Origin of the sequence: Streptomyces sp. NPDC007896 (genome assembly GCF_042959425.1) — a bacterium.
Taxonomy (GTDB): domain Bacteria; phylum Actinomycetota; class Actinomycetes; order Streptomycetales; family Streptomycetaceae; genus Streptomyces.
Map to the genome: position 1 here is coordinate 219,142 of NZ_JBIBKX010000005.1, position 56,026 is coordinate 275,167.

At 71.0% G+C, this 56,026-nt stretch carries 51 protein-coding genes (2 of these 51 running past the window's edge); 24 read left to right on the top strand and 27 right to left on the bottom strand.

The annotated features are described in order from the left end of the window. Together ACFZDJ_RS18380 and ACFZDJ_RS18385 are read right to left on the bottom strand one after the other, a co-directional pair. A protein-coding gene (locus ACFZDJ_RS18380; protein WP_391060129.1) for a zinc-binding dehydrogenase crosses the window boundary here: on the bottom strand, positions 1-1,042 show its 5' portion. The gene continues 65 nt to the left of window position 1, outside the view; 1,042 of the gene's 1,107 nt are visible here — the first part of the coding sequence; it begins with the start codon at positions 1,040-1,042; its stop codon lies off the left edge, out of view. Between the two features lie 33 nt (positions 1,043-1,075). Beyond that, positions 1,076-2,533 (bottom strand): aldehyde dehydrogenase family protein, encoded by a 1,458-nt coding sequence (locus ACFZDJ_RS18385; RefSeq protein WP_390935469.1) that lies wholly within the window; start codon positions 2,531-2,533, stop codon positions 1,076-1,078. 105 nt (positions 2,534-2,638) lie between these two features. Here ACFZDJ_RS18385 and ACFZDJ_RS18390 point away from each other — a divergent pair, with 105 nt between their 5' ends. Then, the gene (locus ACFZDJ_RS18390; RefSeq protein WP_168514340.1) at positions 2,639-3,076 is read left to right on the top strand and encodes a MarR family winged helix-turn-helix transcriptional regulator; all 438 of its coding nucleotides are present in this window, start codon (positions 2,639-2,641) and stop codon (positions 3,074-3,076) included. A 165-nt stretch (positions 3,077-3,241) separates the two neighbouring features. After that, entirely contained in the window at positions 3,242-3,622 is a 381-nt protein-coding gene (locus tag ACFZDJ_RS18395; RefSeq protein WP_390935466.1) for an anti-sigma factor antagonist, read from the top strand. 44 nt (positions 3,623-3,666) lie between these two features. Here the strand turns inward: ACFZDJ_RS18395 and tuf are convergent, their stop codons facing one another. Together tuf and ACFZDJ_RS18405 are read right to left on the bottom strand one after the other, a co-directional pair. Continuing rightward, the gene (tuf, locus tag ACFZDJ_RS18400) at positions 3,667-4,860 is read right to left on the bottom strand and encodes an elongation factor Tu (protein ID WP_390935464.1); all 1,194 of its coding nucleotides are present in this window, start codon (positions 4,858-4,860) and stop codon (positions 3,667-3,669) included. Positions 4,861-5,014: 154 nt separating this feature from the next. Beyond that, a complete protein-coding gene (locus ACFZDJ_RS18405; RefSeq protein ID WP_054234269.1) occupies positions 5,015-5,968 on the bottom strand; it encodes a ribose-phosphate pyrophosphokinase in 954 nt (317 codons plus the stop codon). A gap of 247 nt (positions 5,969-6,215) precedes the next feature. On the opposite strand from ACFZDJ_RS18405, the gene otr(A) reads away from it, so the two are divergent. The 3 genes from otr(A) to ACFZDJ_RS18420 all read left to right on the top strand — a co-directional run bounded on the left by otr(A) (position 6,216) and on the right by ACFZDJ_RS18420 (position 9,700). Further along, positions 6,216-8,072: a tetracycline resistance ribosomal protection protein Otr(A) gene (otr(A), locus tag ACFZDJ_RS18410; protein ID WP_391060131.1), complete on the top strand. Its 1,857-nt coding sequence runs from the start codon at positions 6,216-6,218 to the stop codon at positions 8,070-8,072. 185 nt (positions 8,073-8,257) lie between these two features. Beyond that, positions 8,258-8,920: a DUF4230 domain-containing protein gene (locus ACFZDJ_RS18415; protein ID WP_391060133.1), complete on the top strand. Its 663-nt coding sequence runs from the start codon at positions 8,258-8,260 to the stop codon at positions 8,918-8,920. A gap of 207 nt (positions 8,921-9,127) precedes the next feature. Continuing rightward, a complete protein-coding gene (locus ACFZDJ_RS18420) occupies positions 9,128-9,700 on the top strand; it encodes a VanZ family protein (RefSeq protein WP_384915353.1) in 573 nt (190 codons plus the stop codon). 116 nt (positions 9,701-9,816) lie between these two features. On the opposite strand, the gene ACFZDJ_RS18425 is transcribed toward ACFZDJ_RS18420, so the two are convergent. Both ACFZDJ_RS18425 and ACFZDJ_RS18430 read right to left on the bottom strand, forming a co-directional pair. After that, positions 9,817-9,945: a hypothetical protein gene (locus ACFZDJ_RS18425; RefSeq protein WP_391060135.1), complete on the bottom strand. Its 129-nt coding sequence runs from the start codon at positions 9,943-9,945 to the stop codon at positions 9,817-9,819. A 637-nt stretch (positions 9,946-10,582) separates the two neighbouring features. Continuing rightward, the gene (locus tag ACFZDJ_RS18430; protein WP_391060137.1) at positions 10,583-10,819 is read right to left on the bottom strand and encodes a hypothetical protein; all 237 of its coding nucleotides are present in this window, start codon (positions 10,817-10,819) and stop codon (positions 10,583-10,585) included. Between the two features lie 135 nt (positions 10,820-10,954). On the opposite strand from ACFZDJ_RS18430, the gene ACFZDJ_RS18435 reads away from it, so the two are divergent. Then, on the top strand, positions 10,955-11,992 hold the full coding sequence (locus tag ACFZDJ_RS18435) for a PHP domain-containing protein (RefSeq protein ID WP_391060139.1): 1,038 nt from the start codon (positions 10,955-10,957) through the stop codon (positions 11,990-11,992). Between the two features lie 441 nt (positions 11,993-12,433). Continuing rightward, complete coding sequence (locus ACFZDJ_RS18440) at positions 12,434-13,393, top strand: SDR family NAD(P)-dependent oxidoreductase (RefSeq protein ID WP_384915341.1); 960 nt, start codon at positions 12,434-12,436, stop codon at positions 13,391-13,393. 13 nt (positions 13,394-13,406) lie between these two features. Here ACFZDJ_RS18440 and ACFZDJ_RS18445 read toward each other — a convergent pair whose 3' ends face one another. After that, entirely contained in the window at positions 13,407-14,240 is an 834-nt protein-coding gene (locus tag ACFZDJ_RS18445) for an alpha/beta fold hydrolase (protein WP_390935452.1), read from the bottom strand. Between the two features lie 123 nt (positions 14,241-14,363). After that, the gene (locus ACFZDJ_RS18450) at positions 14,364-14,729 is read right to left on the bottom strand and encodes a MerR family transcriptional regulator (protein WP_384915335.1); all 366 of its coding nucleotides are present in this window, start codon (positions 14,727-14,729) and stop codon (positions 14,364-14,366) included. Positions 14,730-14,820: 91 nt separating this feature from the next. On the opposite strand from ACFZDJ_RS18450, the gene ACFZDJ_RS18455 reads away from it, so the two are divergent. Both ACFZDJ_RS18455 and ACFZDJ_RS18460 read left to right on the top strand, forming a co-directional pair. Continuing rightward, a complete protein-coding gene (locus tag ACFZDJ_RS18455; protein WP_391060572.1) occupies positions 14,821-15,300 on the top strand; it encodes a hypothetical protein in 480 nt (159 codons plus the stop codon). A gap of 318 nt (positions 15,301-15,618) precedes the next feature. Next, entirely contained in the window at positions 15,619-16,170 is a 552-nt protein-coding gene (locus ACFZDJ_RS18460; protein ID WP_390935447.1) for a DUF3455 domain-containing protein, read from the top strand. 129 nt (positions 16,171-16,299) lie between these two features. Here the strand turns inward: ACFZDJ_RS18460 and ACFZDJ_RS18465 are convergent, their stop codons facing one another. Further along, positions 16,300-17,682, bottom strand: coding sequence for an ROK family protein (locus ACFZDJ_RS18465; protein ID WP_390935445.1), 1,383 nt, complete (start codon positions 17,680-17,682; stop codon positions 16,300-16,302). 169 nt (positions 17,683-17,851) lie between these two features. Between ACFZDJ_RS18465 and ACFZDJ_RS18470 the strand changes: the two genes are divergently transcribed. From ACFZDJ_RS18470 to ACFZDJ_RS18485, 4 genes are read left to right on the top strand one after another with little or no spacing between them, the layout of a single operon-like run. After that, positions 17,852-19,168 carry a sugar ABC transporter substrate-binding protein gene (locus ACFZDJ_RS18470; protein ID WP_168514311.1) on the top strand — a complete coding sequence of 439 codons (1,317 nt, stop codon included), beginning with the start codon at positions 17,852-17,854 and terminating at the stop codon, positions 19,166-19,168. A gap of 14 nt (positions 19,169-19,182) precedes the next feature. Further along, positions 19,183-20,184: a carbohydrate ABC transporter permease gene (locus ACFZDJ_RS18475; RefSeq protein ID WP_099946846.1), complete on the top strand. Its 1,002-nt coding sequence runs from the start codon at positions 19,183-19,185 to the stop codon at positions 20,182-20,184. A 46-nt stretch (positions 20,185-20,230) separates the two neighbouring features. Continuing rightward, the gene (locus ACFZDJ_RS18480) at positions 20,231-21,070 is read left to right on the top strand and encodes an ABC transporter permease subunit (protein WP_390935491.1); all 840 of its coding nucleotides are present in this window, start codon (positions 20,231-20,233) and stop codon (positions 21,068-21,070) included. A 29-nt stretch (positions 21,071-21,099) separates the two neighbouring features. Then, positions 21,100-22,458: a GH1 family beta-glucosidase gene (locus ACFZDJ_RS18485; protein WP_391060142.1), complete on the top strand. Its 1,359-nt coding sequence runs from the start codon at positions 21,100-21,102 to the stop codon at positions 22,456-22,458. Positions 22,459-22,536: 78 nt separating this feature from the next. On the opposite strand, the gene ACFZDJ_RS18490 is transcribed toward ACFZDJ_RS18485, so the two are convergent. Both ACFZDJ_RS18490 and ACFZDJ_RS18495 read right to left on the bottom strand, forming a co-directional pair. Continuing rightward, positions 22,537-23,520: a phosphotransferase gene (locus ACFZDJ_RS18490; RefSeq protein WP_391060144.1), complete on the bottom strand. Its 984-nt coding sequence runs from the start codon at positions 23,518-23,520 to the stop codon at positions 22,537-22,539. A 21-nt stretch (positions 23,521-23,541) separates the two neighbouring features. Continuing rightward, a complete protein-coding gene (locus ACFZDJ_RS18495; protein WP_391060573.1) occupies positions 23,542-26,721 on the bottom strand; it encodes a cytochrome P450 in 3,180 nt (1,059 codons plus the stop codon). A 136-nt stretch (positions 26,722-26,857) separates the two neighbouring features. Between ACFZDJ_RS18495 and ACFZDJ_RS18500 the strand changes: the two genes are divergently transcribed. Further along, entirely contained in the window at positions 26,858-27,514 is a 657-nt protein-coding gene (locus ACFZDJ_RS18500) for a PAS domain S-box protein (protein ID WP_390935437.1), read from the top strand. Here the strand turns inward: ACFZDJ_RS18500 and ACFZDJ_RS18505 are convergent. Both ACFZDJ_RS18505 and ACFZDJ_RS18510 read right to left on the bottom strand, forming a co-directional pair. Then, positions 27,454-28,347, bottom strand: a complete 894-nt coding sequence (locus tag ACFZDJ_RS18505; protein WP_391060146.1) for a DUF3626 domain-containing protein — start codon at positions 28,345-28,347, stop codon at positions 27,454-27,456. The two genes, ACFZDJ_RS18500 and ACFZDJ_RS18505, sit on opposite strands and share 61 nt — an antisense overlap. Before the next feature lie 86 nt (positions 28,348-28,433). Beyond that, the gene (locus ACFZDJ_RS18510) at positions 28,434-29,432 is read right to left on the bottom strand and encodes a zinc-binding dehydrogenase (protein ID WP_391060148.1); all 999 of its coding nucleotides are present in this window, start codon (positions 29,430-29,432) and stop codon (positions 28,434-28,436) included. Between the two features lie 134 nt (positions 29,433-29,566). On the opposite strand from ACFZDJ_RS18510, the gene ACFZDJ_RS18515 reads away from it, so the two are divergent. Continuing rightward, the gene (locus ACFZDJ_RS18515) at positions 29,567-30,196 is read left to right on the top strand and encodes an ABATE domain-containing protein (protein WP_391060150.1); all 630 of its coding nucleotides are present in this window, start codon (positions 29,567-29,569) and stop codon (positions 30,194-30,196) included. Between the two features lie 116 nt (positions 30,197-30,312). Here the strand turns inward: ACFZDJ_RS18515 and ACFZDJ_RS18520 are convergent, their stop codons facing one another. Beyond that, positions 30,313-30,909, bottom strand: coding sequence for a TIGR03086 family metal-binding protein (locus ACFZDJ_RS18520; RefSeq protein ID WP_391060152.1), 597 nt, complete (start codon positions 30,907-30,909; stop codon positions 30,313-30,315). A 117-nt stretch (positions 30,910-31,026) separates the two neighbouring features. Here ACFZDJ_RS18520 and ACFZDJ_RS18525 point away from each other — a divergent pair, with 117 nt between their 5' ends. The 3 genes from ACFZDJ_RS18525 to ACFZDJ_RS18535 all read left to right on the top strand — a co-directional run bounded on the left by ACFZDJ_RS18525 (position 31,027) and on the right by ACFZDJ_RS18535 (position 34,757). Beyond that, entirely contained in the window at positions 31,027-32,298 is a 1,272-nt protein-coding gene (locus tag ACFZDJ_RS18525) for an aromatic acid exporter family protein (protein ID WP_168514301.1), read from the top strand. Between the two features lie 51 nt (positions 32,299-32,349). Further along, positions 32,350-33,390 (top strand): hypothetical protein, encoded by a 1,041-nt coding sequence (locus ACFZDJ_RS18530; RefSeq protein ID WP_391060154.1) that lies wholly within the window; start codon positions 32,350-32,352, stop codon positions 33,388-33,390. Positions 33,391-33,527: 137 nt separating this feature from the next. Then, complete coding sequence (locus ACFZDJ_RS18535; protein ID WP_391060156.1) at positions 33,528-34,757, top strand: beta-propeller fold lactonase family protein; 1,230 nt, start codon at positions 33,528-33,530, stop codon at positions 34,755-34,757. Here the strand turns inward: ACFZDJ_RS18535 and ACFZDJ_RS18540 are convergent. Together ACFZDJ_RS18540 and ACFZDJ_RS18545 are read right to left on the bottom strand one after the other, a co-directional pair. After that, positions 34,725-35,450 (bottom strand): DUF2470 domain-containing protein, encoded by a 726-nt coding sequence (locus ACFZDJ_RS18540; RefSeq protein ID WP_391060576.1) that lies wholly within the window; start codon positions 35,448-35,450, stop codon positions 34,725-34,727. The genes ACFZDJ_RS18535 and ACFZDJ_RS18540 overlap by 33 nt on opposite strands. Positions 35,451-35,548: 98 nt before the next feature. Continuing rightward, the gene (locus ACFZDJ_RS18545; RefSeq protein WP_101402498.1) at positions 35,549-36,166 is read right to left on the bottom strand and encodes a TetR/AcrR family transcriptional regulator; all 618 of its coding nucleotides are present in this window, start codon (positions 36,164-36,166) and stop codon (positions 35,549-35,551) included. A gap of 122 nt (positions 36,167-36,288) precedes the next feature. Between ACFZDJ_RS18545 and ACFZDJ_RS18550 the strand changes: the two genes are divergently transcribed. After that, positions 36,289-37,773, top strand: coding sequence for a cytochrome P450 (locus tag ACFZDJ_RS18550; protein WP_391060158.1), 1,485 nt, complete (start codon positions 36,289-36,291; stop codon positions 37,771-37,773). Here the strand turns inward: ACFZDJ_RS18550 and ACFZDJ_RS18555 are convergent. The 11 genes from ACFZDJ_RS18555 to ACFZDJ_RS18605 form a co-directional block, all read right to left on the bottom strand. Beyond that, a complete protein-coding gene (locus ACFZDJ_RS18555) occupies positions 37,735-38,568 on the bottom strand; it encodes a pentapeptide repeat-containing protein (protein WP_391060160.1) in 834 nt (277 codons plus the stop codon). The two genes, ACFZDJ_RS18550 and ACFZDJ_RS18555, sit on opposite strands and share 39 nt — an antisense overlap. A 363-nt stretch (positions 38,569-38,931) precedes the next feature. Continuing rightward, a complete protein-coding gene (gene sigJ / locus ACFZDJ_RS18560; protein WP_391060162.1) occupies positions 38,932-39,819 on the bottom strand; it encodes an RNA polymerase sigma factor SigJ in 888 nt (295 codons plus the stop codon). 31 nt (positions 39,820-39,850) lie between these two features. Next, positions 39,851-41,152 carry an alpha/beta fold hydrolase gene (locus tag ACFZDJ_RS18565; protein WP_391060164.1) on the bottom strand — a complete coding sequence of 434 codons (1,302 nt, stop codon included), beginning with the start codon at positions 41,150-41,152 and terminating at the stop codon, positions 39,851-39,853. 134 nt (positions 41,153-41,286) lie between these two features. Further along, the gene (locus tag ACFZDJ_RS18570) at positions 41,287-42,312 is read right to left on the bottom strand and encodes a LacI family DNA-binding transcriptional regulator (RefSeq protein ID WP_067360334.1); all 1,026 of its coding nucleotides are present in this window, start codon (positions 42,310-42,312) and stop codon (positions 41,287-41,289) included. Between the two features lie 76 nt (positions 42,313-42,388). Then, entirely contained in the window at positions 42,389-43,813 is a 1,425-nt protein-coding gene (locus tag ACFZDJ_RS18575) for a BNR-4 repeat-containing protein (RefSeq protein WP_391060166.1), read from the bottom strand. 53 nt (positions 43,814-43,866) lie between these two features. Continuing rightward, on the bottom strand, positions 43,867-44,187 hold the full coding sequence (locus tag ACFZDJ_RS18580; RefSeq protein ID WP_390935410.1) for an L-rhamnose mutarotase: 321 nt from the start codon (positions 44,185-44,187) through the stop codon (positions 43,867-43,869). 17 nt (positions 44,188-44,204) lie between these two features. Beyond that, positions 44,205-45,287 carry a rhamnose ABC transporter substrate-binding protein gene (gene rhaS / locus ACFZDJ_RS18585; protein WP_101402492.1) on the bottom strand — a complete coding sequence of 361 codons (1,083 nt, stop codon included), beginning with the start codon at positions 45,285-45,287 and terminating at the stop codon, positions 44,205-44,207. Between the two features lie 124 nt (positions 45,288-45,411). After that, complete coding sequence (locus ACFZDJ_RS18590; protein WP_168498846.1) at positions 45,412-46,389, bottom strand: ABC transporter permease; 978 nt, start codon at positions 46,387-46,389, stop codon at positions 45,412-45,414. After that, positions 46,382-47,422, bottom strand: coding sequence for an ABC transporter permease (locus ACFZDJ_RS18595; protein ID WP_391060169.1), 1,041 nt, complete (start codon positions 47,420-47,422; stop codon positions 46,382-46,384). The genes ACFZDJ_RS18590 and ACFZDJ_RS18595 overlap by 8 nt, the downstream gene beginning before the upstream one ends. Further along, positions 47,419-47,604 carry a hypothetical protein gene (locus tag ACFZDJ_RS18600; RefSeq protein WP_391060171.1) on the bottom strand — a complete coding sequence of 62 codons (186 nt, stop codon included), beginning with the start codon at positions 47,602-47,604 and terminating at the stop codon, positions 47,419-47,421. The genes ACFZDJ_RS18595 and ACFZDJ_RS18600 overlap by 4 nt, the downstream gene beginning before the upstream one ends. Continuing rightward, positions 47,601-49,118, bottom strand: coding sequence for a sugar ABC transporter ATP-binding protein (locus ACFZDJ_RS18605; protein WP_389596558.1), 1,518 nt, complete (start codon positions 49,116-49,118; stop codon positions 47,601-47,603). Before ACFZDJ_RS18605 ends, ACFZDJ_RS18600 begins: the two co-directional genes overlap by 4 nt. Positions 49,119-49,447: 329 nt before the next feature. On the opposite strand from ACFZDJ_RS18605, the gene rhaI reads away from it, so the two are divergent. From rhaI to ACFZDJ_RS18630, 5 genes are all read left to right on the top strand, one after another. Then, entirely contained in the window at positions 49,448-50,608 is a 1,161-nt protein-coding gene (gene rhaI / locus ACFZDJ_RS18610) for an L-rhamnose isomerase (RefSeq protein WP_391060174.1), read from the top strand. A 148-nt stretch (positions 50,609-50,756) separates the two neighbouring features. Beyond that, positions 50,757-52,796 carry a bifunctional aldolase/short-chain dehydrogenase gene (locus ACFZDJ_RS18615; protein ID WP_391060176.1) on the top strand — a complete coding sequence of 680 codons (2,040 nt, stop codon included), beginning with the start codon at positions 50,757-50,759 and terminating at the stop codon, positions 52,794-52,796. Next, a complete protein-coding gene (locus ACFZDJ_RS18620) occupies positions 52,793-54,241 on the top strand; it encodes an FGGY-family carbohydrate kinase (protein WP_391060178.1) in 1,449 nt (482 codons plus the stop codon). The genes ACFZDJ_RS18615 and ACFZDJ_RS18620 overlap by 4 nt, the downstream gene beginning before the upstream one ends. A gap of 141 nt (positions 54,242-54,382) precedes the next feature. Further along, positions 54,383-55,138 (top strand): heterodisulfide reductase-related iron-sulfur binding cluster, encoded by a 756-nt coding sequence (locus ACFZDJ_RS18625; protein ID WP_391060181.1) that lies wholly within the window; start codon positions 54,383-54,385, stop codon positions 55,136-55,138. After that, positions 55,135-56,026, top strand: the 5' portion of a protein-coding gene (locus tag ACFZDJ_RS18630) for a LutB/LldF family L-lactate oxidation iron-sulfur protein (RefSeq protein ID WP_391060182.1). The gene runs 590 nt beyond the window's last position; only the first 892 of its 1,482 coding nucleotides appear in the window; the start codon lies at positions 55,135-55,137; its stop codon lies beyond the right edge, outside the window. Before ACFZDJ_RS18625 ends, ACFZDJ_RS18630 begins: the two co-directional genes overlap by 4 nt.

The following is a 56,026-nucleotide window of genomic DNA, read 5'->3' on the forward strand; positions in this document are numbered from 1 at the left end:
CCGCGAACGGATAGTGGCTGATCAGGCGGTGCAGTGGGAGCCGCCCCTCCTTCACGAGCCGGACCAGCGCGGGAATGAAGGTCTGGGTCTCGCTGTCTCCCAGGGTGAGGCCGACAATCCGCTTGCCGGGGATCAACCCGTTGACGTCCAGGGCGACTTCGGCGCCGAAGGGCGGCGCGCCGACCACCACCAGGGTCCCGCGCGCGGCGAGCGCGTCGGCGCCCTGGCGCAGTACGGCGACGCTGCCGGTGGTCTCGACGACACCGTCGGCACCGCGACCGTCCGTCAGCAGCGCGACGGCCTCGCCGAGATCGGCCTCGCCCGCGTCGATCGTGTGGGTCGCGCCCAACTCCTTGGCCAGGGTGAGGCGTTCGGCGACCCGGTCGACGGCGATGATTTTCGTGGCGGGGGTCAGGGCGGCGGCCATCACCGCGGACAGGCCGACCGCTCCGGCGCCGAGCACGACGAGGGTGTCGCCGAGCCCGGGCTTCAGCACGTTCCAGACCGCCCCGACCCCGGTCTGCACCCCGCAGCCCAGGGGGGCGACGGACTCCAGCGGCACATCGGGGTCGACCTTCACCAGGCTGCGCTCGTCGACCAGCGCACGCTCGGCGAAGGACGACTGCCCGAAGAAGTGGCCGCCGAGCGGCGCCCCGGCACGGCTGATCGTGCTGGTGCCGTCGGCGCGCCGGCCGCCGATGAGGTTCAGCGGCAGCCAGGTGGCGCAGTAGGCGGGGTGCCCGTCACGGCAGTTGTGGCAGCCGCCGCACGAGGTGAAGGACAGGACGGCATGGTCGCCGGGGGCGACGCCGGTGACGTCCGGTCCGACGGCCTCGACGACGCCCGCTCCCTCGTGGCCGAGGACACCGGGCAGGGGGAAGGGCAGACCGCCGCTCGCCACACCGAGGTCGGTGTGGCACAGGCCGGTCGCCACCATACGGACGAGGACTTCGCCGCAGCCGGGCTCGTCGAGTTCGACATCGGCGAGCGTGAACGGCGCGCCTGAGGACTCGACCACGGCCGCGCGGGTGGTGATGGACATCGCACGAACTCCTTCTTCTTGATGGTGCGCGGCTCAGTCGAGCGAGACGACGACGGACTTGACCTTGGTGTAGGCGGCGAGGGCCTCGGGCCCGTACTCCCGGCCGAAGCCGGAGTCCTTGACCCCGCCGAAGGGGACCGCGGGGTCGAGCATCGCCCAGTCGTTGATCCAGACGATGCCCGCCTGGAGCCGGTCGGCGACGCGGTGCGCGCGGGTGAGGTCGGTGGTCTGGATGCCCGAAGCCAGGCCGTACGGGGTGGAGTTGGCCAGTTCGACGGCCTCGTCCTCGGTGTCGAAGGGCTGGACGGTGAGGACCGGGCCGAAGATCTCCTCCTGGATCACGCGGGAGTCGTTCGGCAGGCCCGCGAGGACCGTGGGCTTGTAGTAGTAGCCGCCGTCGAGGTCGAGCCGCTCGCCGCCGCAGACGACGCGGGCACCCTCCTTGCGGGCCAGTTCGACGTACTCCTCGACCTTCCGCAGGTGCCTCTCCCCCGCCATCGGACCGACGACGGTCTCGGGGGCGCGGGGGTTACCGACCGGGACGCCGGGGACGGCGTCGGCGAGGATGTTCAGCAGGGTGCTGTACACCGAGCGTGCCACCAGCAGCCTGGGGCCGCCCATGCAGAACTGCCCGGTGTTGAAGACGAATCCTTTGATGACCGCGCCGACCGCCTTCTCCAGGTCGGCGTCCTCGAAGACGACGTGGGCCGCGTTGCCGCCCAGTTCCATGGTGACCGGCTTGAGCGCCTCGCCCGCGACGCTCGCGGCGTGCCGGCCGACGGCGGTCGAACCGGTGAAGGCGAGCTTGTCGATGCCGGGATTGCGCAGCAGCGCCTCGCCGGCGACCGGTCCGCTGCCGGTGACGACGTTCACCACACCGTCCGGGACCCCGGCCTCCTGGAGCAGGCGGGCCATGTACAGGGCGCTGAGCGGGGTCTCGTCGGCGGGCTTGTGCACCACGGTGTTGCCGGCCGCGAGGGCCGGGGCGAGCTTCGAACTGGACAGGATCAGCGGGAAGTTGAAGGGCGTGATCGCGGCGACCACGCCGAGCGGTCCCCGGCGCGTGTAGGCGAAGGCGCCCAGCGGGGTGTCACGGGTGGCGCCGTCCAGGGTCTGGGCGAGCGCGGCGCAGTACTCGTACTCGTCGGCCGCCGTGAGCACGTCGACGGGGCGGCACAGGGAGATGGGCTTGCCGACGTCGAGGCTCTCCAGGGCGGCGAGCTCGTCGGCGTTCTCGCGGATCAACTCCGAGACCCGGTGCAGCACCCTGCCCCGCTCCCGTCCGCTCAGGCCGGCCCAGGGGCCGTGGTCGAAGGCCTCCCGTGCGGCGCGTACGGCGGCGTCCACGTCCGCCGCACCCGCCTCGGCGACCGTCGTGACCACCCGGCCGGTGGACGGGTCGATCACGTCCGTACGCGCTCCGTCGGCCGCCTCGCGCCACTGTCCGCCGATGAACAGTCGCCCGGGCCCGCTCTCGAAGGTGGTCGTCATTGCCCACTCCTCAGCCTTGATCGCCAAGATTTCAACCAACAGGATTCCTGTTGGTTCGCAGTCTCATTACGGACAGGTTTCCTGTCAATGCCTTAGGCTGAACCCATGGTCGGCACCCAGGTAACGAAGGCACCTCCGTCCCTGCTCTACATGGTCAAGCAGGTGGAGCTCGTCGTGCGCTCCCACCTCGACGAACTGGTGAAGCCGGCGGGGATCACCGCACTGCAGTACACGTCACTCACCGTGCTGGAGCGACACGACGGCCTCTCGGCGGCGCAGCTCGCGCGGGACTCCTTCGTGACCGCGCAGTCGATGGCCGACCTGGTGCGCTCACTGGAGAACCGCGGACTGATCCGCCGCGAGCGCAATCCACGCAACCGGCGCGAGCTGCTGATCCTGCTCACCGACGAGGGGCGCGCACTACTGGCGCGATTCACCGACGAAGTGCGCGAGCTGGAGGAACGCATGGTGCGCGATCTCAGCGCCCACCAGACGGATCAGTTCCGCCAGGCACTGTCCAAGGCGTGGCACGCGCTGTCGTGATCCGCGCGGCCGATCCGGAGGATCGACTCGCCACTCAAATGACAGACATATGTCAATCGAACATGCTGCAATTCACTCCAACGAGGGTAACTTGCAGAGCAGGGAACGGTTTTGCGGGCCCTGCCACCAGGAGTGGGTCAGCAACCGGTTGGAGGCGATGTCGCCGTGACGCACGACCCCGCACCGCCCACCCGACATCTGCGCGTCCGCCGGGACCGGGGTCACACGGTGCTGGAGCTCCACGGGGAGATCGACATCCTCGCGGCGCTGGAGATCACGCCGTACCTGGACGCCCTGACGGGGCACCCGGAGCCGCAGATCGTGATCGACCTGCGGCCCGTGGACTTCTTCGACTGCTCCGGGCTGCGCCTGCTCTACCGCGCCAGGAGCCGCGTTCTCGACCGGGGCGGCCGGCTGCACCTGGTCTGCACCCGGCCGCTGACGCTGCGCGTCCTCAAGGTGACCGGCCTGGCCCAGCTCCTGCCGCCCTCGGCGTCGCTGGACGCGGCGCTGGGGCAGCCGGAGGCCACGTCGGGCACGTTATGACCCCTGTCGACCGCACGGTGTGACCTCGGCCGGCTGCCCCTCGCTCACTTCAGGATCTTGGTGACCTGCCCCGCCCCGACCGTCCTGCCGCCCTCCCGGATGGCGAACTTCAGGCCTTCCTCCATGGCGATGGGCTGGATGAGCTGCACGTTCATGGTGGTGTTGTCACCCGGCATGACCATCTCCGTGCCCCTGGGAAGGGTCACGACACCCGTGACGTCCGTCGTGCGGAAGTAGAACTGGGGCCGGTAGTTGTCGAAGAAGGGCGTGTGCCGTCCGCCCTCGTCCTTCGACAGGATGTACGCCCGCGCCTCGAACTGCGTGTGCGGGGTGACCGAACCCGGCCTGATCACGACCTGGCCCCGCTCCACGTCGTCGCGCCTGACCCCGCGCAGCAGCAGCCCGACGTTCTCCCCGGCCCGTCCCTCGTCGAGGAGTTTGCGGAACATCTCGATGCCCGTGACGGTGGTCTTCGTCTTCTGCTCGTGGATGCCGATGATCTCGACCTCGTTGTGGACCTTCAGCACCCCGCGCTCGATCCGGCCGGTGACGACCGTGCCGCGGCCCGTGATGGTGAAGACGTCCTCGATCGGCATGAGGAAGGGCCGGTCGACGTCCCGGACCGGCTCGGGCACGAACTCGTCGACGGCCGCGAGCAGTTCGAGAACGGAGGCACTCCACTTCGGGTCGCCCTCCAGCGCCCTGAGCGCGGAGACCTGGACGACCGGGACGTCGTCGCCGGGGAACTCGTACTCGGTGAGCAGCTCACGCACCTCCAGCTCGACGAGTTCCAGGATCTCCTCGTCGTCGACCATGTCCGTCTTGTTGAGGGCGACGACGATGTACGGGACGCCGACCTGCCGGGCGAGCAGCACATGCTCCTTGGTCTGGGGCATCGGGCCGTCCGTCGCCGCGACGACCAGGATCGCGCCGTCCATCTGCGCGGCCCCGGTGATCATGTTCTTGATGTAGTCGGCGTGGCCGGGACAGTCGACGTGCGCGTAGTGCCGGTGCTCCGTCTGGTACTCGACATGGGCGATCGAGATGGTGATGCCGCGCTGGCGTTCCTCGGGCGCCTTGTCGATCTGGTCGAACGGCGTGAAGGGGTTCAGGTCGGGAAACCGGTCGTGCAGAACCTTCGTCACGGCCGCCGTGAGTGTCGTCTTCCCGTGGTCGATGTGCCCGATGGTGCCGATGTTGACATGCGGCTTGGTCCGCTCGAACTTCGCCTTCGCCACTGCGAGCCCTCCTGATCGCCTGGGTGACGCCGAGCGTTGCTGCGCCGCTTCCTGGCCGGGGGCCGAGCGAGGGTGCCGAGCACTGTGTCAGGCCGAACACCGAACGGTGTCAGGCCGAACGCCGAACGATGTCAGGAAGTGTCGCTCTTCCTGTTTATTCGCTCGGGGGCGCGTCGAACAGGGCGCTGACGGACTCACCGTTGTGAATGCGGCGCACGGCCTCGGCGAGCGCCGGGGCGATGGACAGGATCCGCAGCTTCTCGGTGTGCTCCTCGTCCGGGACCGGCACGGTGTTGGTGCACACGATCTCCAGGATGTCCTCCTGCTCGCTCAGCCGCTTGAGCGCGCCCGCCGCGAACAGCCCGTGGGTGCAGGCGACCCGGATGGAGCGCGGCCCCAACTCCCGCAGCCGCTCGAGGAGTTCGAGGACCGTACTGCCCTTGGCGATCTCGTCGTCGAGCACGATGACATCGCGCCCGGTGATCTCACCGATGACGGAGCTGATGCTCACCCGGTCGTCGGCGAACCGCTGCTTGGCACCGGCGGCCACCTGGGCGCCGATCAGCCGCGCGAAGGCCGCGGCCTCCTTGGCGTTGCCCAGGTCCGGCGACACGACCGTCGTACGCGACAGATCGTGACCGCGGAAGTGCGCGGCGAGCTCCCGCAGGGCGTGCAGATGGTCGACCGGCACCGAGAAAAACCCGTGGACCTGCGGGGAGTGCAGCGTCATCGCGAGGACGCGGCTGGCCCCGGCCGCCACCAGCAGGTCGGCGACCAGCCGCCCGCCCATGGAGATCCGGGGCATGTCCTTCTTATCCGAACGGGCGTACGAATAGTGCGGCATGACCACGGTGATCCGCCCGGCGGAGGCACCGCGCGCCGCGTCGCACATCATCAGCAGTTCGACGAGGTGCTCCTGCACGGGGGTGACCAGCGGCTGCACGAGGAACACATCACGCTCGCGACAGTTGGCCTGGAGCTGGACCTCCAGGCAGTCGTTGGCGAACCGGCTGACCCGGGTCGGGCTGAGGGGCACGCCGAGATGGGCGCAGACCTCTGCCGCCAGCTCGGGATGGGCACTACCGCTGAACACGGCGATGTCACGCACGACCGCTCCTCGCAAGATCGATCCGGGTGCGCCGCCGGTCGACATGATCGACCCGGGATGCGTGCCTCATGCTACTGGGCCCCTGCCGGGTACTCCCACCGGGGGAAATTCGGTTGCGGACGGTCACGGGGCATGCGCCAGGATGGTCCCGCCAGCGCCCCTCACCCATGGGAGAACGACATGCGCCGATTCCTCGGAACTTCTCAGCGCCCCCACCGGACGACTGTTCCCGAGGACTCGACCACGCATGGACACCTTGAACATCGGCATTCTGGCCCACGTCGACGCGGGTAAGACCAGCCTCACCGAGCGCCTGCTCTTCGACGCCGGCGCCATCGACCAGCTCGGCAGCGTCGACGCCGGTGACACCCGCACCGACGACGGGGAGATCGAGCGCCGGCGCGGGATCACCATCCGCTCGGCCGTCGCCGCCTTCACCGTCGGCGACATCCAGATCAATCTCATCGACACCCCGGGGCACGCCGACTTCATCGCCGAGGTCGAGCGCGCCCTGGAGGTCCTGGACGGCGCCGTGCTGCTCCTGTCCGCCGTGGAGGGCGTGCAGGCACAGACGCGCGTCCTGATGAAGACCCTGCGACGGCTCGGGCTGCCCACCCTGATCTTCGTCAACAAGATCGATCGGGCGGGTGCGCGGGAGGAGGGGCTCCTCGACGACATCCGGCGCCGCCTCACGCCGTACGTCGTCCCGCTCGCCGGTGTGCGTGGCCTCGGCACCGCGCATGCCCGAGTGGTCCCGCGCCCGCTGGACGAGACGGCGGCCGGCACGCTCGCGGAGGTGGACACGGGCGTCCTCGCCGCGGTCGTGGACGGCCCTCCGCCGACCCCGGACGACCTGGCGGCCGCGCTCGCCGCGCGCACCGCCGACGGCTCCCTCCACCCGGTCTTCTTCGGGTCCGCCCTGGGTGGGCAGGGTGTCGCCGAGCTGGTCGAGGGACTGAGCCGGCTCGTCCCGCGCCCGACGGCCCCCGACCGCGCCGAGCCGCGGGGCACGGTCTTCGCCGTGCGCCCCGGACCCGGCGGCGAGCGCACGGCGTATCTGCGGCTGTACGACGGTGAAGTGACGCGTCGTCAGCGGCTCGCGTTCACCCGGCGCGAGGCCGACGGGCGCACCACTCAGGTCCCCGGCAGGGCCCGGGAACTTGAGGTCGTGGGGCGGCCGGGGGCGGCCACCTTGACCGCGGGCAACATCGCCGCGCTCCGGGGCGTCGGCGGCATCCGCGTAGGCGACCGTCTCGGTGAGGTCTCGGGCCGTGCGCCGCAGTTCGCGGCGCCGACCCTGGAGACCCTCGTCCGGGCCCGGCACCCCGGCCAGGCGGCCCCGCTGCGCTCGGCCCTCCTCGCGCTGGCCGACCAGGACCCGCTGATGCACGCCCGGCCCGCCGCGTCCGGCAGCACCGCGCTGCTCCTCTACGGCGAGGTGCAGAAGGAGGTCCTGGCGGCCACGCTCGCCCAGGACTTCGGCATCGAGGCGGACTTCGAACCGAGCCGGGTGCGGTTCCTGGAACGGCCGGACGGCACCGGCGAGGCCTGCGAGGAGATCCAGCGGCACGGGCACATCGGGTTCTGGGCCACGGTCGGGCTGCGGATCGAGCCCGGACCACACGGCTCCGGCGGCGTCTTCACGTACGAGACCGAGCTCGGCGCCCTGCCCCGGGCCTTCCACCAGGCGATCGAGGACACGGTCCACGCGACCCTGCTCTCCGGTCCGCGCGGCCGGCCGGTCACGGACTACAGGGTCACGCTCGTGCGTTCCGGGTTCGTCGGGCCGCTCAGCACGGCCGCCGACTTCCGCGGTCTCACCCCGGTGGTGCTGCGGCGCGCGCTGGAGCGGGCGGGGACGCGAGTGTACGAGCCGTACCACGCCTTCGAGGTGGAGCTCCCGCTCGACGCGCTGGCCCCGGTCACGGCCCGGCTCGCCGCGCACGGCGCACAGTTCGGGGAGACGACCGGCGGCCGGACCTCCTGGCTCGTCACCGGCGAGCTGCCGGCCCGGCATGTGCGGGAGGTCGAACTGCGGCTGCCGGGGCTCACCCACGGGGAAGGGGTCTGGTGGTCCCGCCCGTCGGGGGACCGCCGCATGTAGTGCGGCAGATGCGGTACGCCGGGCGGACGCGGCGTTCCTTCGGCGTACGGCGAAGTGCGGTGGCCGGTGCCGCCGGAGTGGACGCGCTCCCGCCCGCGCTCCCCTTCCGCGACGTCGATCCGCCAACAGGGCGGCCTAGTAGGCGATTTGGGGGGCATTCGGTGAGCAGGAAGGAGGACTGTCGAATGACGACGTCCATCAAACGCCTGCCCAGGCGCGTGCCCGCGTGGGCCAAGGTGATCACTGCCGTCGTGCTGGTGCTCGTGGTGCTGTTCGCCGGGCTGCGACTGGCCGTTCTGCCGGGGCTGCGCGACCTGTTCGGCACCCAGACGCACGACCGCTCCGGACCAGCCCTCCTCAAGTCGATCCAGGACATGAGCCGTTACGACGCCGCCTCGGGCAACTTCCAGGTGGTGGTGGACCTGGAGAAGGATGCCAAGTACCTGCCCGACGCGATCCGCGGCACCCGCACGCTGTATGTGGGGGCCGGCACGGTCGAGGCGTACGTCGACCTCGGTTCGCTCGCCAAGAAGGACGTGACGGTCGACTCCGACCGCACCACGGCCACGCTGCGGCTGCCGCACGCGTTCCTGGGCAAGCCCGCACTCGACCCCAACCGCTCGTACGCCGTCTCCAAACAGCGTGGGCTGCTCGACCGGCTCGGCGACTTCTTCTCCGACAACCCGGACAGCGAACAGGCCGTGCAGAAGCTCGCGGTCAAGCACATCGGCGACGCGGCGAAGGACAGCGAGCTCACCAAGCGGGCCGAGGAGAACACCACCGGCATGCTCGACGGCCTGCTGCGCTCCCTCGGCTTCAAGGAGGTGACCGTGAACTACGGCGCCTGAGCCGGGCCGCACTCCGGCGAGGGTCCAGTGGGGCGAGGTCGTCGCCCCGCCGGGCCCCGCCTCCCGGACGGCGTGCCCCACGGGTCTCGGGTTCCTCGCCGGTGCCGGTGGTCCGGCTTCGGCCCGAGTCCGAAGGGGCGCGGCATCGAAGGAATCTTTGCGGGTAACCGCCCTTACCTGGAGAGCAGTTGAAACCGGGAGAATCGAATGGTCCGTACGGCGTCACTCTTGAGCACCCTGCGCACCACCGGTACAGCGAAATCCGGTCGACGGTCATCGGTACCCGCACAGGAGCGCAAGGCGCTCCCGTTGCCCGTGCGGCTGCTCGTGATGCTGCTGGCCTTCGTGGCCATGGTGGCGTTCGCGGTCGCGCTGGCCCGCCTGACGCTGGAGCCGTCGCCGGCGTCGAAGGCGCTGATCCACACCAATCTGCACCCCGGCAGTTCCCTTCGGGCGTATCTCGACCAGCCGGCCCTGCGCGACGCCGTGAAGCAGATCGGCGGGAACGTCCTGCTCGGTGTGCCGTTCGGCGTGCTGGTGCCCGTGCTGATTCCGAAGGCTCGGGGGATCCTGCGCGTTCTGCTGCTCACCGCGGTGGTGATGCTGCTGGTCGAGTTGGTCCAGGGCACGCTGATCACCGGGCGCGCCTTCGACATCGACGATGTCATCCTGAACACGTCCGGAGCGCTGGTGGGTTATCTGCTGCTGGGACGGCGGATCGGCCGCGCGGTGCATCCCAAGCGCCGTCGGCGGGGCCGGCGCGAGGTCCCGAAGGCGTGAGGGACCGCACGGCATGACCGTCCGCCCGCGGCCCCCACCGCGGGCGGACGGCGTTGATCGGTCCGGTCGATCGGCTGCGATCGATCAGCCGGGGCCGATCGGCCGGGGTCGGCCTCTCAGCAGCCCATGGACCAGGTGTGCGAGTCACCGCGGTCGTTCGCCACGGCGTTGTAGCCGACCTCCTCCCCCGGTCCGAGACAGATCGTCATGGCGCCGCCCTGCCAGGCGTCCTCGTAGACCTTCACGTGGTCCTTGACGCCGGGGCCCGAGATGCCGTGGTTGGCCCAGGACGGCGTTCTGGAGGGTCAGTCCCTGCCGGGCCAGACAGCGGTCGACGAGCACCTGCTGGGCGGTGTCGATGAGGTCGTCGCGGTCGCGCTCGGTTCTGGGCAGCGGGGGCACGGCCCGCTGCGCCGTCGCCGCGGAGCACCCCGTCAACGCCAGTACCCGCCCTCTTCGGCCGCGGCCGCCCCGAGCTCTCCACCACGACGAGCCGTGCTGTCCGGCGGCGGACCAGAAGCACACGTCCGCGGCCCGCGACGCGCCGTGCGTCGCCGCGCTCACCGGTACGGCGGCGAGCAGGGCGGTCGAGGCAACCAGACCGGTCGAGGCGAGGAGGGCGGCGGCGGGCACGGCGAAGCCACGGGGCATGACGACTCCCGGAGGGAAGAGGGGGCGCCGGGGCGGTCGTGATCACCCGGCAAGATCAACCGTGCCCTCGCGGGAATCGGCCATGCCGGGTTCCCGCCCTTTGGTGATCTTTCCTGGGGTGCGGGGTCACTCCTCCCGCGACAGCTCACACCGGCGCGAACCCCGAGGTCCGCGCGCTCCCGCCTCTCGATCCAGCCGTCCGGCGCCGCGCCCTGATCCGCCGGACAGGCCCTAGCGCGGCGCCCAGGTGAACTTGTCGCCGCCCACCCAGCGCACCACGTCCGGGTCGTCGAGATCGTGGATATGGATCCCCTGGGAGCCGGCGAACGTCAGGACATCGGTGATCGACTTCGCCTCGCCGACCATTTCCCCGTCGATCTCCACGATCCGAAACGGCGGGTCGCACGGCTGCACCCCGAGCACCATGACCCGCGGGAAGGAGATGTGGGGGCTCGAGATTTCGGTCATGTCTAGAGCGTAGATCCATTCCCGGGAGCGGGCCGAGGTGAGTGACACTCCGCCGTGCGGGCCGACGGCGGCTGGGCAAGGCTTGAAGGGCTTGAGGGCTTGAAAGGGGTGGGGAGCTCACGGAAGGTGGTGCCGATGGATCCCGTCGAGGCCCTGGACCGGATCGCGTTCCTGCTGGAGCGCGCCCAGGCCCCCACCTATCGCGTACGGGCCTTCCGCACCGCGGAGACCGTGCTGGCCGCGCTGCCCGCCGGGGAGGTCGACAGGCGCGTCGCCGCCGGAACCCTGGAGTCACTGAAGGGCATCGGGCCGAAGACGGCACAGGTCGTGCGCGAGGCGGTGGCCGGTCGGCTGCCCGGCTATCTCAAGACACTGGAACAGGAGGCCGCGGGCCCCCTCGCCGAGGGCGGCGAACGGCTGCGGGCGCTGCTGCGCGGCGACTGCCATCTGCACTCCGACTGGTCGGACGGCGGCAGCCCGATCGAGAAGATGGGCCGGACCGCCGCGCTCCTCGGGCACGAGTGGGCGGTGCTCACGGACCACTCGCCGCGGCTGACCGTGGCGCGGGGCCTGTCCCCCGAGCGGCTGCGTGAGCAGTTGGCGGTGGTGGCGGAGCTCAACGGCCGGTGGGCCCCCTTCCGGCTGCTCACCGGCATCGAGTGCGACATCCTCGACGACGGCTCGCTCGACCAGGAGCCGGAGTTGCTTGAGCTGCTGGACGTCGTGGTGGTGTCGGCGCACTCCAAGCTGCGCATGGACGCCAGGTCGATGACCCGCCGGATGGTCACCGCCGTACGCAATCCGCTCGCGGACGTGCTCGGGCACTGCACGGGCCGGCTGCTCACCGAGCGGCGGCGGCCCGAGTCTGAGTTCGACGCGGACGCGGTGTTCGCCGCCTGCGCGGAGTCGGGTACCGCCGTGGAGATCAACTGCCGCCCGGAACGGCTCGACCCACCGCGCCGACTGCTGCGCCGGGCGCTCGACGCGGGCGTGCTCTTCTCGATCGACACCGACGCGCACGCCCCCGGCCAGCTCGACTGGCAGATCCACGGCTGCGCGCGGGCCGAGGAGTGCGGGGTGCCCGCCGAGCGCGTGATCACCACCTGGAGCGAGGACGAGCTGCTGGCCTGGACCCGGTCGCGGACGGCGCCGACCCGTGTAACCAGCACCTGACAGGCGTAGGCTTGGCCCTGAGAACAAACCCGCGCCCGAGCCCCCGGACGCGTGAAGACGTACGGCGAACCGAGACGTGAGTCGTACGGCGACCCGAGAATCGTCCACCCCTCTTGCCCCCTCCGGGTGACGCAGATCACCGCACCTGCCCTGGTCACGTGGGAACACCCATCGATAGTTCCCCGTTAAACCAATCGTGGGTGTGGATGGGACAGTGTCCCCGGGCCTCACCTTTGCCCACAGGGACGATCGTTCGGCTGAAGCCCTGTGGAGCCTTTCGCCGAGAGGCGACCGCCATCCGTGCCCACCACAGACGGCCCCGACCGAGATTCCCCCGTCCGGTCGGGGCCTTTCCATGCCTGACGCCACGCCCGGCCCCTGCCGTGGCGGGCGGCGGCCTCCGCTTGACTTCGAGTGCTCTCTAATCCGTAGCGTCGAAACATGACCACTGCACAGCACAAGATCGGCTCGGGCTTCGGCGCCCACAGCACCGCCGACGACGTCCTCCAGGGCATCGACCTGACCGGGAAGCTCGCGATCGTCACCGGCGGGTACTCGGGGCTCGGCCTGGAGACCACCCGCGCGCTCACCAAGGCGGGCGCCCACGTCGTCGTTCCGGCGCGCCGCCCGGACGTGGCCCGGGAGGCGGTGGAGGGCATCGACGGGGTCGAGGTGGACGAGCTCGACCTCGGCGACCTCGACAGCGTCCGCGCCTTCGCCGAGCGCTTCCTCGCCTCCGGCCGCACCATCGACATCGTCATCGACAACGCCGGGATCATGGCCTGCCCGGAGACCCGCGTCGGTCCCGGCTGGGAGGCCCAGTTCGCCACCAACCACCTCGGCCACTTCGCGCTCGTGAACCGTCTGTGGCCCGCGATCGAGCCGGGCGGCGCGCGGGTCGTCTCCGTCTCCTCGGGCGGTCACCACAACTCGGCGATCCGCTGGGACGACGTGCACTGGCGCACCGGCTACGACAAGTGGGAGGCGTACGGGCAGGCGAAGACCGCGAACGTCCTGTTCGCGGTCCACCTCGACCGGCTGGGCCGGGAGTCCGGCGTACGGGCCTTCGCCCTGCACCCCGGCGGCATCCTCACCCCGTTGCAGCGCCACCTCGCCAAGGAGGAGATGGTGGAGCGCGGCTGGATCGACGAGGACGGCAACCCGCTGAACCCGTCCGGCTTCAAGTCGCCCCAGGAGGGTGCGGCGACCCAGGTGTGGGCCGCGACCTCACCCCAGCTGGCCGGCCTGGGCGGGGTGTACTGCGAGGACTGCGACATCGCCGAGGTCGCTCCGGCCGACGGCGAGCGGACCGGCGTACGCGACTACGCGATCGACCCCGAGCAGGCCGCGCGGCTGTGGACGCTGTCGGCGGAGCTGACCGGGGTGAACGCGTTCGCGTGACGCGCCCGGGGCGTCAGTCGCGGGCCGTGAACTCCCGCAGATCCGCGAGGAGCCGTTCGGCGTGCGTGGCGAAGAGGCCGTGGCCCGCGTTCTCGTAGACCTTGAGTGTGCCGTTGGGGAGCAGTTCGGCCGCCCGGCGGCCGGTCAGCTCCAGCGGCGCCGACGTGTCGTGGGTGCCGTGGACGACCAGCGCGGGCAGGTCGAGCTTGGGCAGCTCGGGGGCGACGTTCAGGGTGGCCGCGAGGTCTCCCAACGCCGCCCCGCCGCGCGCGGTGGCACCGTGGCAGCGGTTGATCATGGACTGCACATAGGCCGGGGAGAGTTCGTTCCCGGGGAGGTCCAGGGCGAAGAACGAGCGGGCCCCGTCCACGAAGAAGGCGGCCCGGTCGCGGCGGAAGACCTCGTTGCCGGCCTCGACGACGCCCGGGTCGATGCCGTCCGGATGGTCCGCGGACCGGACGGCCCCAGGCGCCATGCCCGCGACGAGTGCCATCCTCGCCACCCGCTCGACGCCGTGCCGGGTCAGACAACGTACGACTTCCGCGGTCCCGATGGAGTGCCCGACGAGTGTCACCCCGGACAGGTCGAGGTGGCGCAGCAGCCCGTCGACGTCGTCGGCCAGGCTGTCGAGGTCGAACCCGCCCCACACGTCGTCGGACCGGCCATGGCCGCGCCGGTCGAAGCCGACGCACCGGTAGCCCTCCGCGGCGAGCGGCAGCATCTGGTACTCCCACATCTCCGTGCCGAAGTAGGCGCTGTTGACGAACACGATCACCTGCCCGGTGGCGGGTCCGTAGTCGACGAAGTGCAGTCGGGTGCCATCGACGGGGCTCTCGAAGTACGGCATGGGAAACCTCCCGGAATCCGGTGGCGGGACGAGTGGGTACGTCCTTCATGGTTCCGGAGGGCCGGGGCGGGGTCGATTACCTCCGAGGTCATGCCTGCGCGTGTGCGCCCTCCCACCTCGTGGTCAGCTCGGTCGGCCCATGGCCCGCAACGGGCACCCGGTGTCGACGCGCGTGGCGAGTTCGGCCCGCAGGGTGGCGAGTTCGGCCATGCGGGCGTCGATGACCTGGATCTTCTGCTCGAACAGCACGGACAGCGCCTCCGCGGAGTCCGGCGCCTCCCGCAACTCCTCGCCGTGCCGCGCGATCTCCGCGAGCGAGAATCCGAGCGTCTGCGCGGTGCGGACGTAGTGCAGCCAGGGCACCGCCTCGGGCGGGAAGTCGCGATAACCGTTGGCCAGCCGCCGACCCGTGACGAGGCCGACCTTCTCGTAGAACCGAATGGTGTCTCGGCTCATGCCCGCCTGCGCGGCGAGCTCTCCGATACGCATGTCCCTCCATCGGACGGCGGGCTTGACCTTGGACCGTACTCCACTGTTTAGCGTGAGGCGTCGCTGCCCCGAGACCAGTTGGAGCCTCATCGTGATCCGGACCCTCACCCCCGAACGCCCCGCCTATCTTCGCGCCGTACGGGCAAGCGCCTGGTACGACCTCGTCGTCACCGCGGGCTTCGCGACGCCTTGGACGTACGCGCTGGTGCACGATGCGCTGTCGTCGTCGGGCAACGCGCTCGGGCTGGGAGCCCTGCCCGAACTCGACCCGGTGCAGACCCTGTACGCGAATCTGATGGGCTCGGTCGTGGTGGTCTGGGCCGTCCTGCGCATCGTCCGGCCGCTGCCGGTGCACGGACTGCTCGACGGCATCGCGCGCACGCTGTTCGCGGCATGGCAGGCGTATGCCCTGGCCCACGGTGCCATGCGGCTGCTTTGGCTGTTCTTCGGCGTCGAGGTGATGTTCGGCCTCGTCCAGCTGGTGCCGTGGTGGCGAAACCGGAACACGAACCCGTTGAGCACCGAAGCCGGCCCGGCCGTTGGGCATCCGCTCCCCGCGCAGGGCCAGTGACACCCGTCTTGAGGCACCTGCACCGACGCCCCGAGTACGCGGCGGTGTGCCCGGCCACGTGCCCCATAGGCCCTCGTCGAACCGAACCCGTACGGCGATACTCCGTACTCGTCATCGCGTCGACGATCCCGGTATGGGCGGGAGCGACCCTCGGTGATCCCGCCAAGGACGCCGTGGCTGTCGCCCGGTCCATCACGGCCGAAGAACGCCGAAGAACGCCGAAGAACAGGGCGTAGCCGTGTGCGCACCGACGACAGCCCGCCCAGCCACCGTGGTGCCACTCGACCTCGTTCAGAAAACGTTCTGGAGACAAGCCCGATGAAACTCGCCAAGCGTCTCGTCCTCACCACGACAGCTGTCGCCGCCGTGACCGCCGGCACGCTGTTCAGCGCGACGGTCGGCCAGGCCGCGACCTCGCAGCCCGCCCGCACCGGCGTCGACGCTCCCGCCGCGCTGAAGGTCCCGGACGGCAACCGGCTCACCGGCGTCTTCTCCGCCGCGGGCGTCCAGACCTACACCTGCACCGACGGCGCCTGGAAACTGCTGGAACCCGCCGCCACCCTGTGGGCCAGGAACGACCGCTCCCACCGCCCCGTCGCCCTCCACTCCCGCGGCCCCGTCTGGGTGTCCACGGTGGACGGCAGCGCCGTCAACGCCACCGCCATCGCCAACTCCCCCAGGACCGGCACCATCCCCGAGCTTCTCCTGCAGTCCACCGCCACTCGCGGCACCGGGGTCTTCGCCGGCGTCTCCTACGTCCAGCGCCTCGACACCCACGGCGGCGTCGCCCCCACCACCGCCTGCACCGGTACCGACCAGATCAGCGTCCGTTACTCCGCCACCTACGCCTTCTACAAGCCCGCCAAGTGATGCGGTAAGGAACGACGGCAGGGGCCCTCCGGACGATTTCGAGGAGCCCCTGCCCTGCTGCGGGCAGGCAGGGCGGCTGTTGTTCCGGAAGCGGTCACCAGACGGACGTCGTGAACCCCTGGCCGTGGGTCAGTGCGGGGCGCGCTCCTCCAGGGCGGTGCGCCAGGCGGGGGAGGGGCCCTCGCTCACCGGCTCGGCGCGTCGGCCGCCCCGCGCGAAGAAGTCGGCGAGCGGCAGGATCGCGGCACCGACCGTGACCGCGTCCGGACCGAGCCGGCCCAGGTCGATGGAGACGCGCTCGGCCGGGTAACGCAGGGCGTACGAGGCCGCGTACCGGCGGACGGCGGGCAGAAAGCGGGTGCCGAGCTGGAGGCCCGCCCAGCCGCCGATCAGGATCCGCTCGGGCTGGAAGAGGTTGATCAGGTCGGACAGGCCCGCGCCCAGGTACTCGGCGGTCTCCTCCAGGACGGCGAGCGCCACGGGGTCGGCCACGACGCCCTGCTCGGTCGGATAGGCCGCGGTGAGCATCGCGGTGAGCGCGGTCTCCTCGTCGGTGCCCTCCGGCGGGCGTCCGCCCTCCTCGCGCCAGCGGTCGAGGAGCGCCTCCGCGCCCGCGTACGCCTCCAGACAGCCCAGGGCTCCGCACCGGCAGCGGCGCCCCCTGACCCGTACCGTCAGATGGCCCCACTCCACCGAGCGGCCGTGCTCCACGTCCTCGGTGACCAGACAGGCGCCGACGCCCGAGCCGAAGAGGACGACGACCGCGTTGCGCGCGCCGCGTCCGGCGCCGAACCACATCTCGGCCTGACCCAGGGTCCGGGCGCCGTTGTCCGCGAAGTACGGGACGGTGTCGGGGAGTTGGCAGGCCGAGCGGAGCAGGGACTCCAGCGGGACGGCGTCCCAGCCGATCGTCTGACCGTGCACCACCGCACCCGCCTCGGGCGTACGGGCGACGATTCCCGGGACGCCGATCCCGACGCCGAGCAGCCGCTCGGGGGCGATGCCCGCCTCGTCCAGCACCTCGGCGATGCCGTCCCGGATGTGCCCGACGATGACATCGACGTCGTATTCCCGACGCTTCGACGACGGTCCGCCGCCCAGCGGCGGCCCCTCCCCCCGGGCCGCCCCCTCGCCCTCCGACGCCCATTCACCCCCGTACCCCTGCCGCTCCAACGGCCTCTCCGTGCGGGCGAGTTCGGTGAGGGTCAGGTCGAAGAGCTCGACACGGACGCGGGTTTCGCCGACGTCGACGCCGATCATATGGCCGCTGCTGGGTACGACCCGCAGCAACGTACGCGGACGCCCGCCGTCGGAGTCGACGCTTCCGGCCTCCTCGACCAGACCGTCCGCGACGAGTTCCGCGACCACGTTGCTGACGGAACCGGAACTCAGTCCGGTGGCCGGCCCCAGCTCGAAGCGGCTCATGGGGCCGTCGAAATACAACCGTTGCAGCACGGCGGTGCGATTGCCGCGTCGCAGGTCACGCACTGTCCGCCCGTTCCGCACCGCCATGTGAATCCCTTCCGGCCAGCCCGACCTGCAAGATACCCCTGCGCGATCCCTTGACGCGACATTCTTCCGGGTCTTAACTCACGTCCTAAATTAAGTCATGAGGGTCGTTCGAGAAGTGAACGCGGGCGCCCCTCATGACTCTCCCTCCGGGAAAGGGACAAACGCAGCCATGCGCAGAATCCGAGCCGCGGCCGCCGGTGCGGTCACCGTCTCCCTGCTGACCGCCGTGACCGCCTGTGGTGGCGGCTCGTCGACGGGCGGCGGGTCCAACGACTCGCCGAAGACGCTCACGTACTGGGCCTCCAACCAGGGCGCCAGCATCGAGGTCGACAAGAAGGTCCTCCAGCCCGAACTCGACAAGTTCGAGAAGCAGTCCGGGATCAAGGTGAAGGTGGAGGTCGTCCCCTGGTCGGACCTGCTGAACCGGATTCTCACCGCGACCACGTCGGGTCAGGGCCCCGACGTCCTGAACATCGGCAACACCTGGAGCGCCTCTCTGCAGGCCACCGGTGCGCTGCTGCCGTGGGACGCGAACAACTTCGCCAAGATCGGCGGCAAGGACCGCTTCGTCGACTCGGCGCTCGGCTCGACGGGCGCGCAGGGCAAGGACCCGGCCGCGGTCCCCCTGTACTCGATGGCGTACGCGCTCTACTACAACAAGAAGATGTTCGCCGACGCGGGGCTTGCGAAGCCGCCGGCCACCTGGGACGAGCTGATCGCCGACGGCAAGAAGCTGTCCAAGGGCGGCAAGTGGGGCCTGGGGGCCGAGGGTTCGAACCCCTCGGAGAACATCCACCACGCCTTCGTCTTCGCCAAGCAGCACGGCGCCGACTTCTTCACCGCCGACGGCAAGCCGGACTTCACCTCGGACGGCACGGTCGCGGCGGTCAAGCAGTACGTCGACCTGATGGCCAAGGACAAGATCATCGCGCCCGGCAACGCCGAGTACGCCCAGAACCAGTCCGTGAGCGACTTCGCCAAGGGCAAGAACGCGATGCTGCTGTGGCAGTCGGCGTCCGCCAACCTCAAGTCACAGGGCATGAGTGACGACGCGTACGGCATCGCCCCGGTCCCCGTGCAGTCCGGCACCCCGGGAACCGGCACCAACGTCAACTCCATGGTCGCGGGCATCAACCTGGCCGTCTTCAAGAACACCCACAACCTCGACGGCGCCACCAAGTTCGTGAAGTTCATGACGAGCGACGCCGAACAGAAGGTCCTCAACACGGCGTACAGCTCGATCCCGCCGGTGAAGACGGCCCAGACGGACGCCACCTTCAACACCCCCGCGAACGCGGTCCTCAAGGACACCCTGGCCAAGAGCGCCGCCGCGCTTCCGCAGGTCGCCGACGAGTCCCAGTTCGAGACGACGGTCGGTACGGCCATCAAGACGTTGTTCGCGGAGGCGGCCGCCGGACGTGCGGTGACCACGGATTCGGTGAAGGCGGAGCTCGAGAAGGCCCAGCAGCAGATGCCGGCGAAGTGAGCGCGGACTCCCTCATGACCACCACGACCGCCGCCTCCGCCGACTCCGGCGAACGGGCGGTGCCCAAGGACTCCCCCGGGGCGGCGCGCGGGCCGCGCCGCCCCGGGCGGATCCGGCGCATCGCACTGCCCTATCTGCTGCTCCTGCCCGCCCTGATCCTCGAACTCCTGGTCCACCTGGTGCCGATGGTGATCGGCATCTTCATGAGCTTCAAGGAGCTCACCCAGTTCTACATCCGCGACTGGGGCACCGCGCCCTGGTCCGGATTCGACAACTACAAGGTGTCGGTGGACTTCAGCGCGCCCGTCGGCAAGGCGCTGCTGCACTCGTTCCTCGTCACTGTCGGCTTCACCCTGCTGTCGGTGGGCCTGTGCTGGCTGATCGGCACTGCGGCCGCCATCTACATGCAGGACACCTTCCGCGGCCGCGGTCTGCTGCGGGCGCTCTTCCTCATCCCGTACGCGCTGCCCGTGTACGCGGCGGTCATCACCTGGGTGTTCATGTTCCAGCACGACAACGGCCTGGTGAACCACGTCCTGCACGACCAGCTGCACCTCACCGACAAGCCGTCCTTCTGGCTCATCGGCGACAACAGCTTCTACGCCCTGCTCACCGTCTCGGTGTGGAAGGGCTGGCCGTTCGCGTTCCTCATCGTCATGGCCGGCCTCCAGAACATCCCCGGGGAGCTGTACGAGGCCGCCGCCCTCGACGGCGCCGGTCTGTGGCAGCAGCTGCGCCGCATCACCCTGCCGTCACTGCGCCCGGTCAACCAGGTGCTGGTGCTTGTCCTGTTCCTTTGGACGTTCAACGACTTCAACACGCCGTTCGTCCTGTTCGGCAGGACCGCCCCGGAGGCCGCGGACCTCATCTCGGTGCACATCTACCAGGCGTCGTTCGTCACCTGGAACTTCGGCACGGGATCCGCGATGTCGGTCCTGTTGCTGCTCTTCCTGCTCGTCGTGACGGGCGTCTACCTGCTGCTGACCTCTCGAGGAAGGAAGACGGCCGATGTCTAGCACCGCGCAGACGGCGTCCGGCGCCTCGAAGGCGTCCCGCTCGCCGATGGCTCCCCCGCGATCCTTCCTCTGGTCCCGCGGGATCTTCCTCACCCTGCTCACCGGCTTCGTCCTGGTACCGGTCTACGTCATGGTCTCCAGCTCGCTGAAGCCGCTCGCGGACGTCTCGGGGAAGTTCCGCTGGCTGCCGAGCGGGCTGACGATCCGCCCGTACGTCGACATCTGGTCGACGGTCCCGCTGGCGAGGTACTTCGTGAACTCGCTGATCGTGGCGGGCGCGGCGACGGTCTGCTCGGTGGTGATCGCGGTCTTCGCGGCGTACGCGGTGAGCCGCTACAGCTTCCGCGGCAAGCGCGTCTTCACGGTGACCGTGCTGTCGACGCAGATGTTCCCCGGCATCCTCTTCCTCCTCCCGCTCTTCCTTCTCTACGTCAACATCGGCAACGCCACGGGCATCGCGCTGTTCGGCTCGCGCGGCGGCCTGATCCTCACGTATCTCACCTTCTCCCTGCCGTTCTCGATCTGGATGCTGATCGGGTACTTCGACTCGGTGCCGCGCGATCTGGACGAGGCGGCGCTGGTGGACGGCTGCGGGCCGCTCGGCGCGCTGCTGCGGGTGGTCGTGCCCGCCGCGATCCCCGGCATCGTCGCCGTCGCCGTCTACGCCTTCATGACCGCCTGGGGCGAGGTGCTGTTCGCGTCGGTGATGACCAACGACGCCACGCGCACGCTCGCCGTCGGGCTCCAGGGCTACTCCACGCTCAACAACGTGTACTGGAACCAGATCATGGCCGCCTCGCTCGTGGTGAGCGTCCCGGTGGTCGCCGGGTTCCTGCTGCTCCAGCGCTACCTCGTCGCCGGCCTGACGGCAGGAGCCGTCAAGTGACCGACTCCTCATCCCCTGAAGGGACTTCCGTGACCATCGACCTTGCCGCACTCCCCGAGGACTTCCTGTGGGGCACGGCCACGTCGGCCTACCAGATCGAGGGAGCCGTCGCCGAGGACGGCCGCTCGCCGTCCATCTGGGACACGTTCTCGCACACCCCGGGCAAGATCGACAACGGCGATCACGGCGACACCGCCTGCGACCACTACCACCGCTGGCGCGAGGACATCGCGCTGATGCGCCAACTGGGGACCAACGCCTACCGGTTGTCCATCGCCTGGCCCCGGGTGGTGCCGGGCGGCGACGGCCCGGTCAACGCGAAGGGGCTCGACTTCTACGACCAGTTGACCGACGCCCTGCTGGAGGCGGGCATCACCCCCTCGGTCACCCTCTACCACTGGGACCTGCCGCAGGTGCTCCAGGACCGCGGCGGGTGGCCGGCCCGCGACACGGCACACCACTTCGCCTCTTACGCGTCGGTCGTCGCGGAGCGTCTGGGTGACCGCGTCCAGCACTGGACGACGCTGAACGAGCCCCTGTGCTCGGCCTGGATCGGCCACCTGGAGGGCCGGATGGCTCCCGGCCTCGCGGATCTGGCGGTCGCGGTCCCCGCCTCGTACCACCTGCTCCTGGGCCATGGCCTGGCCGTGCAGGCCATCCGCGCGGCGGCACCGGACGCCCAGGTGGGCATCGTCAACAACCTCTCCAGCATCGAGGCCGCCACCGACCGCCCCGAGGACGTCGCGGCGGCCCACCGGCTGGACGGACACACCAACCGCTGGTGGCTGGACCCGGTGCACGGCCGCGGGTTCCCTGCGGACATGCGCGAGGTCTACGGCGTCGAACTCCCGGAGCTGCCGGGCGACTTGGAGACCATCGCGCAGCCCCTGGACTGGCTGGGACTCAACTACTACTTCCCGTCCTCCGTCGCCGACGACCCCTCAGGACCCGCGCCGCGCGTGCGCACGGTGCGCCGCCTGGGCGTTCACCGCACCGGCATGGACTGGGAGGTCGACGCCGCCGGCATCGAGCGCCTGCTGCTGCGCCTCACCGACGACTACGGCGCCCGCAAGCTGTACGTCACCGAGAACGGCTCCGCCTATCCCGACGTCGTCCGCCCCGACGGCACCGTCGACGACCCCGAGCGCACGCGGTATCTGGAGCAGCACCTCGCCGCCTGTGCCGCGGCGGCCGGCAAGGGCGTCCCCCTCGCCGGATACTTCGCATGGTCGCTGCTGGACAACTTCGAGTGGGCCTACGGCTACGACAAGCGCTTCGGCCTCGTGCACGTCGACTACGAGACCCAGCGGCGCACGGTGAAGGGAAGCGGGCACCGGTACGCGGACATCATCCGGGCCCACGGGGAGCGCAGGCGCAGCGCGGCCTGACGTACGTCCCGGCCTTCGCGCTGGACGCGCGTGTCCCCTCGAACGGAGCTCGCGTCCAGCCGAAGGCGAGGGACGCGGTCACCCCTTCGATCTGCCGGCTCCATGCCGGCCGATGTCGTCCAGGGCCGCCACGAGCTGCGGAGCCACCACCTTGCGGGTCCAGGCGGCATCGTCGTCACCCACGGCGCGGGGCACGGTCTCGATGAGCATGATCAGGTAGAGGTAGCTGCGGTAGAGGGCGAGGCGTCGGCGGGCCGCGGGGTCGAAGTCCGCGCGGCCTCCCGCCTTCCGATAGCCGCTCAGGAAGGCCGTGTCGTCCTCGATGTCGCCGAGGAGGGCGAGGGAGACGAAGTCCGCCAGGGGGTCGCCCCAGAACATGCGCTCGCCGTCGATCAGGCCGCCGATCCGGGGTGTTCCTTCCGGCCGGTCCACGAGGATGTTGCCCGGCCACAGGTCGAAGTGGACCAGGCGGGGGGTGGTGACCTCCTCCAGGGCGTCGTACGCCGCCCTCGCGGTGCGGGCCACCTCGTCCACGGGCCGGGGCAGCCAGGCCCGATAGCGGCGGGCGTCGTCCAGGACGGCGTCGTACATGGTGGTGAAGGCGGTGCGCCAGTCGGGGGCGAGCGGGCCGAGGGCCCCGGACGGGTAACCGAACCCGGGTCCGGTGACCTGGTGGAGCCGGGCCACCAGGCCGCCCAACTCCGCACGCAGAGCGGACTGTTCGTCAGGAGTGAGTGTGCCGTTCCACGACTGGCCCGGGCAGGCCGTCATGAGGAGGTGACGGTCCCCGGTGGCCACGACGCGCGGCGACGGTACGTCGACGGTGGCCGCCGAGCGGTAGAACTCCGCCTCGGACACCAGGAGTTCGCGCTCATGGCGCATGCCCGGGGCGGTCCGCGGGGGCGGGACCTTCAGCACATGGCGGGTGCCGTCGGTGAGGAGGAGTTCCTCGACGGTGTTGTAGGTGCCACCGTCGAGCGGCCGGCAGCGGGCGAGGCGGTCCGGCGGCAGCCCGGCCGCCGCGAGGATCCGCCGCGCCCGCTCCCAGGAGCCCTCCGTCATGCGCCCCACCCGCCCCTTCGGTCACCCGGCCGCGTACACGTCCTCCACGTAACGCCCGTTCGCGATCAGCTCGTTCAGCCACCTCTCGGCGGTCGCCTCGTCCGCGTCCGGCGTACGGTCCCGGTACAGCGTACGGAAGGCCTCGCGGACGCCGGGTGCCATGCGCGAGCCGTCACCGCACACGTACACCCGGGCCCCGGCCCGCAGCAGCTCCCAGACCTCCTCCGCCTCGGCGGCGATCCGGTGCTGCACGAAGGTCACACCCTCGACGGGCGCCAGGCTGAAGGCCGGGCGCAGGGAGACCGCTCCGGCGGCCTCGGCGGCGTGGAGTTCCTCGGCGTGGAGGTAGTCCGCGTCCGGGGCGTCGCAGCCGAAGTAGCAGATGGCGGGCGGCAGTTCGGCTCCCGAGGCCAGCTTGGCCCGGCGGTCGGCGATGGCGCCGCGGAACGGGGCGAGTCCGGTGCCCGCCGCGACCATCACGACCGGCGCGCGGGCGTCGATCCGGAAGGCCTCCCGGCAGGGCTGGACGCGGGCGAGGACGGTGTCGCCGGGCTTGACCGTGTGCAGGTGGCCGGAGCCGACTCCGGTGTACGTGCCCCGGCCGGAGCGGGCCGGGGCCTCCAGCAGGGAGACCATCAGGTCGGCGTGGCCGGGGTCGGTCGCGGGTGAGGACGACACCGAGTAGGGGCGGGGGCGCAGCGGGGTGAGGAGGTCGAGCAGGGCCGACCAGTCCAGCGCGCCGCGCAGGGCGGGGTGGGCCTCGCACACCTCGACCAGGGTGCGCGGGTCGTCCACGAGCGCCGCGAGGGCCGTTCGTTCCGGCGGGCACGGGTTGGCCGCCGCGAGGACGGTGAGCTGGTCGAGGGTCGGGCGTTCCTGCAACTCGACGTGGTGTGTGAGGAGTTGGCGTACCGTCAGGGGCCGGTCGACCGCGATGCCGTCGCGGCGCGGGCGGGTGGCCCGGATGTCCAGGACCGTGTCCAGGTCGAGGCCCAGCGCGGTGGCGGTCCGCTCGACGAGGGCCGGGTCGTTGACCGGAAGCACCGTGAGGTGGTCGCCGGTGCGGTAGGTCGTGCCGTCGGGCAGGGCCAGCCGGACGAAACGCTTCGTGCGCGGGTGCGTCGGCGCGGTGAGGTCGTACGCCTCGGTGACGGTCATGGGGAGCAGCCCGTGCCGCTCGGCGAGGGCGTCCAGGAGACCGCCGGTCAGCGCCCGGACCTCGTACGCCGCCGTGGGCTCCACTGTGTCGGTGGCGTCCGGGTCGCCGTACCGCTCGAGCAGCGCGGTGCGCAGCCGGGCCGTGAAGGTGCGGACGGTGCCGGCGAGGTCGCCCGAGGCGTCGGCCGCGGCGCGCTCCAGGAGCCGGGTGCCGCCCCCCTGCGCGAGGCGCTCGTCGATGTGGGCCGGGACGTGCTGGTAGGTGGCGGCCCAGTTGCGGTCGCCGACGCCCAGGACGCCGTACGTCACGCCGGTGGCCTGAGGGGTGGTGTCGAGCCAGGCCGCGAAGGCGGTGGCGTCGTCGGTGGGCTGGCCGTTGTAGGAGGCGGCGGTGATGACGACGGGGCGGTCGGTGGGCAGCCCGTCGGTGTACGCGTCCAGCGGGGCCACCTCCGTGTCACAGCCGATCCCGGCGGCCTCGTCGGCGAGCGAGGCGGCGAATTCGCGGCAGGTGCCGTAGTTGCTGCCGTGCAGGAAGAGTGCGCGGGTGCCGGGACGCACCCGGATGGGCAGGGTGGACGCGTCGGCCGGAGTCTGCGCCGCGTTCTGGGCGCCGGCGCCGGGCAGGGGCGCCTGGACACGGTCGGCGGCCGTGCGCGGGGTGAGCGTGAGGGTGAACCCCTCGGGCTTGAGAGTGAGCGTCTCCTTGACCGTCAGCGCGTAGTCGGCGTGGTCGTGCAGCCGGTAGCGGTGGACGAGCATGGCCAGCAGCATGGTGGCCTCGTGCAGGGCGAACTGCCGCCCGATGCAGGCGCGTTCACCGGTGCCGAAGGGCTTGAACGCGTGCGGGGAGCGCGCGGCCTCCGCCTCCGCCGTGAAGCGCGAGGGGTCGAAGAGTTCGGGGTTGTCGCCCCACACCGGCTGCCGGTGCAGCATCGGGCCGAGCACGGTGACCGCCTGTCCGGCGCGCAGCGGGATCCGGCCGCCGAGCAGGGTGTCCTCGCGGGCGTGCCGGCTGAACGCGGCGGCGGTCGGCCACAGCCGCAGCGCCTCGTTGAGCACCTGCCGGGTGTAGGTGAGCCGCCCGATCTCCTCGAACGTCGGCTCGGGGTCCGCGTCGCCGCCCCACAGCGCGTCGGCCTCGCGTTGCACGAGCTGGAGTACGGCGGGGTGTTTGGCCAGGTAGTAGAGCGCGAACGACATCGCGCCCGAGGTGGTCTCGTGGCCCGCGATCAGGAAGGTGATCACCTGGTTGCGGATGTTGGCGGTGTCGAGCGTGGTGCCGTCGGCGGGGTGCTCGGCGGTGAGCATCAGTCCGAGGAGGTCCCCGGCGTCGGCCGCGTTCGGTCCGGCGTCAACGCGGGCGGCGATCACCTCGTCGACGACCCGCGCGAGGTGGTCGGCGTCCGCGCGGAAGGCCGCGTCCGCCGCTGAGTGGTCGCTGCCCGGCGTGCGGCTGAGCCGGGTCATGCTCCACTCCAGGCAGCGGACCATGGACTCGACGAAGGGGTGGGGTTCGTCGCGCTCGAAGGAGCCGAAGTCGTAGCCGAACCCGGCGAGTCCGATGGTGTCGAGGGTCATGCGGGTCATGTCGTCGGGGACGTTCACGGGCTGTCCGGCGCGGGCGCCGCGGTCCCAGGAGTCGATCAGCCGGCGTGCGACGCGCAGCATCACGGGGTGGTAGGTGCGCATGGAGCCCAGCGCGAAGGCGGGCATGAGGATGTCGTGCGCCTTCGCCCAGTTCGGCTCGTCGTTGTAGGCGGTGAACAGTCCGTCGGCGGCGAACGCGCGGACGTTCTCCAGGGCGGGTCCGACGGCCTTGGCGAACCGGTTCTCGTCGGCCAGGTCGGTGACCAGGTCGAGATCGCCGACGAAGAGGGTGTCCCGGCCGTGCAGCCGTCGTACGAGCACGGGGCCGTGCGCGCGCATCAGCTCCATCACCTGCTGGAGTGGGGTTCGGCCGGGTCCGGTGTCGGATATGTCGACGACCGGTATGTCGTGGAGGGAGTGTGTGGGTTGCGGGTGCGGCGCAGTGGGGGACATGGCGCGACAACTGCCTTTCGCGGTACGGAAGTCCTGCTCTCCCAGCTTGGTCGTCGGACCCGGCATGCCCGCACCACCGCACTACATGATTCTGTAGTCACCGGGGCCGGGTCGCGCTTGTCACGGCCGCGGCGGGATGGCAGGAGGCCGGGAGGAGGCGGTGGACGCGGTGGACGCGGTGGTGTGGCGCAACCGGGCCATGACGTTGTTCGACCGCATCCCCATGCCGGTCGCGGTCTGCGATGTGTACGGGGGGATCATCCTGGCCAATCCGGCCATGGCTGCGGAGTGGGGCGCCACGTCGAGCGGGCTGCGGGGACGCAAGGTCCTGGACCTGTTCCGGCCGCAGGAGCCCTGGCAGATCGAGCGGATCGCACAGGCGTTGCGGCTGCGCCGTCGCTCGCGCTATCCGGTCTCGGTGCGCTGGGAGGCGGCCGACGGGGTGCGGCGCGAGGGCGAGCTGACCGCGGACCCGGTCAGCGACTCCGTCGAGACGAGCACCGCACTGCTGGTCATGGTCCGCGTGCTCGGCGAGTGCCCGGTCGTGGAGCGGTCGCCCGAGCCCGCGGCCGGCACGGCCGAGATCCGCATTCTGGCGCTGCTCGCCGGGGGCGCGACCACCGCGCGGACCGCCCGGGAGACGGGCCTGACCGTGGACGGCGTCAACTACCATCTGCGGCGCCTGTCCGAGCGCTGGGGTGCGGCCAACCGTACGGAACTGGTCGCGCGCGCCTACGCGCTGGGCGTACTGACCCCGGGAGTGTGGCCGCCCACGGCCGTGCCCGCTCCCTGAGGGGCGCCGAAGCGCGCGAGGCAGTGCCAGACCCTCTTCAGGTCCTGGAGTTCGTGGCGGCCGGTACGGGCGGCGTCCCCGATGATCCGGGGGTCGAGCCAGCCGTCCTCGGCGATCCGGACGCCGAGCGCGACGAACTCCGGGCCGCGGAAGTCCGGGTGGCGCCGCAGTTCCTCGACCGGGAGCCGGTAGCCGGGGTGCCACTCCACGGGGCACGGGAGCCGCCGGGCCGCCGCCTCGACGGCCGTGCCGCGGTAGCTCGTGTCCAGGACCAGGGCCTCCATGTCCCTCGCCAGGTCTACGGGGCCGTGCACCTGCGCCTCGATGTAGTCGTCGAGCGCGTCCTGCTCGTCCGCCTCGGCCAGCTCGATCAGGGACATCCCGGCGGCGACCCCGAACGCGGACGGCTCGGCCGCGCTGTCGGGATAGCAGAAGGTGGCCCGCCGCAGGGCCGCACCGGTCAGCCGGAAGTGCGAGGAGCCGAAGCGGGGCGCCGCCCCGACGAGCCGGCGCCGGAAGTTCAGTCCGCCGTACACGGGTCGCTCGTGCGCGGGTTCGGCGTCGTACGCCGCGCCGAAGATCCGGCTCTCCCAGCGCCAGCGGTCGCCGCCGGGATGTGCGGTGAGCCCGCCGTTGCTCGTGCCGGTGACGAACTGCGAGACGTACGCGCCGTCCCGGGCCAGCACCTCCAGGATCGGGAGCCCGCCCACCAGCCGGTCGGGGTGGAAGTTCAGGGTAATGCGCAACGCCGGGTCCACCGCAGGGCCGCGGGAGAGAGCCGTGACATGGCGCAGCGCCCGCTCCTGGGGTGTGCGGCCGTCCCTGAAGTCCACTCGACCCCTCCCCCGCCCCGTTTCCGCACGTCTTCGCCCCACCCCGGGACCTTCAGAGATCACTCGTCGGGCGGGACATCCGCAACTCATTTCTCCTGAACGGCCAGCACGATCTTGCCCCGGTTGTCGCGCCGCTCCAGACGTTCGTGGGCCGCGCGCGCCTGGTCCAGCGGGACCACCGTCTCGACCGGCACGTGGTACGTACCCGCCGCGACCCGCCTGGCCAGCTCGCGCAGGTCCTCGCGGGGGTCGTAGCCGTGGATCTGCAGATTGGTGAGCTGGAAGCCGAGGACGGCAGCGTTCTTCGGATAGAAGTCGCGGGTGTCGATCGTGCTCGGCTCCAGGGCGACATTGGCGAGCGCGACCACCCGCCCGCCGTGCCCGACCTCGCGCAGACTCCGTCCGAAGGCGGGGCCACCGACGGTGTCGAGGACGACGTCCGCGCCACGCCCGCCGGTCAGCCGCAGCAACTCCTCGACCTCCGCGTCGCCCGGGTGCGCGGAGGTGTCGAGGGTGTCGTGGGCGCCGAATCCGGCGGCCCAGGCGGTCTTGTCGGGTGAACCCGCGAGCGCGATGACACGGGCGCCGGTCCCGGCGGCGATCTGGACGGCCGCGCTGCCCACCCCGCTCGCGGCGGCCTTCACCACCACGGTGTCGTCCTTGGTCACCTTCGCCAGATGGCGCAGGCAGTACCAGGCGGAGAGCCAGGCCACGGGCAGGCCGGCGGCCTCCGTCAGCTCCAGACCGTCCGGCAGGGCCGTGACCTGCCGGGCGGGCACGACGGCCAACTCGGCGTAGAAACCGGGTGCGTTCACCCCGTCCAGGGCCATGACCCGCTGTCCGACCTCGATGTCGGTCACCCCCTCCCCCACCGCGGCGACGACTCCGGCCGCCTCCACGCCCGGGATCAGCGGCGGCCGTCCGGCCCGGTGGTACCGCCCGGCACGGACCAGCGCGTCCGCCCGGTTCACCCCCGCCGCCACGACCCGCAGCAGCACCTGGCCGGGGCCCGCGACCGGGTCGGGGAGCTCCACCGGCACCAGCACCTCGGGTCCGCCGAACTCGTCGATCCGCACCGCACGCATACCGCACCTGCTTCCTGGTGGACGCACCGGGACACCGCGGAATCGGAGGAGATCCACAAGAGCGGTGACACCGGTTGAAGTGGTGTCACCATGCGACACCACTTCAACCGGTGTCAAGGCGCTACACTCGGACCATGCCCTCCGCTCCCGCCGCCGTCCCCGAGCCCGCCTCGCCGTTCCCCTTCATCGGCGGACGCCCCTGCCTGAACTTCGTGGCCACGCTCGGCAAGCGGCACGCCACCCCCCTGGAGCGGCTCCCGGACCCCGACGCCCTCGCCCGCTGGATCACCGACGCGGGCCTGAGCGCCGGGGCCGACGACACGCCGGTGCACGTCACCGAGGGCGATCTCGCCCACGCCCGCACCCTTCGCGAGGCCCTCTACCGGCTCGTACGCGCCGCGATGGCCGGGGAGGCACCCGACCCGGCCGATGTCGCGCGGGCGAACGAGGCGGCGGCCCGCCCCGACCTCGCCCCCCAACTCGCCGAGCCGCAGGACGACGGCGCCGGCCCCCGGCAGCCCCTGCGCTGGACGGCCGGGCATCCCGGACCCGCGGCCCTCGCGACCGTGGCCCGGGACGCCGTCCTGCTGGTCGGCGGCCCGCTCCTTGCCAGGGTCAAGGAGTGCGAGAACCCCGAGTGCTCGCTGCTCTTCCTGGACGACTCCCAGGCCCGTCGGCGCCGCTGGTGCTCCATGGACCGCTGCGGCAACCTCGCGAAGGTGGCCGGCTACCGGTCCCGCAGCCGCACCGGCTCCAGCCGGTGACGGTGGGCCGCGCCGTCCGTGCCTGTTCCAGCCGGTGGCAGTAGGCCGCGCCGTCCGCGCCCGTGGCGTCGACCGGTCGGTAACGGCGCGGTGTCCGCCGCCTCGCGGTCCGCAGGTCAGGCCACGGCGGGCGTCCAGTGCGGGTCCCGGCCGAGGAAGGCGAGCAGCGCCTCCGCCCGGCCGGCGGTCGCGGGCACCTCGCGGGCGGCGGCGAACACCCCGTACGAGTCGCGCAGATGATCGGCGAGCCGATCCGCCGCAAACCTGATCCCCTCCGCCAGCTCCTCCTCCAGCGGCGCGTCCTGGCCGGTGGCGACGGCGATGTCCCAGGCGTGCACGGCGGCGTCCATGGCGGCAGCGGCGGCGGCCAGCGGGAACGGCAGCGGTCCGAGGGGGGTCGCGACCTCCGGGGAGTCGGCCGGCAGCTGTGCGTAGGCGTCCGCCACGCCCCGCAGCACCTTCTCCAGCGCCGTCCGCGCGTCGGAGTCCAGCGCGTCGGCGGGCCGGAAGGGGTCGGAGTCGGGCCGGTCGGCGCCGGTGATCGCGGCGCCGTACGCCTGCTGATCCAGTCGCGCGTGGTTGAGGACCTGGCGCACCGTCCACTCGCTGCACGGCGTCGGAGCCCCCCACGCCCGCTCCGGTACGGCGGCGGCCACCTCCATCAGGTAGACATGTGCCCTGGTCAGCAGTTCGAAGCCCGCGAGATCGCGCATTCCTGGTCCCCTCCTGGGTGCCTTCCGGCCGATGAGAACAAACTAGGCTCCCTTGCGGACAGTTACGGTCCTCAATCAGCACGTTCGGTACGCCTGCGAAAAGGGAAAAGGCCAAGGATGCGAGACGTACGTGGTGCGTGGGCCGTGGCAGGCGCACAGCTCCGGAAGTGGCACGAGGAACCCGTGGTCGTCCAGTCGGTGCGGTCGGCGGGGGCCGCGACCGTCGCGTACGTGATCGCGCTGCGGCTCAGTCCGGAGCCCGCGCCGCTCACCGCCCCGCTCACCGCGCTCCTGGTCGTGCAGGTCACGCTCTACGCCACCCTCACCACCGGCATCCGCCGGGTGAACTCCGTGGTGGCGGGTGTGGTCGTCGCCATCGCCTTCAGCGTTCTCGTGGGTCTGACGTGGTGGAGTCTGGCCCTGCTCATCCTCGCCTCGCTGGCCGTCGGCCATCTCGTCCGGGTCAGCGAGTTCGTGCCCGAGGTGGCGATCAGCGCCATGCTCGTGCTCGGCGTGACCCGGGTCGGGGACACGGCCTGGGCCAGGGTGCTGGAGACCCTGATCGGCGCGGTGGTCGGGCTCGGCTGCAATCTGCTCTTCGCTCCGCCGGTGTGGGTGGGTGCGGCCGGCGAGTCCATCGAGGATCTGGCGCGGCGGGTACGCCAGTTGATGCTGCGGATGGGCGAGGAGGCGGCCGGCCGCACCCCCGTCGAGCACGCGACCGCCCGGCTGCACGAGGCGCGCCGCCTGGACCACGACATCGTCCAGGTCGACGCGGCGCTCAGGCAGGCCGAGGACAGCCTCAAGCTCAATCCGCGCGTACGGGAGGGCCTGCTGCACCGGATCGTGCTGCGCACCGGCCTGGACACGCTGGAGATCTGCACGGTGGTGCTGCGGGTACTCGCCCGCACCCTCACCGACCTCGCCAAGGAGCGCGATCCCGAGCCGCTGTTCGAGCCGCAGGTGGGGGCGACGCTGGAGCAGCTGCTGTCCGAAGTGGGCGACGCCGTGGTGAGTTTCGCGGTGCTGGTGACCACGGACATCAGTCAGAACGCCGAGTCGGCCGAGGACCGGCTCGCCGCGGAGCTGTCCACGGCCACGGCGACCCGCGACAAGCTGGCCCAGCTGCTGCTCGACGAGGTGCAGCGGGACGCCCGGCAGTGGCAGCTGCACGGCGCCGTCCTCACCGAGGTCAACCGCATCCTGGACGAGCTGGACACGGAGCACCGCTCACGGCGGCTCTTGGAGGAACTCGACCGCGGCACCCGCGAAGAGCGCGAGCGCCGTCACCACCTCATCCGACTGAGGCAGCGCCTTCGGATGCCCCGCGGGCCGCGACAGCCGCGCTCGGACCGGAACCGTCCCCCCGTCTCCGGTCGTTCTCTCTGAGGACAGCCGTTCCGTGTCGGGGACGGGGGCGACGACGGGGGGAGCGGACGGATGGCCGACGACGCTGTGCGGATCGACGGGAACACACTGCGCCTGCCGGGCGGGGTGCGGGTCCGTTTCATGCGGACGCTGCGCCTGCCCGAGACGGGTACGCACGAACTGCCACCGGGGCTCGGTGAGTTCCCTGTGCGCCGTGTCGAGGACCACGCGGACACCGTGCCCGCCCAGTGGCGTGCGCGCGGCGGTGTGATGCTGCCGGTGTATCTGCGCGAGGCCATGTGGCTGAGCTTCGCGGGCTCGACGGAGCCGGCCGCGCTCCAGGTCGGCGTGGGCAAGGTGTGCGCGGTCTCGGGCAGGCCGTGGAGCTCCCTGCTCGCCCAGGACCCGCAGAACTACGTGGTGCTCCCCCGCCAGCCCTGGCTCGACGGCATCAACTCCGGGAAGGGCACGGTCCGCCAGTTCGTGGCCGTGCCGCTGGGGCTCGGCGCCACGGTCGAGGGCCAGGTCACCGGCGAGGAGGTGTGGGGCGGCCTGCAGCTGCAGTCCTTCCGGCTCAATGACGCGGAGCTCGCGAAGTGGCGTGAGCTGGAGCGCCGCCGGACCGTGAGCACGAGGTCGGTGAAGAGCGTGTCCGCCTATGGCGCCGCCCCGCCGGCTCCCGGCGCCGCCATGGCCGCCGCGCCCGCCTCGGCGGCCCGCGCGAGAAGCGCCCCGGCCATGGGACTCGGCGTGGGAGGCTCGATGCGCCAGGAGGTCTACGTGGACGAGCGATCGCGCGGCGCCTGGGCCAGGGAGCCCGCCGGCCGGGTGTTCGTGCATCTCGTGACGCCTCCCGAGTGGCGCCGTATCACGGGCGAGGCTCCCCCGCCGTCCCCCGTCGACCGCGCTGCGTACACACAGGCCGGGCTGCCCTGGTTCGAGTACTACGACGACGCGGCCCAGGACGTCGCCCCCACCGACACGCTGAGCTCGGTGCGGCCGGTCGGCGAGTGGCTCGGCGACGACCACGAGCCCTGGCAGGAGCCCTCGCCCCACCAGGTGAAACAGCTGGGCGACGCGCCGGGCAAGCCGGTCGGGGACGGTGACTGGTAGGCGGCCCCACCCGGTCGTCGGGCAACCCCGCCCATCGTTGCACAGGGTGCAACGCGCGTTGCCGTTCTTGCACTTCTCGGGTGTCGCACGCCAAGGTGGCTGTGACGACCGAGGCAACCGACACCCGAGGTGCAGGTATGAACAGTGGCGCAGATCCGGCGCGGGACGCGGGCGGCGGCTGGGGCAGGCGCCGGTTCCTCGGGGCGCTGGCGGGGATCACCGCGGTGACGACGGTGCCGGCACCGGCCGCGCCACGCACCCGTCCCGCGGCCACCACGACCCCACCCGCCGGGGGCTCCCCCGCCACCTCGGCCCCCGGGCCGACCTCTTCCTCCCCCGCCGTCCGCCGACTGTTCCTCGGCACGTACACCTCGGTCGAGGGCGGCGGAAAGGGGATCGGCCTGGCCACGTACGACCCGTCGACGGGTGCCGTCACGGCCACCGGCACGCTCACCGGCATCGGCGACCCGTCGTACCTCGCCACGCATCCGAAGGGCCACACCCTGTACGCCGTCGACGAGCGGCCGCAGGGCGCCGTGACGGCCGTACGGCTCACCGACCACAAAGTGCTGGGCACCCGGAGCACCGGCGGCGCGGGCCCCTGCCACCTCTCCGTGCATCCGAGCGGACGGTGGCTGCTGAGCGCCAACTACACCTCGGGCAGCGTGGCCGTGCACCCCGTCGACGCCTCGGGCGCACTCGGCGAGCGCACCGACCTGGTCACCCACTCCAGTCCGGCACCGGGCCCCGGCCAGGACGGCCCGCACGCGCACCAGTTCGTGACCAGTCCGGACGGCGGGCACGTCCTCGCCGTCGACCTGGGCACCGACACGGTCTACACCTACCGCCTGGACCAGTCGAAGGGAACGCTCACCGAGGTCTCCCAGGCGCACACCCGGCCGGGCGCGGGGCCACGTCATCTCACCTTCCACCCCGACGGCCGTTTCGCCTATCTGGCCAACGAGGTCGACAACACGGTCGTGGTCTGCGCGTACGACCCGGCGAGCGGACGGCTCACCCCGGGCGACCCGCAGCCCACCGGCACGGGCACGGGCACGAACTACCCGGCGCAGATCCTGGTGACGTCGAACGGGGCGTACGCCTATCTCGCCAACCGCGGCCACAACAGCCTGACGCGGTACGCGGTCGAGGCGGCCGGTGCCCGGTTGAGGCTCCTGGACACCGTGCCGGTCGGCGGCGACTTCCCGCGCCAGCTCGCCTTCTCGCCGGACGAACGGCTGCTGTTCACGGCGAACCAGCGCTCGAGCACGGTCAGCGTCTTCCACGTCGAGGGCGCGAGCGGTGAACTCCGGCTCGCGGGCGAGCCTTTCGCCTCACCCGTCGCCGTCTGTGCGCTGCCGCTGTAGCGCGCGGGGGCAGGATGCGGAGCTCGCCTGCGTGAGCAGCACGTGCATCCGCTCGGTGAGCTGTGAGACGTCGTCGGCGGGCGAGTGGAAGGACAGGCGTACGTCACCGTCGCCACGCGCCCGTTCGATCCGCAGTGTCAGTCCGTGCCGGTCGACGGCGAGCGGCTGGACGCGGACCGCGCCGTGCAGGCTCTCGGGCTCGACGAGGCGGGTCAGCCGCTCGACGGCGTCGGGGTGTGCGTCGGCCAGGTGGGTGAGCAGGCTCGCCTCGGCCGTCGCGAGCGGATCGGGAACGGCGTCCGCGAACTCGTCGAGGTCCACCACGAGCGCGCCGGACGCCTCGCGCAGCACCACGCGCGAGGGCCGGAACTCCAGATGCCCGTCCGCCAGGACGAACCGGCCGGCCATCCAGAGCCGGGCGCGGATCCGGTTGCGCACCGGCACCGGCGCGACGTCCGCGAACTCCAGAACGGCGGAGGGCTCTCCGCGCGGCGCACAGACCGCCGCGGCCGTCAGCGTGCTGTCGTCCGGCACATGCAGGAGAACCCGGCCGTCCGCGGTGACGGTGTGCGCGCCGACGAGTTCCTCCCTGCCACCCTCCGCGGTCACCGCGCAGGACCAGGCCGCGGCGAGCACCGAGCGGGCGCGCTCGGCAGTGGCGGGCGCGGCCGTCCAGGTATGACGGTCACCCATGCGGTCACCCATCCCAACCTCCCTTAGGTAAGCCTTGCCTAACCTATCGGAGATCCGGGTGCGCGCCAACCACGCCACGCCTTCGTCCCTCGCACGAGTTACGGCGTGATGGCGCCCAGCAGCGCCCGCGCGCACAGATCCCGCAGCTGCTCCCGGGTCAGCTCCGCCCCCCTGAGCCACTCCAGACACACGGCCGTGGTGAAGGCGAGCCAGCCACGGACGGCGATCCGCAGCTCGGGCCGGTCCTCGATCCCCCCGGGGACGTCGGGGTCCGCGTCGAGCGCCGCCAGGATCTGCTGCTCCTGCGCGGCCAGCGCCCGCTGATAGACCCTGCGCACGGCCTGGTCACCGGCCGCGTCGGCGCGATGGAAGGCGCGGAAGCCGTGCGCGTGGGCCTCGACGTACGCCAGGAAGGTGTCGAGTCCGGCGCTCAGCTGCTCGCGGACGGGAATGCCGGGCACCGCGGCCGTCAGCCGCAGCATCCGCTCGCTCTCGCGCTCCACGACGGCCGCGAAGAAGTCCCGCTTGGTCGGGAAGTAGTGGTACAGGAGCCCGCGCGAGACCCCGGCGATCTCGGCGACCTGCTCGATCCACACCTCGTCGTACGGGCTCTCCGAGAACAGCCGCGCCCCGACGGACAGCAGCTGCTCCCTGCGTTCCTCGGTACTGAGCCGACGGCGTGTCCGCTCTCCTCGCTCCCCCTGTTTGCCCATCATGGCCGCACCTTACTTGACGTCGGTTCAACAACGGGATCACACTGAAAACCGCTATTGAACCCGCGTACAACATGGTCAGGACAGCAGCGTCGACGTGCCGCAGGCACTAGGGAGATCGCGTCATGGCGGAGACGACAGGGCCCATGCTGCCCAAGGGGTTCCGGAGCGCGGAGCTGGGCTGGCCCGAGCTGCACCGCATCCCCCGCCCGCCCTACCGGCTCCCCCTCGTCGGGGATGTGATCGGCGCGAACGTCCGCTCTCCGGTGCAGGACTCGATGCGCTTCGGGCGCAGGCTCGGGCCGATCTTCCGGCGCAAGGGCTTCGGCAAGGAGATCGTCTTCGTGTGGGGCGCCGAGCTCGCGGCCGAGCTGGCGGACGAGACACGGTTCGCCAAGCACGTCGGCCTCGGGGTCGCCAACCTCCGGCCGGTCGCCGGGGACGGTCTGTTCACGGCGTACAACCACGAACCGAACTGGCAGCTGGCCCACGACATCCTCGCCCCAGGCTTCAGCCGTGAGGCGATGGAGGGTTATCACCCGATGATGCTCGCCGTGACCCAGCGGCTGATGGACCGCTGGGACGGGGAACGCGCGGCGGGCCGGGCGGTGGACGTACCCGGCGACATGACGAAACTGACGCTGGAGACGATCGCCCGCACCGGCTTCGGCCACGACTTCGGCTCCTTCGAGCGCTCCAGGCCGCACGCCTTCGTCACCGCGATGGTCGGCACCCTGACCTACGCGCAACGCCTCAACGTGCTCCCCGCGCCGCTGGCCCCGGTCCTGCTGCGCGGGGCCACCCGCCGCAACAAGGAGCACATGGCGTATCTCAACCAGACGGTCGACGCCGTCGTGGCCGCCCGTCAGCACTCCTCCGGCGAGGGGGACCTGCTCGACCGGATGCTGGAGAGCGCCCACCCGGACACGGGGGAACGGCTGACCCCCGAGAACATCCGCCGCCAGGTGATCACCTTCCTGATCGCCGGCCACGAGACGACCTCGGGCGCGCTCTCCTTCGCCCTGCACTACCTCGCCCAGCACCCGGACGTCGCCGACCGCGCACGGGCCGAGGTGGACCGGGTCTGGGGCGACACTCCCCTGCCCGCCTACGACCAGGTCGCCAAGTTGCGGTACGTACGCCGGGTCCTCGACGAGTCGCTACGACTGTGGCCGACGGCGCCCGGCTTCGCGCGCGAGGCTCGCGAGGACACCGTGCTGGGCGGGGTCCACCCGATGCGGACGGGTGCCTGGACCCTGGTCCTGACGGCGCTGCTGCACCGCAACCCGGAGGTGTGGGGCGCGGACGCCGAGGAATTCGACCCGGACCGCTTCGACCCGGGGGCCGTACGATCCCGAGCCGCTCACACCTTCAAGCCGTTCGGCACCGGGGCGCGGGCCTGCATCGGCCGGCAGTTCGCGCTGCACGAGGCGACGCTCGTCCTGGGGCTGCTGCTGCGCCGCTACGATCTGCGGCCCGAACCGGACTACCGGCTGCGGGTCTGCGAGCGGCTGACGCTGATGCCGGAGGGACTGCGGCTGCACCTCGACAGCCGTGCGTCCGCTGCCGGCTCACTCGTCGGTCGTCCAGTGGTCCGGGCGGGTGACTGACCGCGGCAGTCTGGTCCCGGCACTGCCCCTGGCCGCGTTCAGCTGGGGCTGGGTCAGGAAGAACGCGTCGGTCAGATCCGCGTCCGTCAGATCGGTGTCGCGGAAGTCGGCGCCGATCAGGTCCGCGCCGCGCAGATCGGCGCCGGTGAGGTCGGCGGCGATGAGATAGGCGCCGCGCAGGTTGGCACCGCGCAGGTCGGCGCCCTTGAGGCGGGCGCCCATGAGGTCGGCGCCGCGCCGGTTCTTCTTCTTGCCGCGGCCGACTCCCGCGCGCACGAGTTCGCTGGTCCGCAGCAGGAGGGTGTTGACCTGCTGCCGGTGTGCGTTCACGTCCAACTCCCCCAGTTCTTCGGGGGATTGGTTCGTCAGCCGCTCCGTCTCCGTGAGGGCTCGGCGGATGTCGGCGTGGATCGGGCGGGCCGCGGGGAGGGTCAGGGCCTCGTTCAGGTACCGGAGCAGTTCGTGGAGCTGGCGGACGACCGGGAACACGTCGAACATCTGCCGGGCTCGTTCTCGCGGGCCAGTGCGCCAGTCCTGGCCGGCGAAGGTGACCTGGGAGACCTGCTGGCCGGCGCCGAAACAGTCGTACACCGTGCACCCGTTGAACCCCTTCTCCCTCAGCTGCGTGTGGATTCCGCACCGGGAGTCCGTCCGCAGGTTCTGGCAGGGTTTTCCGGCGTCCTTGTCGATCGCGAAGTCCGCCGAGCGGGTGAAGGGCAGGGCGACACAGCACAACCCGAAACACCGACCGCAGTCGGCCCGCAACTCAAGGAGCCGTTCATCGACTGCCGTCACGCTGTCTTCTTGCATGTCACCAGCCTACTGGGGCGGCAGGCGCCCTCCGTGAGGGGTTCTCTCGCCCCCGCCGCCCCTACCCGTCCCATCCCTGGAGGCTCCGCCCCCAGACCCCCAGGGTGCGTTCTTCGACTGCGGGTGGGTGGGGGCTGGTCGCGCAGTTCCCCGCGCCCCTGGGGCAGGGCTTCGCCCCGCATCCTCACCGGCCCGGACTCGTTCGGCTGTCGGCCGGTGGGGGTGGGCGTGCGTCTTCAGCCCGTCCGGCGTTTGAGGACGAGGCCGTTCAGGCCGAAGCGGGGGTCTGGGGGCGGCAGCCCCCAGGGATGGGACGGGTAGGGGCGGCGGGGGCGAGGAACCAGGGGCTCAGCCCTCCAGGCCGGATAGGCGTTCGGGGTCGGCGAGGATGTACATCTCGACGATGCGGCCGTCGGTGATGGTGACGCCCATGACGGACAGGGGACGGCCTTCGGGGGCCGTGACGACGCCGATCGCCCCGTTGACCAGCGCGAGCCGGGAGAAATCAGCGAACTGGCGGAACATGAGCGCCTGTTGGGCGACGCCGGTCGCACCGTGGACCACCTTGGACGCCGCCGCCCCACCGACGAGCACACCGGAGTCGACGCGGAGCACGACATCGGGATGGAGGACGGACACCAGCGCCTCGAAGTCCCCGGCGCGCGAGGCCGCGAGAAAGGCGTCGAGGACCAGTTTCTGCCGGGCGAGATCGAGCTCGGGCTCCGGCGCGGCAGCGCCCCGTACCCGCCGCCGAGCCCGACTCGCCAACTGCCGCGTCGCGGCCGACGAGCGGCCCACGACGGGCGCGATGTCGTCGAAGGGCACCGCGAACATGTCGTGCAGGACGAACGCGAGGCGCTCCGCGGGTTCCAGTGTCTCCAGGACCACCAGCAGGGCCAGCCCCACCGAGTCGGCGAGCAGCACCTCCTGCTCGGGGTCGATCCGCTCCAGGGGGCTGACCAGCGGGTCCGGGACATAGGTGTCCAGCGGCTCCTCGCGGCGCGCGGCACGCGTACGCAGCATGTCCAGGCAGACCCGGCCGACCACCGTGGTCAACCAGCCCGCGAGGTTCCTGATCTCGCCGACGTCCGTGCGGCCGAGCTTCAGCCACACCTCCTGGACCGCGTCGTCCGCCTCGCTCAGCGAGCCGAGCATCCGGTAGGCCACCGCCCTCAGTCGACCGCGGTGCTCCTGAAACCGGTCGGCGAGATGTTCGAGGAGTTCGTCGTCGTCCATTGCGTTGCCCTCTCCCCCGAACGGCGCCCGGTCAGACCTCGTCGCGCGTCAGCGCCAGCAACCGGTCCAGGACGCGCGACCCTCCGGCCCGTACACCGTCGTGCTCGAACTCGTCGGTCACCCAGGTCCGCAGGCCCCCGATGGCACGGGCCGTGCGCAGGGAGTGCTCCGGGTCGACGTACATGTCGTCGTGGTAGACCGCCGCGGCCACCGGCACCTCGTTGGCGGCGAGGCGGGCGGGGTCGTACAGCGGCCGCCAGTCGGTGCGCGCGGCGAGTTCCTCGGCGGTCTCGCGCAGGGGACGCAGCGCGGGGTCGGTGTCGAACAGCCAGGGGTGCACGGACTCGCCGGTGAACAGCAGCGGTCCGTCGTCCGCGAGGGCCTTCGCCGCGTCGAACTGGGGGAACTCGGCGCGCACCCGCTCGGCGGACCAGGCGGTCGGCCGGTCGTCCTGGGCGTAGCAGGCCTCGTGGACGAGCGCGTACAGGGGGTGGCCGGCGTACGAGAGGAGGCCCTGTACCTCCTCCTGGAAGGCGTCGGAGAGGGCCGGGCCCTGCGGGGTGCGGACGAAGGCCTCCTCCAGGAGGTAGTGCAGACGGTGGCTGCCCTCGCCCCCGCCGAGGAGGATGCCGAGGGACTGGAAGGCCTCGACGGTCAGGCGGTAGCCGTTGCTCAGAACGATCTCGTGGCGGAGGAGGTGGTCGGCGATCTGCCGGGCCCGCTCGATGTCCTGGGGGTATCGCGCGTAGTGTGCCGCGACCTTGCGTTCGATACGGGGGTACGCGGCCCGGTAGACGTCGTCCGCGTGCGCGTCGAGGGAGGGCAGGCCGCCGGTGATGAGGGCCGCGCGCAGACCTTCGGGGGCGGTCGAGAGGTAGTGCACGACGCAGAAGCCGCCGAAGCTCTGGCCGAGTACGGTCCAGGGGTCGCCGCCGGTGAGCCGGGGGCGGATGGCCTCGCAGTCGCGGACGATGGAGTCGGCGCGGAAGTGCGCGAGGTAGTCGGCCTGCGCGCCGGGGCCGCCGCGCAGCGGCAGCGTCTGTCGATTGGCGGGCGTGGAGTGGCCGGTGCCGCGCTGGTCGAGCAGCAGCACCCGGAACTCCTTCAGCGCGCGGCCGAGCCAGGCCTGCTTGCCGACGAAGCGGTTGGCGCCGAAGCCGGGGCCGCCTTGGAGGTAGACCATCCAGGGGAGGTCCTGGTGCGCCTTGTCGCTCGCGACGACCTCGCGGGCAAACAGTTCGATGCTCTCCCCCGCCGGGTCGTCGTGGTCGAGCGGCACGGTGAAACGGTGGTCGGTGAGGACGACACCGGGCTGGCGGTAGCTGACGGTCAACAGGGCTCCCGAGACGTACGGATCCAGGCTGCGTCCCAGTTGAGCACATGATCCCCGACCGGCCGAGACCGGGGATCAAGAAAATCGTACTGAATGGTCGCTCAGCAGGCCAGGCGCGCGGGCCGTGCCGCGCGTCAGCGCGCCGACAGGCTGGAGCGGCGCACGACCAGCTCCGGCTGGAGCACCACGCGCCGGTGCTCGTGCGGTGTGGGTGCCGTCTCGGCCTCCGTCTCCTCCAGCAGCAGTTCGGCGGCGAGGGCGCCCATGGTCATGGCGGGCTGCCGCACGGAGGTGAGCGGGACGGCCGCGGCGGCGGCGAACTCGATGTCGTCGTAGCCGACGATCGCGAGGTCGTCGGGGACGCCGACGCCCGCCGCGTACATGGCCTGCAGGACGCCGAGCGCGAGCAGGTCGTTGGCACAGAAGACGGCGGTCGGGCGCTCGGCGAGGCCCAGCAGCCGGGCGCCCGCGTCGCGGCCCGCGGCCACGTCGAGGCGCTGGGTGGGCAGCTCCCGCATCGCGGTGGGCGCCAGGCCCGCCTCGGCCAGCGCGTTCAGGGCGCCCACGCGGCGGTCCCTGACCTGGTTGAGGCCGGGCGGGCCACTGACGTACGCGATCGATCGATGGCCCGCGTCGACCAGGTGCCGTACGGCCAGTGCGCCGCCCGCCACGTCGTCGACCGAGACCGAGCACTCGGTGGTGCCCTCGGCGACCCGGTCGACCAGCACGAAGGGGATGCCGTTGCGGCGGAACGTCGCGATGTTGCGCCCGGTCGCGTCGGCGGGCGTCAGCAGCACGCCGCGTACCCGCTGCTCGGCGAAGAGCGAGAGATAGTCGGCCTCCTCGCTGGCGCTCTGCGCGCTGTTGCAGACCATCACGCCGAGCCCGGCGTCCCGCGCGGCGCGCTCGGCGCCGCGGGCCACGTCCACGAAGAAGGGGTTGCCCATGTCGAGGACGAGCAGGCCCATGATCCGGCTGCGTCCGGCCCGCAGCTGGCGCGCGGACTCGCTGCGGACATAGCCGAGCCGGTCTATCGCCGACTGGACACGGGCCCGGGTCTCGGAGGCGACGCTGTCCGGGCGGTTGATGACGTTCGAGACCGTGCCCACGGAGACTCCGGCGGCGCGGGCGACGTCCTTGATACCCACCGACTGTGCCATCAGGCAGGAACCTCCAGGGGGACGAGAAGCGGCGGGCGGGCCTTCACATTATCCGCGAGTCCGCCGACTTCGCTGGTCATGCGGGCAGCCGGAAGTCGACGACATGGAGCGCCGAGGGCGTGGTCCCGCTGGACTTCTCCTGGTACATGACCGACAGCGTCCCGTCCTGTGAGACGCGCGTCTCGTCGATCACCACCTCGCCGAAGGCGTTGAGGCCGCTGCCGTCGTACAGGAGCTTCCAGTCCGTGTACCCGGAGGACTTCGAGGCGCCCGCGATCCGGCCGAAGGGCATGATCGCGTAGGCGTTGTCGTACTTGTCCAGGATCAGCTTCGTGCGCTGGCTCGAGCCGAGGGCGATCGGGATCTCGGTCTTGGTCCAGCTGCCCGAGGCGTTCTTGCGGAGGTGGAAGGCGCGGCCGTTGTTCGTCCGGTCGGTGACGTAGTTGGTGGTGCACTGGCCGAAGCGCCCGGGCACGTAGCTGATGATCGCGTGCGGCAGGCCGGTGGAGTCGGTGGCCTGGCTCTCCTGGTTCATCAGGGAGTGGTCGGGGTTGAGCGCGTCGACGACGAGTCCGGCGTCGGTGACGGCCACCGTGTCGGAGCCGCCCGTGGTGCCGACGAGGGTGCCCGCGTTGTTGCGCCAGGTGCGGCCGCGGTCGGTCGAGTAGACGTAGCCGGTGTCGTGGTTGGTGATGCCGCCGCTGTTGCACATCACGGCGCCGTTCTGCTCGCGCCAGGTGAAGAAGGAGTGCAGGCGTCCGTTGACGTCGTAGTCGATGCCGTGGAGATACATGTTGCGGGCGGTGCTGGAGCCGTGCTCGCTGGTGTACGTGCCGGTCGAGCCGGACCACTCCCCGAGAGCGGTCCAGGACGAGCCGTCGTACTCCGCGAGGGCGTTGCGCCCGTTTCCGGAGATGCCCACGCGGTAGCTCAGCTGGAGCTTGCCGTCGGGCGTGGAGATGAACTGGGGGTAGGTGAACTGCGTGGTGAGCGCGAGGCCGTCCAGCGAGGTCTGTACGGCTCCGAAGACCGCGGAGGTCCAGGCGGTGGTGGCGGGGTTGTCGAGCAGCCCTGCCACCGACTTCACATAGAAGAAGCCGTCGCTGTGGGAGTCCATGTTGAGGTGCAGCCGGCCGTCGGTCTTCGACACGCCCATGGAGATCACGTTGTGCGAGTCGGAGCTCTTGAGCCGATGGGCGAGGGTGAGTGTCGACCAGCTGGACGCGCCGAGCGCCCGGCGGGCGACGACCGCGCTGCTGTCGGTGGTGTACCAGACGGCGTACTGGTAGCCCTTGTAGGTCAACAGACCGTTCTTCTGGAACGAGTTGTTGTTGACCAGGCCGTCGTAGGACACGAAGTACAGGGCCTGGGAGTCGAGTTGGGTGCTGCCGGTGAGGGTGACCGAGGGGCCGGGGTCGGCCGCGCGTGCCGTACCGGCGCCGATTCCGGGGCCTGCCACGCCGGTCAGCAGGGCGGTGGCCAGCAGGGTGCGTCTCTTCATGTCCGGACTCCTGGGTAGGGGTTCGCGCGGGTGGCAGAGGGGGTCGGCGGGTATCAGGCGAGGTGGAAGACCTCGGTGAGGGGCTTCATGACCTCGTCGGGTCTGGCGCCGTCCAGCGATTCGAAGAACGGCGCCATCTCCGCCTGCCAACGGGCATTGATGTCGGTGGCTTCCATGCCGGCCTGCGCGGCCGCGAAGTCCTCGGTCTCCAAGTAGCCGACCAGCAGGCCGTCCTCGCGCAGGAAGAGCGAGTAGTTGTGCCAGCCGGTGGCCGAGAGCGCGTCGAGCATCTCGGGCCACACGGCGGCATGCCGCTCGCGGTACTCGTCGAGGCGGTCCGCACGGACCTTCAGCAGAAAGCACACACGCTGCATCAAGGGACCCTCGGATCCTAGAAGTTGAACTGGTCGATGTTCTTGGCGTTGAAGACGGTCGGCTTGCCCAGGTTGATCACGCCGTCCTTGCCGATGGTGAACGAGCCCATGTCACCGGCCTTGAAGGTCTCGCCCTCGGCTCCGGTGATCTGCCCCGAGGACAGCGCCACGGCCGTCCGCGCGGCGAGTTCGCCGAGCTTCGCCGGGTCCCACAGCTCGAAGGCGTCGACGGTGCCGTTCTTGACGTACTTGCGCATGTCGTTGGGGGTGCCGAGGCCGGTCAGCTTGACCTTGCCCTTGTACTTGGAGCCGGAGAGGTACTGGGCCGCGGCCTTGATGCCGACGGTGGTCGGGGAGATGATCCCCTTGAGGTTCGGGTGCTCCTGGAGGAGGCCCTGGGTCTGCTGGAAGGACTGCTGGGCGTCGTCGTTGCCGTAGGCGACCTTGACCAGCTTGACGTCCTTGTACTTGGGGTCCTTCAGCTCCTCCTTCATGAAGTCGATCCAGGTGTTCTGGTTCGTCGCGGTCTGCGCGGCGGACAGGATCGCGATCTCGCCCTTGTAGCCGATCTGCTCGGCGAGCAGCTGCACCTCGGTACGGCCCAGGTCCTCGGCGCTGGCCTGCGAGACGAAGGCGTTGCGGCACTCGGGGTTGGTGTCGGAGTCGTAGGTGACGACCTTGATCTTGTTGCTCATGGCCTGCTTGAGCGCGGTGCACAGGGCGCCCGGGTCCTGCGCGGACACGGCCATCGCGTTGACCTGCTGCTGGGTGAGCGTGTTGACGTAGCTCACCTGGCCGGAGGTGTCGGTGGCGCTGCTGGGGCCGACCTCCTTGTACTTGGAGCCGAGCTCCGTCAGCGCCTTCTCGCCGCCCTTGTCCGCCGAGGTGAAGTACGGGTTGTTGACCGCCTTGGGCAGAAAGCCGACCGTGAGGCCCTTCTTCGTGGCCGCGTTCGGGTCGGCCTTGCCGGTCGCGGCGGCCGAGCCGCCCCCGCTCTTCACGTCGTTCTTGGTGGTGCCGCCGCAGGCGGTGACGGCCAGGGCGAGCGAGGTGACGGCGGCGAGCGCCGCGCCGGTACGGCGGAGGGATGACTTGCGCATGGCGGGTTCCTTTTGACGGAGGTGAGTGCGGCGTGCGCCTGAAGGGGTGCGGGGCTTGTATCGGATACGCGGCTCCGCCGCGTGGGCGGGACCGGGCACGGACGACCCGCGGTTCTCGAACGGTCTATCCGGCGGAGCGTGCCGCCCTCGCTACGGAGATCTGCCGGGCGACCCGGGGGCCGAGTACGGAGATGACGAGCAGAACGCCGGTGACGACGATCTGCGACTGCGCGGAGACGTTCAGGAGGCTCATCACGTTCTGCAGCGCGCCGAGCAGGAAGACTCCCGCGATCGCGCCGCCGAGCGTGCCCTTGCCGCCGTCGAAGTCGATGCCGCCGAGCAGGACGGCGGCGACGACGGAGAGTTCGAGGCCGTTGGCGTTGTCGTAACGGGCGCTGGCGTAGTGCAGGGCCCAGAAGATGCCGGTGAGCGAGGCCATGAAGCCGGTGGCGACGAAGAGGATCAGCTTCTGCCGCTTGACGCGGATGCCGGCGAACCGGGCGGCCTCCTCGTTGGCGCCGACCGCGAAGGCCGAGCGCCCGAACGGGGTGGCGTGCAGTACCACCACGGCGATCGCGAGGAGTACGAGGAAGGGCAGGAAGGCCTGCGGGATGAAGGTGTTCCCGATGCGCCCGGCCGCGAAGTCCTGGTACTGGGCGGGGAAGTCGGTCACCGCGTCCGAGCCGAGCACGATCTGCGCGATGCCCCGGTAGGCGGCGAGGGTACCGATGGTGACGGCGAGGGAGGGCAGTCCGAGCCGGGTCACCAGCAGGCCGTTCACCAGTCCGCACACCACGCCGAGCAGCAGGCACAGCGGGATGATCGTCTCGATGGTCATGCCCTGGTTCCACAGAGCACCCATCACCGAGCCGGACAGACCGGCCGTGGAGGCGACCGAGAGGTCGATCTCCCCGGCCACCACGAGCAGGGTCATCGGCAGCGCGATCAGCGCGATGGGCAGCGTGTTGCCGATCAGGAACGACAGGTTGAGGGCGTTGCCGAACCCGTCGACGAAGCCGAAGGAGAACAGCAGCAGGACGATGAGGAGGGCGCCGACGACCGTGTCCCAGCGGACGGCGCGCGCGAGGGGCGAGTCAGCCATGGCGGGCGTTCCTCTTCTTCAGTGCGGAGGCCACGCGCAGCGCGACGATCCGGTCGACCGCGATGGCGAGGATGAGCAGGATGCCGTTGATGGCGAGCACCCAGACGGAGCTGACGCCGAGGGCGGGCAGCACACTGTTGATGGAGGTCAGCAGCAGCGCGCCGAGCGCGGCGCCGTAGACGCTGCCGGAGCCGCCGGTGAAGACGACACCGCCGACCACGACCGCGCTGACGACGGTGAGTTCGTAGCCGGTGCCGGTGCCGGAGTCGACGTTGCCGAAGCGGGCGAGGTACAGGGCGCCCGCGAGTCCGGCGAGGCCGCCGCACACGACGTACGCGGTGAGGATCCGCTTGCGGACGGGGATGCCGGCGAGCCGGGCGGCCTCCGGGTTGGAGCCCAGCGCGTACAGCTCCCGGCCACTGCCGAAGTGCTTGAGGTAGTACGCGGTGACCAGCACGACCGCCAGCGCGATCAGGGCGAGGTACGGGACCGCGGAGATGCCGCCGGAGCCGAAGTCGACGAAGCCGCCGGGGAGGTCGGCCGCGGTGATCTGGCGGGAGCCCACCCAGATGGAGTCGACGCCGCGGATGATGTAGAGCGTGCCGAGGGTGACGACCAGCGCGGGCACCTGACCGAGGCTGACCAGCAGCCCGTTGACCAGTCCGCAGCCGATGCCGAGCAGGACGGCCAGGAAGATCGCGACGACGGGGTTTCCGCCGCCGTGCAGATAGGTGCCGGCGGCGAAGGCGCTGATGCCGAGGGTGGAGCCGACCGACAGGTCGACGTTCCGGGTGATCACGACCAGCGACTGACCGGAGGCGACCAGCACCAGGATCGTCGCGTTCAACAGCAGGTCCTTGATGCCCTGTTCGGACAGGAACTCGCTGTTGCCCATCTGGGTGATGGCGATCATCAGCAGGAAGACGACCAGGATGGCGAGTTCACGCATCTTGAAGACACGGTTCACCAGCCGGGTGCCACTCGACTTGGGTACCTCGGCGGCGGGCGCGGGATTGGGTGCGGTCACCGTCATGCGGCGGCCCTCCGGGGGATGTTCGGGGTCTGGCGGTCGGCCGTCCGAGTGAGGGGGACGGCCCCCTGGGGGGAGGCGGGCGTGGCGCGGGCGGCCGAGCCGGCGACTCCGGACTTTTCACCGGCGGCCCACTCGACATCCGCCGGTGTTGCGCCGAGAGTGGCGTGCCTGGTGGCTGTCATGCGGCAACCCTCCCCGTCGCGGCGGCCATCACGGTCTCCTCGGTGGCTTCGGAGCGGGGTATCTCGGCGGTGAGCCGGCCCTCGTGCATCACCAGCACGCGGTCGGCCATGCCGAGGATCTCGGGCAGGTCGGAGGAGATCATCAGGACGGCCACCCCGTCGGCGGCCAACTCGGAGAGCAGCCGGTGCACTTCGGCCTTCGTGCCCACGTCGATGCCCCGGGTGGGCTCGTCGACGATCAGCACCTTGGGGCCGGTGGCGAGCCACTTGGCGAGGACGACCTTCTGCTGGTTGCCGCCCGAGAGCGTGTTGACCGTGTCGGCGATCCGGGCGTACTTCACCTGGAGCTTGACCGCCCAGTCGAGGGAGCGGCTGCGCTCGGCGCCGCGGTCCACCAGCCCCGCCTTCACGGTCGTACGCAGCCCGGTGAGCCCGATGTTGCGCTCGATGGACATGTCCATCACCAGGCCCTGGGCGCGCCGGTCCTCGGGGACGAGGGCGAGCCCCGCGGCCATGGCCGTGGAGGGCGCCCCGTTCGTCAGCGGCTTCCCGTCGACCTCGACCTCTCCGGCGTCCCAGCGGTCGACGCCGAAGACGGCCCTGGCGACCTCCGTACGCCCGGCGCCGACGAGTCCGGCGAGACCGACGATCTCGCCGCGGCGCACATCGAAGGAGACGTCGGTGAAGACGCCCTCGCGGGTCAGCCGGCGTACGCTCAGGGCGACTTCGCCCGCCTCGACGTCCTGCTTGGGGTAGAGCTCGTCGAGGTCGCGGCCGACCATCCGGCGTACGAGGTCGTCCTCGGTCATGCCGTCGAGGGGTTCGCTGGAGATCCAGGCGCCGTCGCGCAGGGTCGTGACCCGCTGGCAGATCTGGAAGATCTCCTCCAGGCGGTGCGAGATGAACAGCACCGCCGAGCCCTGCTCGCGCAGGGTGCGCACGACACCGAAGAGGCGGGCCACCTCGCTGCCGGTCAGGGCGGCGGTCGGCTCGTCCATGATCAGGACCCGGGCGTCGAAGGAGAGCGCCTTGGCGATCTCGACGATCTGCTGGTCGGCGATGGACAGTCCGCGCGCCGGACGGTCGGGGTCGAGTTCGACACCGAGTCGCTTCATCAGGGCGGCGGTCGACTCGTGGGTGGCCTTGTGGTCGATACGGCCCAGGGCGCGCCGGGGCTGGCGGCCCATGAAGATGTTCTCCGCGATCGACAGGTCGGGAAAGAGGGTGGGCTCCTGGTAGATCACCGCGATGCCCGCGTCGCGGGCGTCGGCGGGACCGTGGAAGACGGTGGGCTCACCGTCCAGCAGCACCCGACCGGCGTCCGGTCGGTGCACGCCGGCGAGCGTCTTGATGAGGGTCGACTTGCCCGCGCCGTTCTCACCGGCGAGAGCGTGCACCTCGCCGGGAAACAGTTCCAGGGACACGTCCCGCAGGGCGCGTACCGCGCCGAAGGACTTGGAAATGTCCTCGAGCGCCAGTACGGGGGCCGGACCCGCGTCGGACCGGTGGGTCATGTGAGCTCCTCAACGACGCGGGCGGAGAGGCCTCACGACGCCGTGAAAGGTTTCAACTAGGTTGCCGGGACGTTAGGCAGGTAGCCCAGGTCACGTCAATGGGTTCGGGTCGAAATTTTCGATAGCCGAAGGTCACAACCGAGTCACGGACGGCGGTCTTCGCCCAGGGGGTTGACACACCTTCGGTGGACTCATAGCTTCGGCGTTCTGAATCGTTTCAGATCGTTTCAGACGGAAGAGCCGTTCCGATCAGGCAGAAGCGCAGTTCGGACCCGGCTCCACAAGTCGTTCGAAACCGAAGCCACACCCGAAGTCACAGGAGCCCCGAAGTGACCGAGCTTGCCGCGGTGAAGACCGCCCTCAAGACCCAGGCAGTAGAGACGCCCTCGTGGGCGTACGGGAACTCGGGAACCCGCTTCAAGGTGTTCGCGCAGCCCGGAGTCCCGCGCAATCCGCGCGAGAAACTGGACGACGCCGCCCAGGTGCACGCCTTCACGGGGGCCGCGCCGACCGTCGCGCTGCACATCCCGTGGGACAAGGTCGACGATTACGGGGCGCTGGCGAAGTACGCGCAGGAGCGCGGCCTGAAGCTGGGCGCGATCAACTCCAACACCTTCCAGGACGACGACTACAGGCTCGGCTCCATCTGCCACCCGGACGCCGCCGTCCGCCGGAAGGCCCTCGATCACCTGCTGGAGTGCGTCGACATCATGGACGCGACGGGTTCGAAGGACCTGAAGCTCTGGTTCGCCGACGGTACGAACTATCCCGGTCAGGACGACATCCATGAGCGCCAGGACCGGCTGGCCGAGGGCCTGGCCCAGGTCTACGAGCGGCTCGGGGACGACCAGCGGATGCTGCTGGAGTACAAGTTCTTCGAGCCCGCCTTCTACATGACGGACGTCCCGGACTGGGGCACGGCGTACGCGCACTGCCTCAAGCTCGGCCCCAAGGCGCAGGTCGTCGTCGACACCGGGCACCACGCGCCCGGCACCAACATCGAGTTCATCGTCGCGACGCTGCTGCGCGAGGGGAAGCTCGGCGCGTTCGACTTCAACTCGCGGTTCTACGCCGACGACGACCTGATGGTGGGTGCGGCCGATCCCTTCCAGCTGTTCCGGATCATGTACGAGGTGATCCGGGGCGGTGGCTTCACTCCGGACGTCGCCTTCATGCTCGACCAGTGCCACAACATCGAGGCGAAGATCCCGGCGATCATCCGTTCCGTGATGAACGTGCAGGAGGCGACGGCGAAGGCGCTGCTCGTGGACGGTGCGGCGCTGGCCGACGCTCAGCGTGCGGGGGATGTGCTCGCCGCGAACGCGGTGGTCATGGACGCGTACAACACCGATGTGCGGCCGTTGCTGGGTGAGGTGCGTGAGGAGCTGGGGCTGGATGCGGATCCCGTCTCGGCGTATCGCCGGTCCGGGTGGGGGGAGAAGATCGCGGCGGAGCGGGTCGGTGGGCAGCAGGCCGGATGGGGGGCCTGAGCGGCTGAGTCTCGTCTGCCCTGTGCGGACCGTCGCAGGCCGCGGGCCGTATGTCGTTGGTCGCGCAGTTCCCCGCGCCCCTGACGGGGCGCTCCAGCACAGGTTTGTCAGCTCTCTTCACTCTTCTTTTCTCTAAGGACCAAGAAACATGGCATCCCATCCCGAAGCCGCCGCTCTGTTGGCCCGGTCGCACCGGCTCGGTGCCGACCCGCGCAATACGAACTACGCCGGCGGCAACGCCTCCGCGAAGGGCACCGACACCGACCCTGTCACCGGCGGTGATGTCGAGCTGATGTGGGTGAAGGGGTCGGGTGGGGATCTCGGCACCCTGACCGAGGCGGGGCTCGCCGTGCTGCGGCTGGACCGGCTGCGGGCGATGACGGAGGTCTACCCGGGGGTGGAGCGCGAGGACGAGATGGTCGCCGCGTTCGACTACTGCCTGCACGGCAAGGGCGGCGCGGCCCCGTCCATCGACACGGCGATGCACGGGCTGGTGGACGCGGCCCACGTCGACCATCTGCACCCCGACTCCGGGATCGCGCTGGCCTGCGCGGCGGACGGCGAGAAGCTGACGGCCGAGTGTTTCGGCGACAGTGTGGTGTGGGTGCCGTGGCGCCGGCCCGGCTTCCAGCTGGGTCTGGACATCGCGGCGGTCAAGGAGGCCAACCCGCGGGCGATCGGCTGCGTCCTGGGCGGGCACGGCATCACGGCGTGGGGCGACACGGCTCAGGAGTGCGAGCGCAACTCGCTGCACATCATCCGCACCGCCGAGGCGTTCCTCGTCGAGCGTGGCAAGGCGGAGCCCTTCGGGCCCGTGGTCGAGGGGTACACGGCCCTGGAGGCCGCCCCGCGCCGGGAGCGGGCCGCGGCGCTGGCGCCGTACATCCGGGCCATCGCCTCGCAGGACAGGCCGCAGGTCGGCCACTTCACCGACTCCGACGTCGTCCTCGACTTCCTCGCGAGCGCCGAGCACCCGCGCCTCGCCGCGCTCGGCACCTCCTGCCCCGACCATTTCCTGCGGACCAAGGTCCGGCCGCTCGTCCTCGACCTGCCGCCGACCGTGGAACTGGACGCGGCGATCGCGCGGCTGAAGGAGCTGCACGGCGAGTACCGCGAGGAGTACGCCGCCTACTACCAGCGGCACGCCGACGCCGACTCCCCCGCGATGCGCGGCGCGGACCCGGCCATCGTGCTGATCCCCGGCGTAGGCATGTTCTCCTTCGGCAAGGACAAGCAGACCGCGCGCGTGGCCGGCGAGTTCTACGTCAACGCGATCAACGTGATGCGGGGCGCCGAGGCGGTCTCGGCCTACGCGCCGATCGAGGAGTCGGAGAAGTTCCGCATCGAGTACTGGGCGCTGGAGGAGGCCAAGCTCCGGCGGATGCCGAAGCCGAAGCCGCTCGCCACCCGGGTGGCGCTGGTGACGGGGGCGGGCAGCGGGATCGGCAAGGCGATCGCCGAGCGGCTCGTCGCCGAGGGCGCGTGCGTGGTGATCGCCGACCTCAACGCGGAGAACGCCGCCGAGGTCGCCTCCTCGCTGGGCGGGCCCGACAAGGCCGTCGCCGTCACTGTCGACGTGACCTCCGAGGAGCAGATCGCGGAGGCCTTCAAGGCGGCGGTGCTCGCCTTCGGCGGAGTCGACCTGGTGGTGAACAACGCCGGTATCTCCATCTCCAAGCCGCTGCTCGAGACCACCGCGAAGGACTGGGATCTCCAGCACGACATCATGGCCCGTGGCTCCTTCCTCGTGTCGAGGGAGGCGGCGCGGGTGATGATCCAGCAGAAGCTGGGCGGGGACATCGTCTACATCGCGTCCAAGAACGCGGTCTTCGCCGGTCCGAACAACATCGCGTACTCCGCGACCAAGGCCGACCAGGCGCATCAGGTCCGGCTCCTCGCCGCCGAGTTGGGCGAGCACGGCATCCGGGTGAACGGCATCAACCCCGACGGGGTCGTGCGCGGTTCGGGCATCTTCGCGGCCGGCTGGGGCGCGCAGCGCGCGGCGACGTACGGCATCGAGGAGGAGAAGCTCGGCGAGTTCTACGCCCAGCGGACCATCCTCAAGCGCGAGGTGCTGCCCGAGCACGTGGCGAACGCCGTGTTCGCCCTGACGGGCGGGGACCTGACCCACACCACCGGTCTGCACGTCCCGGTCGACGCGGGTGTCGCGGCGGCATTCCTGCGATGAGCGAGCATGTGAAGAGCTTCGCCGCGGTCGACCTCGGCGCGTCCAGCGGACGCGTCATGGTCGGCCGCGTCGGCCCGGAGGAGCTGGAGCTCACGGAGGTGCACCGCTTCCCGAACCGGCCGGTGCGGGTTCCCGAGGGGCTGCGCTGGGACATTCTCGCGCTGTACGCGGGGGTGCTCGACGGGCTGCGGGCGGCCGGGCAGGTCGACTCCGTCGGCATCGACAGCTGGGCCGTGGACTACGGGCTGCTGGATGCCGACGGCGCGCTGCTCGGCAACCCGGTGCACTACCGCGACGCCCGCACCGAGGGGGTCGCGGAGAAGGTGTGGGCCACCGTGCCCCCCGCCGAGCTGTACGCGGCGACCGGGCTCCAGTACGCGCCCTTCAACACCCTGTACCAACTCACGGCGGCCCGCTCGACGGCGCAACTCGCCGCTGCCGAGCGGCTGTTGCTCGTTCCCGACCTGCTGGCGTACTGGCTCACGGGCGAGGCGGGCACGGAGATCACCAACGCCTCGACCACCCAGCTGATCGACCCGCGCACCCGTGACTGGTCCCACGACCTCGCGCACCGGCTCGGCATCGACCTCACGCTGTTCGCGCCGCTGCGGCAGCCGGGCGACCCGGCCGGTCTGCTGCTCCCGCGGGTCCTGGAGGAGACCGGGCTGAGGGGCCCGGTCCCGGTGACGACCGTCGGCTCGCACGACACCGCGTCCGCGGTCGCCGCCGTGCCGGCGGCGGGTGAGCGGTTCGCGTACATCTGCACCGGCACCTGGTCCCTCGCGGGCCTGGAGCTGGAGCGGCCGGTCCTCACCGAGGCGAGCCGCGCGGCCAACTTCACCAATGAACTGGGCCTGGACGGCACGGTCCGCTATCTGCGGAACATCATGGGCCTGTGGCTGCTCCAGGAGTGCGTACGGGAATGGGGCCGGCCCGACCTGGGTGAGTTGCTGCGGGCCGCCGCGGAGGTGCCCGCGCTGCGGTCGGTGGTGGACGCGGGCGACGCCGCCTTCCTGACCCCCGGCCGGATGCCGGACCGGATCACCGACGCCTGCCGGGAGTCGGGACAGCCCGTCCCCGAGTCGCGCGCCGAGATCACCCGCTGCATTCTCGACTCGCTCGCACTCGCCCATCGCAGGGCGATCCGCGAGGCCGAGGCCCTCGCCGACCACCCGGTCGACGTCGTCCACATCGTCGGCGGCGGCACCCGCAACGAACTCCTGTGCCAACTGACGGCCGACGCCTGCGGACTGCCGGTCGTGGCCGGCCCGGCGGAGGCCGCCGCGCTCGGCAACGTCCTCGTCCAGGCCCGTGCACACGGTCTGGTCGGCGACCGTACGTCGATGCGGCGACTCCTCGCCCGTACGCAGCCGTTGCGGCGGTACGAGCCCCGGGGCGACGCGGTGGCCTGGCGCGCCGCGGAGGACCGGCTCACCCTCGGGTGAACGGGAACTCCCGCCCGCCGTGACGGGGGCCTTTCACCCGTCCGCGAGGGGGACTCGCCCGTGTCCATGAACGGGGGCTCCCCTACCGCTCGCCCTCCGCGTACCCTGCACTCATCCGATGATCGATCCCAAGGAGCTGCGATGCGTGTCGCCCTGTTCCTGACCTGTGTCAACGACACGCTCTATCCGGACACCGGCCGCGCCGTGGTGAAACTGCTGACCAGGATGGGCGTCGAGGTCGACTTCCCGATGGCGCAGACCTGCTGCGGGCAGGCCCACTACAACACCGGGTACCGGCATGAGGCCGAGCCACTGGCCCGCCATTTCTCCGATGTCTTCGGTGCGTACGAGGCGATCGTGACGCCCTCCGGGTCGTGTGGCGCGATGGTGCGGGAGCTGTATCCACGGATGGGTGAGCGGGCGCGGGCGGAGGGCCGCGGGGACACCCTCGCGGCCGCCCTCGCCCCGGTGGTGCCGAAGACGTACGAGCTCACCGAGTTCCTGGTGGATGTGCTCGGCGTGACGGACGTCGGCGCGTACTACCCGCACACCGTCACCTACCACCCCACCTGTCACGGGCTGCGCAGTCTCGGGCTCGGCGACCGGCCGCGCCGGCTCCTCCAGGCCGTCAAGGGGCTCGAACTGCGCGAGCTGCCCGGCGCGGACGAGTGCTGCGGCTTCGGCGGCACGTTCGCCGTCAAGAACCCCGATGTCTCGGCCGCGATGGGCGCCGACAAGGCGCACAACGCCGAGTCGACGGGCGCGGAGGTGCTGTGCGCCGCCGACAACTCCTGTCTGATGCACATCGGCGGCACGATGGCCCGGCTGGAGACGCGGATGCGGCCCGTGCACATCGCGGAGATCCTGGCCAGTACGGAAGAGGAGCCGAGCGCATGAGCGGTGGCACGTTCGTCGGTATGCCCGCGTTTCCCAAGGCGGCGCACGAGGCGGTCAACAACCCGACCCTGCGCGGCAATCTGCGCCACGCCACCCACACGATCCGCGCCAAACGGGCGGTCGCCGTCGCCGAACTCGACGACTGGGCCGCCCTGCGCGAGGCCGGCAAGCAGATCAAGGACCACACGCTCCGTCATCTCGACCGCTACCTCGTGCAGTTGGAGGAGTCGGTCACCGCGGCCGGGGGCATCGTGCACTGGGCCGCCGACGCCGACGAGGCCAACCGGATCGTCACCGACCTGGTGAAGATGACCGGGGAGAGCGAGGTCGTCAAGGTCAAGTCGATGGCCACGCAGGAGATCGGCCTCAACGAAGCCCTGGAGGCCGAGGGCATCCACGCCTACGAGACCGATCTCGCCGAGCTCATCGTGCAGTTGGGCAAGGACCGGCCCTCCCACATCCTCGTCCCGGCCATCCACCGCAACCGCGGCGAGATCCGCGACATCTTCGCGCGCGAGATGAGCGAGTGGGGCCGCCCGGCGCCGGAAGGCCTCACCGACACGCCCGCCGAACTGGCCGAGGCCGCCCGACTGCACCTGCGCGAGAAGTTCCTGCGCGCCAAGGTCGGCATCTCCGGCGCCAACTTCATGGTCGCCGAGACCGGCACCCTGATGGTCGTGGAGTCCGAGGGCAACGGCCGGATGTGCCTGACCCTCCCCGAGACGCTGATCTCCGTCGTCGGCATCGAGAAGATCGTGCCGACCTGGCAGGACCTGGAGGTCTTCCTCCAGACCCTCCCCCGCTCCTCGACCGCCGAGCGCATGAACCCGTACACCTCGATGTGGACGGGCACCACTGAGGAGGACGGCCCCCAGACCTTCCACCTGG

Bases quoted from the DNA above. Each gene is read 5' to 3' on its own strand.
- ACFZDJ_RS18500 (WP_390935437.1), top strand. From the start codon at position 26,858: ATGGCAGGAGGCCGGGAGGAGGCGGTGGACGCGGTGGACGCGGTGGTG.
- ACFZDJ_RS18470 (WP_168514311.1), top strand. From the start codon at position 17,852: ATGCGCAGAATCCGAGCCGCGGCCGCCGGTGCGGTCACCGTCTCCCTG.
- ACFZDJ_RS18460 (WP_390935447.1), top strand. From the start codon at position 15,619: ATGAAACTCGCCAAGCGTCTCGTCCTCACCACGACAGCTGTCGCCGCC.
- ACFZDJ_RS18385 (WP_390935469.1), bottom strand. From the start codon at position 2,533: ATGACGACCACCTTCGAGAGCGGGCCCGGGCGACTGTTCATCGGCGGA.
- rhaS (WP_101402492.1), bottom strand. From the start codon at position 45,287: ATGCGCAAGTCATCCCTCCGCCGTACCGGCGCGGCGCTCGCCGCCGTC.
- ACFZDJ_RS18520 (WP_391060152.1), bottom strand. From the start codon at position 30,909: ATGCGCGATCTCGCGGGCTTCGAACTGCTGACCAGGGCACATGTCTAC.
- ACFZDJ_RS18475 (WP_099946846.1), top strand. From the start codon at position 19,183: ATGACCACCACGACCGCCGCCTCCGCCGACTCCGGCGAACGGGCGGTG.
- ACFZDJ_RS18545 (WP_101402498.1), bottom strand. From the start codon at position 36,166: ATGATGGGCAAACAGGGGGAGCGAGGAGAGCGGACACGCCGTCGGCTC.
- ACFZDJ_RS18445 (WP_390935452.1), bottom strand. From the start codon at position 14,240: ATGCCGTACTTCGAGAGCCCCGTCGATGGCACCCGACTGCACTTCGTC.
- ACFZDJ_RS18580 (WP_390935410.1), bottom strand. From the start codon at position 44,187: ATGCAGCGTGTGTGCTTTCTGCTGAAGGTCCGTGCGGACCGCCTCGAC.
- ACFZDJ_RS18490 (WP_391060144.1), bottom strand. From the start codon at position 23,520: ATGACGGAGGGCTCCTGGGAGCGGGCGCGGCGGATCCTCGCGGCGGCC.
- ACFZDJ_RS18550 (WP_391060158.1), top strand. From the start codon at position 36,289: ATGGCGGAGACGACAGGGCCCATGCTGCCCAAGGGGTTCCGGAGCGCG.
- ACFZDJ_RS18465 (WP_390935445.1), bottom strand. From the start codon at position 17,682: ATGGCGGTGCGGAACGGGCGGACAGTGCGTGACCTGCGACGCGGCAAT.
- ACFZDJ_RS18595 (WP_391060169.1), bottom strand. From the start codon at position 47,422: ATGACGGTGACCGCACCCAATCCCGCGCCCGCCGCCGAGGTACCCAAG.
- ACFZDJ_RS18495 (WP_391060573.1), bottom strand. From the start codon at position 26,721: ATGTCCCCCACTGCGCCGCACCCGCAACCCACACACTCCCTCCACGAC.
- ACFZDJ_RS18590 (WP_168498846.1), bottom strand. From the start codon at position 46,389: ATGGCTGACTCGCCCCTCGCGCGCGCCGTCCGCTGGGACACGGTCGTC.
- ACFZDJ_RS18435 (WP_391060139.1), top strand. From the start codon at position 10,955: ATGGATCCCGTCGAGGCCCTGGACCGGATCGCGTTCCTGCTGGAGCGC.
- ACFZDJ_RS18420 (WP_384915353.1), top strand. From the start codon at position 9,128: ATGGTCCGTACGGCGTCACTCTTGAGCACCCTGCGCACCACCGGTACA.
- ACFZDJ_RS18415 (WP_391060133.1), top strand. From the start codon at position 8,258: ATGACGACGTCCATCAAACGCCTGCCCAGGCGCGTGCCCGCGTGGGCC.
- ACFZDJ_RS18515 (WP_391060150.1), top strand. From the start codon at position 29,567: ATGCCCTCCGCTCCCGCCGCCGTCCCCGAGCCCGCCTCGCCGTTCCCC.
- ACFZDJ_RS18620 (WP_391060178.1), top strand. From the start codon at position 52,793: ATGAGCGAGCATGTGAAGAGCTTCGCCGCGGTCGACCTCGGCGCGTCC.
- ACFZDJ_RS18390 (WP_168514340.1), top strand. From the start codon at position 2,639: ATGGTCGGCACCCAGGTAACGAAGGCACCTCCGTCCCTGCTCTACATG.
- ACFZDJ_RS18440 (WP_384915341.1), top strand. From the start codon at position 12,434: ATGACCACTGCACAGCACAAGATCGGCTCGGGCTTCGGCGCCCACAGC.
- ACFZDJ_RS18525 (WP_168514301.1), top strand. From the start codon at position 31,027: ATGCGAGACGTACGTGGTGCGTGGGCCGTGGCAGGCGCACAGCTCCGG.
- ACFZDJ_RS18570 (WP_067360334.1), bottom strand. From the start codon at position 42,312: ATGGCACAGTCGGTGGGTATCAAGGACGTCGCCCGCGCCGCCGGAGTC.
- ACFZDJ_RS18450 (WP_384915335.1), bottom strand. From the start codon at position 14,729: ATGCGTATCGGAGAGCTCGCCGCGCAGGCGGGCATGAGCCGAGACACC.
- ACFZDJ_RS18430 (WP_391060137.1), bottom strand. From the start codon at position 10,819: ATGACCGAAATCTCGAGCCCCCACATCTCCTTCCCGCGGGTCATGGTG.
- ACFZDJ_RS18530 (WP_391060154.1), top strand. From the start codon at position 32,350: ATGGCCGACGACGCTGTGCGGATCGACGGGAACACACTGCGCCTGCCG.
- ACFZDJ_RS18575 (WP_391060166.1), bottom strand. From the start codon at position 43,813: ATGAAGAGACGCACCCTGCTGGCCACCGCCCTGCTGACCGGCGTGGCA.
- ACFZDJ_RS18510 (WP_391060148.1), bottom strand. From the start codon at position 29,432: ATGCGTGCGGTGCGGATCGACGAGTTCGGCGGACCCGAGGTGCTGGTG.
- ACFZDJ_RS18605 (WP_389596558.1), bottom strand. From the start codon at position 49,118: ATGACCCACCGGTCCGACGCGGGTCCGGCCCCCGTACTGGCGCTCGAG.
- ACFZDJ_RS18600 (WP_391060171.1), bottom strand. From the start codon at position 47,604: ATGACAGCCACCAGGCACGCCACTCTCGGCGCAACACCGGCGGATGTC.
- sigJ (WP_391060162.1), bottom strand. From the start codon at position 39,819: ATGGACGACGACGAACTCCTCGAACATCTCGCCGACCGGTTTCAGGAG.
- ACFZDJ_RS18615 (WP_391060176.1), top strand. From the start codon at position 50,757: ATGGCATCCCATCCCGAAGCCGCCGCTCTGTTGGCCCGGTCGCACCGG.
- ACFZDJ_RS18540 (WP_391060576.1), bottom strand. From the start codon at position 35,450: ATGGGTGACCGTCATACCTGGACGGCCGCGCCCGCCACTGCCGAGCGC.
- ACFZDJ_RS18480 (WP_390935491.1), top strand. From the start codon at position 20,231: ATGGCTCCCCCGCGATCCTTCCTCTGGTCCCGCGGGATCTTCCTCACC.
- ACFZDJ_RS18625 (WP_391060181.1), top strand. From the start codon at position 54,383: ATGCGTGTCGCCCTGTTCCTGACCTGTGTCAACGACACGCTCTATCCG.
- ACFZDJ_RS18535 (WP_391060156.1), top strand. From the start codon at position 33,528: ATGAACAGTGGCGCAGATCCGGCGCGGGACGCGGGCGGCGGCTGGGGC.